Origin of the sequence: Streptococcus halitosis, from assembly GCF_003143695.2 — a bacterium.
Taxonomy (GTDB): Bacteria; Bacillota; Bacilli; order Lactobacillales; family Streptococcaceae; genus Streptococcus; species Streptococcus halitosis.
Genome location: NZ_QEMY02000001.1, coordinates 571,900 through 629,570, shown reverse-complemented (window position 1 = coordinate 629,570; position 57,671 = coordinate 571,900). Strand labels below are relative to the sequence as shown.

Annotated in this window: 51 protein-coding genes and 2 pseudogenes (1 of these 53 running past the window's edge); 40 read left to right on the top strand and 13 right to left on the bottom strand. The window is 41.1% G+C overall.

The window, feature by feature from the left end:
• Positions 1-195 precede the first annotated feature (195 nt).
• The gene (locus DB729_RS03140; RefSeq protein WP_165442238.1) at positions 196-1,875 is read left to right on the top strand and encodes an alpha-L-fucosidase; all 1,680 of its coding nucleotides are present in this window, start codon (positions 196-198) and stop codon (positions 1,873-1,875) included.
• Between the two features lie 37 nt (positions 1,876-1,912).
• Here DB729_RS03140 and DB729_RS03135 read toward each other — a convergent pair whose 3' ends face one another.
• Positions 1,913-3,997 (bottom strand): GH92 family glycosyl hydrolase, encoded by a 2,085-nt coding sequence (locus tag DB729_RS03135; protein WP_109289551.1) that lies wholly within the window; start codon positions 3,995-3,997, stop codon positions 1,913-1,915.
• Positions 3,998-4,164: 167 nt separating this feature from the next.
• Here DB729_RS03135 and DB729_RS03130 point away from each other — a divergent pair, with 167 nt between their 5' ends.
• The 4 genes from DB729_RS03130 to DB729_RS03115 all read left to right on the top strand — a co-directional run bounded on the left by DB729_RS03130 (position 4,165) and on the right by DB729_RS03115 (position 10,988).
• Complete coding sequence (locus DB729_RS03130; protein ID WP_109289552.1) at positions 4,165-5,445, top strand: glycoside hydrolase family 125 protein; 1,281 nt, start codon at positions 4,165-4,167, stop codon at positions 5,443-5,445.
• A gap of 54 nt (positions 5,446-5,499) precedes the next feature.
• Entirely contained in the window at positions 5,500-8,145 is a 2,646-nt protein-coding gene (locus DB729_RS03125; RefSeq protein ID WP_109289553.1) for an alpha-mannosidase, read from the top strand.
• Between the two features lie 99 nt (positions 8,146-8,244).
• Positions 8,245-9,114, top strand: a complete 870-nt coding sequence (locus DB729_RS03120) for an ROK family protein (protein WP_109289554.1) — start codon at positions 8,245-8,247, stop codon at positions 9,112-9,114.
• The gene (locus DB729_RS03115; RefSeq protein WP_109289555.1) at positions 9,108-10,988 is read left to right on the top strand and encodes a beta-N-acetylhexosaminidase; all 1,881 of its coding nucleotides are present in this window, start codon (positions 9,108-9,110) and stop codon (positions 10,986-10,988) included. The genes DB729_RS03120 and DB729_RS03115 overlap by 7 nt, the downstream gene beginning before the upstream one ends.
• Here DB729_RS03115 and DB729_RS09490 read toward each other — a convergent pair.
• Complete coding sequence (locus DB729_RS09490) at positions 10,985-11,176, bottom strand: hypothetical protein (protein WP_109289827.1); 192 nt, start codon at positions 11,174-11,176, stop codon at positions 10,985-10,987. The genes DB729_RS03115 and DB729_RS09490 overlap by 4 nt on opposite strands.
• Positions 11,177-11,392: 216 nt before the next feature.
• Between DB729_RS09490 and DB729_RS03105 the strand changes: the two genes are divergently transcribed.
• The 14 genes from DB729_RS03105 to DB729_RS03040 all read left to right on the top strand — a co-directional run bounded on the left by DB729_RS03105 (position 11,393) and on the right by DB729_RS03040 (position 24,861).
• Complete coding sequence (locus tag DB729_RS03105) at positions 11,393-12,322, top strand: ABC transporter permease (protein ID WP_109289556.1); 930 nt, start codon at positions 11,393-11,395, stop codon at positions 12,320-12,322.
• Between the two features lie 13 nt (positions 12,323-12,335).
• The gene (locus DB729_RS03100; RefSeq protein WP_000818291.1) at positions 12,336-13,256 is read left to right on the top strand and encodes a carbohydrate ABC transporter permease; all 921 of its coding nucleotides are present in this window, start codon (positions 12,336-12,338) and stop codon (positions 13,254-13,256) included.
• A gap of 107 nt (positions 13,257-13,363) precedes the next feature.
• A complete protein-coding gene (locus tag DB729_RS03095; RefSeq protein WP_000800425.1) occupies positions 13,364-14,848 on the top strand; it encodes an ABC transporter substrate-binding protein in 1,485 nt (494 codons plus the stop codon).
• 160 nt (positions 14,849-15,008) lie between these two features.
• Positions 15,009-15,698 carry a CPBP family intramembrane glutamic endopeptidase gene (locus DB729_RS03090; RefSeq protein ID WP_109289557.1) on the top strand — a complete coding sequence of 230 codons (690 nt, stop codon included), beginning with the start codon at positions 15,009-15,011 and terminating at the stop codon, positions 15,696-15,698.
• Between the two features lie 68 nt (positions 15,699-15,766).
• Positions 15,767-16,063: a bacteriocin immunity protein gene (locus tag DB729_RS03085; RefSeq protein ID WP_084975949.1), complete on the top strand. Its 297-nt coding sequence runs from the start codon at positions 15,767-15,769 to the stop codon at positions 16,061-16,063.
• A 131-nt stretch (positions 16,064-16,194) separates the two neighbouring features.
• Entirely contained in the window at positions 16,195-17,181 is a 987-nt protein-coding gene (gene trhO, locus DB729_RS03080; RefSeq protein ID WP_001030025.1) for an oxygen-dependent tRNA uridine(34) hydroxylase TrhO, read from the top strand.
• A 121-nt stretch (positions 17,182-17,302) separates the two neighbouring features.
• Positions 17,303-18,163: a DUF4299 family protein gene (locus DB729_RS03075; protein ID WP_109289558.1), complete on the top strand. Its 861-nt coding sequence runs from the start codon at positions 17,303-17,305 to the stop codon at positions 18,161-18,163.
• A 154-nt stretch (positions 18,164-18,317) separates the two neighbouring features.
• The gene (locus tag DB729_RS03070) at positions 18,318-19,241 is read left to right on the top strand and encodes a helix-turn-helix domain-containing protein (protein ID WP_109289559.1); all 924 of its coding nucleotides are present in this window, start codon (positions 18,318-18,320) and stop codon (positions 19,239-19,241) included.
• 142 nt (positions 19,242-19,383) lie between these two features.
• Positions 19,384-19,605, top strand: coding sequence for a hypothetical protein (locus tag DB729_RS03065; RefSeq protein WP_109289560.1), 222 nt, complete (start codon positions 19,384-19,386; stop codon positions 19,603-19,605).
• On the top strand, positions 19,605-20,195 hold the full coding sequence (locus DB729_RS03060) for a TlpA family protein disulfide reductase (protein ID WP_243830653.1): 591 nt from the start codon (positions 19,605-19,607) through the stop codon (positions 20,193-20,195). Before DB729_RS03065 ends, DB729_RS03060 begins: the two co-directional genes overlap by 1 nt.
• Positions 20,196-20,668: 473 nt before the next feature.
• A complete protein-coding gene (locus tag DB729_RS03055; protein ID WP_109289562.1) occupies positions 20,669-21,532 on the top strand; it encodes an ABC transporter ATP-binding protein in 864 nt (287 codons plus the stop codon).
• Between the two features lie 23 nt (positions 21,533-21,555).
• Positions 21,556-22,248: an ABC transporter permease gene (locus DB729_RS03050; RefSeq protein ID WP_109289563.1), complete on the top strand. Its 693-nt coding sequence runs from the start codon at positions 21,556-21,558 to the stop codon at positions 22,246-22,248.
• An 8-nt stretch (positions 22,249-22,256) separates the two neighbouring features.
• Entirely contained in the window at positions 22,257-22,838 is a 582-nt protein-coding gene (locus DB729_RS03045; RefSeq protein WP_109289564.1) for a hypothetical protein, read from the top strand.
• Positions 22,831-24,861, top strand: a complete 2,031-nt coding sequence (locus tag DB729_RS03040; RefSeq protein WP_109289565.1) for an ATP-binding cassette domain-containing protein — start codon at positions 22,831-22,833, stop codon at positions 24,859-24,861. The genes DB729_RS03045 and DB729_RS03040 overlap by 8 nt, the downstream gene beginning before the upstream one ends.
• A gap of 228 nt (positions 24,862-25,089) precedes the next feature.
• On the opposite strand, the gene DB729_RS03035 is transcribed toward DB729_RS03040, so the two are convergent.
• The 6 genes and pseudogenes from DB729_RS03035 to DB729_RS03010 form a co-directional block, all read right to left on the bottom strand.
• Entirely contained in the window at positions 25,090-26,052 is a 963-nt protein-coding gene (locus DB729_RS03035; protein ID WP_061588563.1) for a DUF6574 domain-containing protein, read from the bottom strand.
• 61 nt (positions 26,053-26,113) lie between these two features.
• Positions 26,114-27,046 carry a DUF4097 family beta strand repeat-containing protein gene (locus DB729_RS03030; RefSeq protein WP_109289566.1) on the bottom strand — a complete coding sequence of 311 codons (933 nt, stop codon included), beginning with the start codon at positions 27,044-27,046 and terminating at the stop codon, positions 26,114-26,116.
• Positions 27,039-27,632 carry a DUF1700 domain-containing protein gene (locus DB729_RS03025; RefSeq protein ID WP_109289567.1) on the bottom strand — a complete coding sequence of 198 codons (594 nt, stop codon included), beginning with the start codon at positions 27,630-27,632 and terminating at the stop codon, positions 27,039-27,041. Before DB729_RS03025 ends, DB729_RS03030 begins: the two co-directional genes overlap by 8 nt.
• Positions 27,619-27,945: a PadR family transcriptional regulator gene (locus DB729_RS03020; RefSeq protein ID WP_000273860.1), complete on the bottom strand. Its 327-nt coding sequence runs from the start codon at positions 27,943-27,945 to the stop codon at positions 27,619-27,621. The genes DB729_RS03025 and DB729_RS03020 overlap by 14 nt, the downstream gene beginning before the upstream one ends.
• Positions 27,946-28,133: 188 nt before the next feature.
• Positions 28,134-30,185: pseudogene (locus tag DB729_RS03015) on the bottom strand (retron Ec67 family RNA-directed DNA polymerase/endonuclease).
• Positions 30,186-30,482: 297 nt separating this feature from the next.
• Positions 30,483-31,649, bottom strand: coding sequence for a CynX/NimT family MFS transporter (locus DB729_RS03010; protein WP_109289568.1), 1,167 nt, complete (start codon positions 31,647-31,649; stop codon positions 30,483-30,485).
• Positions 31,650-31,870: 221 nt separating this feature from the next.
• Here DB729_RS03010 and DB729_RS03005 point away from each other — a divergent pair, with 221 nt between their 5' ends.
• Both DB729_RS03005 and DB729_RS03000 read left to right on the top strand, forming a co-directional pair.
• Positions 31,871-32,701, top strand: coding sequence for a glycosyltransferase (locus tag DB729_RS03005; protein ID WP_109289569.1), 831 nt, complete (start codon positions 31,871-31,873; stop codon positions 32,699-32,701).
• Between the two features lie 75 nt (positions 32,702-32,776).
• Positions 32,777-34,627, top strand: a complete 1,851-nt coding sequence (locus tag DB729_RS03000) for a polysaccharide biosynthesis protein (protein WP_084852812.1) — start codon at positions 32,777-32,779, stop codon at positions 34,625-34,627.
• A gap of 91 nt (positions 34,628-34,718) precedes the next feature.
• On the opposite strand, the gene DB729_RS02995 is transcribed toward DB729_RS03000, so the two are convergent.
• Genes DB729_RS02995 through sdaAB form a run of 3 tightly spaced genes read right to left on the bottom strand, consistent with a single transcriptional unit; the run spans position 34,719 to position 36,928 of the window.
• Positions 34,719-35,348 (bottom strand): HAD hydrolase-like protein, encoded by a 630-nt coding sequence (locus tag DB729_RS02995; RefSeq protein ID WP_109289570.1) that lies wholly within the window; start codon positions 35,346-35,348, stop codon positions 34,719-34,721.
• Between the two features lie 27 nt (positions 35,349-35,375).
• The gene (sdaAA, locus tag DB729_RS02990) at positions 35,376-36,248 is read right to left on the bottom strand and encodes an L-serine ammonia-lyase, iron-sulfur-dependent, subunit alpha (protein ID WP_084877239.1); all 873 of its coding nucleotides are present in this window, start codon (positions 36,246-36,248) and stop codon (positions 35,376-35,378) included.
• Between the two features lie 8 nt (positions 36,249-36,256).
• Entirely contained in the window at positions 36,257-36,928 is a 672-nt protein-coding gene (sdaAB, locus tag DB729_RS02985; RefSeq protein ID WP_057488864.1) for an L-serine ammonia-lyase, iron-sulfur-dependent subunit beta, read from the bottom strand.
• A 241-nt stretch (positions 36,929-37,169) separates the two neighbouring features.
• On the opposite strand from sdaAB, the gene apf reads away from it, so the two are divergent.
• The 7 genes from apf (at position 37,170) to mnmG (ending at position 45,500) form a co-directional block, all read left to right on the top strand.
• A complete protein-coding gene (gene apf / locus DB729_RS02980) occupies positions 37,170-37,775 on the top strand; it encodes an aggregation-promoting factor (protein ID WP_109289571.1) in 606 nt (201 codons plus the stop codon).
• Positions 37,776-38,052: 277 nt separating this feature from the next.
• Positions 38,053-38,859 carry an ABC transporter substrate-binding protein gene (locus DB729_RS02975; protein WP_096421527.1) on the top strand — a complete coding sequence of 269 codons (807 nt, stop codon included), beginning with the start codon at positions 38,053-38,055 and terminating at the stop codon, positions 38,857-38,859.
• A gap of 15 nt (positions 38,860-38,874) precedes the next feature.
• Positions 38,875-40,071, top strand: coding sequence for an argininosuccinate synthase (locus tag DB729_RS02970; RefSeq protein ID WP_109289572.1), 1,197 nt, complete (start codon positions 38,875-38,877; stop codon positions 40,069-40,071).
• A gap of 27 nt (positions 40,072-40,098) precedes the next feature.
• Positions 40,099-41,490, top strand: a complete 1,392-nt coding sequence (gene argH, locus DB729_RS02965) for an argininosuccinate lyase (protein WP_109289573.1) — start codon at positions 40,099-40,101, stop codon at positions 41,488-41,490.
• 370 nt (positions 41,491-41,860) lie between these two features.
• Positions 41,861-42,982: a tRNA 2-thiouridine(34) synthase MnmA gene (mnmA, locus tag DB729_RS02955; protein WP_109289575.1), complete on the top strand. Its 1,122-nt coding sequence runs from the start codon at positions 41,861-41,863 to the stop codon at positions 42,980-42,982.
• Between the two features lie 140 nt (positions 42,983-43,122).
• On the top strand, positions 43,123-43,578 hold the full coding sequence (locus DB729_RS02950; protein WP_165442218.1) for an NUDIX hydrolase: 456 nt from the start codon (positions 43,123-43,125) through the stop codon (positions 43,576-43,578).
• Positions 43,579-43,586: 8 nt separating this feature from the next.
• A complete protein-coding gene (mnmG, locus tag DB729_RS02945; RefSeq protein ID WP_109289577.1) occupies positions 43,587-45,500 on the top strand; it encodes a tRNA uridine-5-carboxymethylaminomethyl(34) synthesis enzyme MnmG in 1,914 nt (637 codons plus the stop codon).
• Between the two features lie 62 nt (positions 45,501-45,562).
• On the opposite strand, the gene rnjA is transcribed toward mnmG, so the two are convergent.
• Complete coding sequence (gene rnjA / locus DB729_RS02940; protein ID WP_000331973.1) at positions 45,563-47,242, bottom strand: ribonuclease J1; 1,680 nt, start codon at positions 47,240-47,242, stop codon at positions 45,563-45,565.
• Between the two features lies 1 nt (position 47,243).
• Positions 47,244-47,477 carry a DNA-dependent RNA polymerase subunit epsilon gene (locus tag DB729_RS02935; RefSeq protein ID WP_000639588.1) on the bottom strand — a complete coding sequence of 78 codons (234 nt, stop codon included), beginning with the start codon at positions 47,475-47,477 and terminating at the stop codon, positions 47,244-47,246.
• Positions 47,478-48,484: 1,007 nt separating this feature from the next.
• On the opposite strand from DB729_RS02935, the gene DB729_RS02925 reads away from it, so the two are divergent.
• The 12 genes and pseudogenes from DB729_RS02925 to DB729_RS02870 form a co-directional block, all read left to right on the top strand.
• Positions 48,485-48,700, top strand: coding sequence for a hypothetical protein (locus DB729_RS02925; RefSeq protein ID WP_000492029.1), 216 nt, complete (start codon positions 48,485-48,487; stop codon positions 48,698-48,700).
• Positions 48,701-48,953: 253 nt separating this feature from the next.
• A complete protein-coding gene (tsaB, locus tag DB729_RS02920; protein ID WP_109289579.1) occupies positions 48,954-49,637 on the top strand; it encodes a tRNA (adenosine(37)-N6)-threonylcarbamoyltransferase complex dimerization subunit type 1 TsaB in 684 nt (227 codons plus the stop codon).
• Positions 49,634-50,071, top strand: a complete 438-nt coding sequence (gene rimI, locus DB729_RS02915; protein ID WP_109289580.1) for a ribosomal protein S18-alanine N-acetyltransferase — start codon at positions 49,634-49,636, stop codon at positions 50,069-50,071. The genes tsaB and rimI overlap by 4 nt, the downstream gene beginning before the upstream one ends.
• Positions 50,061-51,071: a tRNA (adenosine(37)-N6)-threonylcarbamoyltransferase complex transferase subunit TsaD gene (gene tsaD, locus DB729_RS02910; protein ID WP_109289581.1), complete on the top strand. Its 1,011-nt coding sequence runs from the start codon at positions 50,061-50,063 to the stop codon at positions 51,069-51,071. Before rimI ends, tsaD begins: the two co-directional genes overlap by 11 nt.
• Before the next feature lie 108 nt (positions 51,072-51,179).
• Positions 51,180-52,042, top strand: a pseudogene (locus DB729_RS02905) (Rgg/GadR/MutR family transcriptional regulator).
• A gap of 115 nt (positions 52,043-52,157) precedes the next feature.
• Positions 52,158-52,823, top strand: a complete 666-nt coding sequence (locus DB729_RS02900) for a CPBP family intramembrane glutamic endopeptidase (protein WP_033584772.1) — start codon at positions 52,158-52,160, stop codon at positions 52,821-52,823.
• A 70-nt stretch (positions 52,824-52,893) separates the two neighbouring features.
• Complete coding sequence (locus DB729_RS02895) at positions 52,894-54,120, top strand: MFS transporter (RefSeq protein ID WP_033584774.1); 1,227 nt, start codon at positions 52,894-52,896, stop codon at positions 54,118-54,120.
• Positions 54,121-54,278: 158 nt separating this feature from the next.
• Positions 54,279-54,974, top strand: a complete 696-nt coding sequence (locus tag DB729_RS02890) for an AzlC family ABC transporter permease (protein WP_081730819.1) — start codon at positions 54,279-54,281, stop codon at positions 54,972-54,974.
• A complete protein-coding gene (locus tag DB729_RS02885; RefSeq protein ID WP_000253936.1) occupies positions 54,964-55,287 on the top strand; it encodes an AzlD domain-containing protein in 324 nt (107 codons plus the stop codon). The genes DB729_RS02890 and DB729_RS02885 overlap by 11 nt, the downstream gene beginning before the upstream one ends.
• Positions 55,288-55,390: 103 nt before the next feature.
• Positions 55,391-56,221 (top strand): amino acid ABC transporter substrate-binding protein, encoded by an 831-nt coding sequence (locus DB729_RS02880; RefSeq protein WP_000724973.1) that lies wholly within the window; start codon positions 55,391-55,393, stop codon positions 56,219-56,221.
• A gap of 153 nt (positions 56,222-56,374) precedes the next feature.
• Positions 56,375-57,229, top strand: coding sequence for a MetQ/NlpA family ABC transporter substrate-binding protein (locus DB729_RS02875; protein ID WP_109289582.1), 855 nt, complete (start codon positions 56,375-56,377; stop codon positions 57,227-57,229).
• 98 nt (positions 57,230-57,327) lie between these two features.
• A protein-coding gene (locus DB729_RS02870; protein WP_109289583.1) for a M20 family metallopeptidase crosses the window boundary here: on the top strand, positions 57,328-57,671 show its 5' end (the start). 1,030 nt of this gene lie beyond the right edge of the window; 344 of the gene's 1,374 nt are visible here — the first part of the coding sequence; the start codon lies at positions 57,328-57,330; the stop codon falls past the right edge of the window.

Below are 57,671 nucleotides of genomic sequence, written 5' to 3'. Positions count from 1 at the left end.
GATAATAGTTCTGTATATTAGTGACTTGCTAGAGAGCTAGCAGAAATCCTAGTACAGAGCTATTTTACAAAGATCTGTTTAGATTTACAGGTCCAAAGTCTAAGAGCTGGAGTCTGAAGAAATTAGTTTTTAGGTATGCTTTCTTATCCACAAGTTGTGGATAACTTTGTGAACAAGAGAAAGAGATGTGAGATGATGACGAAAATAAAACCGCATGGACCATTACCAAATCAGGCCCAGCTAGCTTATTTAGAGGATGAACTAGCTGCCTTTATCCATTTTGGTCCCAATACCTTTTATGACCAAGAATGGGGAAGTGGGCGAGAGGATCCTAAGCGTTTCAACCCGACCAAGTTGGATGCGCGTGAATGGGTTCGGGTACTCAAAGAAACAGGTTTTAAAAAGCTGATTTTGGTGGTTAAGCACCACGATGGTTTTGTCCTCTACCCGACAGTACATACAGATTATTCGGTCAAGGCTAGCCCTTGGAGGGATGGAAAGGGGGATTTGCTTCTCGAAGTTTCCCAAGCTGCGACTGAGTTTGACATGGATATGGGAGTGTATTTGTCTCCTTGGGATGCTCACAGTCCCCTCTATCACGTTGACCGAGAAGCGGGCTACAATGCCTACTATCTGGCTCAATTGAAGGAAATCTTGTCAAATCCTGCCTATGGAAATGCTGGTAAGTTCGCTGAGGTGTGGATGGATGGTGCTCGAGGAGAAGGGGCCCAGAAGGTCAACTATGAGTTTGAGACTTGGTTTGAAACCATTCGTGACTTGCAGGGCGATTGTTTGATTTTCTCAACTGAAGAGACCAGTATTCGCTGGATTGGAAATGAACGAGGCTATGCAGGGGATCCCTTGTGGCAAAAGGTCAAACCAGACCAGTTAGGAACAGAGGCGGAATTAGATTATCTACAGCACGGAGACCCCTTTGGGACGCTATTTTCAATCGGTGAGGCAGATGTTTCTCTTCGGCCGGGCTGGTTTTACCATGAGGATCAGGACCCCAAGTCTCTCGAGGAATTGGTCGAATTCTACTTTCACTCGGTGGGTCGGGGTACACCTCTCTTACTCAATATTCCGCCAAACCAAGATGGCCTCTTTGACGAAAAGGATATCCGGCGACTGTATGAATTTGCTGCCTACCGTGACACACTCTATAGGGAAGATTTAGCTCTGGGAGCCAAGGTATCTGGCCCTGCTCTATCACCAGACTTTGCTTGTCATCATCTGACAGATGGACTGGAGGCTAGTTCTTGGGCAAGTGATGCAGAGTTGCCAATCCAATTAGAGCTCGATTTAGGGGCACTTAAAACTTTTGATGTGATTGAGTTAAGAGAAGATTTGAAGTTGGGGCAACGCATCGCTGCTTTCCATGTTCAGGTAGAGTTGGATGGTGTCTGGCAGGAGTTTGGCTCTGGTTATACTGTTGGCTACAAACGTCTCTTACGAGGATCAGTCGTTGAGGCGCAGAAGATACGCGTGACCATTACAGAGGCACAGGCTTTGCCTTTGTTGACCAAAATTTCACTCTATAAAACACCTACCTTGTTGAAAAAAGAAGCTGTTCAGCAACTAGAGTTTTCAGAAAAAAGTCTAGCTGTGACCAAGGGAGAAAATGTCCACTTTACAGTTAAGCGCAGAGAATGTAGTGGTCCTTTAGAAGCTAAGATTTCGATTCAACCAGGGACGGGTGTACATGGTGTCGCTTATCAGGATGAGATTCAAGTCCTTGCGTTTCAAGTTGGCGAGACTGAAAAAAGATTGACGCTTCCAACCTTGTATTATACAGGAGATAAAACCTTGGATTTCTATCTGAACCTAACGGTGGGTGGTCAGCTTGTAGATCAACTTCAAGTCCAAGTTTCATAAAAAAAACCTTTGCGCGATGCAAAGGTTTTTTGGGTTATTAGTGATTTGGTAGCCAGCTGAGGGTGAAGGTCAGTTGCTCAGCTTTCAAGAGGTCTTGGTGTTGAATGCTAGATACTATAGTCTTGTCCAATCGGCATTCTTTGACAAAGTTGAAATGGCTGTGGTTTTGCTCGGCATGGATATCCAGCCATTTATTTTCCTTAGCTAGGTAGATACGGAGATGGTCAAAGAGAGGGATTCCGAGATCATAACTTGGTTTGCCCGGACAGGTCGGGTAGAATCCAAGAGCTGACCAGATGTACCAAGCAGAGAGACTGCCATTGTCCTCATCGCCAGGATAGGCTTTCCAGCTGGGGTGAAAGGCTTTCTGACGGAGCGTCTTGATGAGAAGGGCAGTGTAGTCTGGGTAGTTGCTGTAGCGGAAGAGATAAGGGATGTGGAAGCTAGGCTGGTTAGAGATGGCGAGTTGTCCAAAGGGAGCTGTTGCCATCTCGCTCATCTCGTGAATCTCGTAACCATAGCCGGTGGTTTCAAAGAGAGGAGCGTCCTGACAGGCTTTCAATAGATAATTGCTGAAGGCTTCTTTTCCACCCATAAGTTGGATTAAGCCTGGGATGTCATGGAGGACGCCTAAAGTCGCTTGAATGGCAGAGCATTCGGCGTAGTCGCGTCCCCAACCATAAGGAGAGAAGTCAGGGCGGAAGTTGCCTTGGCTATCTCGCGCTCGCATGTAACCTGTCTCAGCATCAAATAGATGACGGTAATTTTGAGACGCAGTTCTATAAGTTTCCGCGATGTCATTCTGACCTAGTTTTTCGGCACAGCTGGCGATACAAAAATCACTATAGGCATAGTCTAGGGTATGGCTGACGCTTTCGTGGTGGTCGGTAGAGAGGTAGCCCAGTTCTTGGTATTGGGCTAGTCCGTGGCGGCCATTGATGCCGAGAGGGTCGGACTTAGTGGCTGTTTCAAGCATGGCTTGAAGGAGTTCTTTTTCTAGGTCGGGGGCCATGTCCTTGCAGGCGCTGTCTGCGATAATGCCATCTAAAAGGGTACCAGGCATCATACCCCGTTCGTCCGGAGCTAGCCATTTTGGAAGGAATCCAGTATCGCGGTAGCTATTGAGGAAACCTTCTAAAAAGCGGTGATAGTGCTCCGGTATGATAAGGGCAAAGAGGGGGAAGGTGGTGCGGAAGGTATCCCAGAAGCCATTGTTGCTAAAGAGGACGCCGGGCTTGATAGTACCAGTAGCCAGATCCATGTGGATGGCTTGCCCTGATTCATCAACCTCATAAAAAGTCTGCGGGAAGAGGAAGAGTCTGTAGAGGCAGTGATCAAAGAAGGTCCGGTCAGTCTCTCCTGTCTCTAGTATGTCAAAACGATGGAGGAGGTCTTCCCAGTCTGCTTTCGCACTTTCTTTACAGCTATCAAAGTCCGTTTGAGGTAGATTAAGCAGAGCTTGAGAAGGCGAGATGAAAGAAGTTGCTAGCTGGATGTCAGCATGACTATCTGTCAGGTCAATTCGCCAGTCTCCACCTTCTTGGCTGACAGCAAGAATATCCGTATTCATTTGCAGGGCAGTGAATAGTTTTAGCGTATTTTTGTTTGTCTCTGTTTTTCCTTCTTGTCGTAGGGAAAGAGTCCGCTTATCTACTTGCTTGACTGTCAAGTCATCTGCTGCGTGAAGATAGAGGGAGAGGGCTTTGCCTTGCTTTTGCTCCAAACGAATAGAAGCGCCATAGCAAGTCGGTGTAAGCTGGGTTTCAATCTGAAAGCGCAGGGAGAAAATCTTCAGATAATGAGGTTGGAAGGAAGCTTTATCCCTATCATAGGAGGATTGACGGTGAAAGAGGCTATCTCCCCCAAGCTGGCCGGTGATAGGTGTCAGAAGCAGCCAAGAGTAGTCGCCAATCCAAGGACTGGGCTGGTGGGTTAATCGAATCCCTTGAAAGATGGGCAGATGTGGTTCGAAAAACCAAGCTCCCTCCTGATCGCTGGTCTGAGGCACAAAATAATTCATCCCAAAAGGAACGCCCGTGTAAGGCAGGGTATTTCCCCGAGAAAAGGCATGCTTGCTAGCAGTCCCAAAGCGGGTATCGATGGTTTCAAGTAGTGGTTTCATGGTATTTCCTTTAGCTGTTTTCTACATTATATCAGAAAAAATGGTCTTTAGAAAAGGAGTTTCAAATATAACAATTTTGTAGAAAAATGACTATCATTTGTGTATATATTTTCTGGGCTAAAAGCTATATACTGAAAATGAATCTTGTTTGAATGAGGTAAAAGTTTATGGTATATTCTAAAGAAATTGTTAGAGAATGGCTGGATGAAGTAGCGGAGCGGGCTAAGGACCATCCCGAGTGGGTGGATGTCTTCGAGCGTTGCTATACAGATACCTTGGACAATACGGTTGAAATCTTAGAAGATGGCTCAACTTTTGTCTTGACTGGGGATATTCCTGCCATGTGGCTTCGGGATTCGACAGCCCAACTTAGACCCTACCTTCATGTGGCTAAAAAAGATCCTCTCTTGCGTCAGACCCTTGCAGGTTTGGTCAAGCGTCAGATGACCTTGATTCTCAAGGATCCGTATGCCAACTCCTTTAACATTGAGGAGAACTGGAAGGGGCACCATGAGACTGACCACACAGACCTTAACGGCTGGATTTGGGAGCGTAAGTACGAGGTGGACTCGCTTTGTTATCCTTTGCAGCTGGCTTATCTCCTTTGGAAAGAGACTGGCGAGATCAGTCAATTTGATGAGACTTTTGTCGCAGCGACCAAGGAAATTCTTCATCTGTGGACAGTGGAACAAGACCACAAGAACTCTCCTTATCGTTTTGTCCGTGATACGGACCGCAAGGAAGATACTCTGGTAAATGATGGCTTTGGACCTGCCTTTGCAGTGACAGGTATGACCTGGTCAGCCTTCCGACCAAGTGATGATTGTTGTCAGTATAGCTACTTGATTCCGTCCAATATGTTTGCAGTAGTGGTCTTGGGTTATGTCCAAGAAATCTTTGCAGAACTAGACCTAGTTGATAGCTCAAGTATCATTGTAGACGCTAAACGTCTGCAAGCTGAAATCCAAGAAGGCATCGAAAATTACGCCTACACAACTAACAGCAAGGGTGAAAAGATTTACGCCTTTGAAGTGGATGGCCTAGGAAATGCTAGCATCATGGATGATCCAAATGTACCGAGTCTGCTGGCTGCGCCTTATCTGGGCTATTGCGACATTGAAGACGAAGTGTATCAAGCAACACGTCGTACCATTTTGAGCCCTGAAAATCCATATTTCTACCAAGGTGAATATGCTAGTGGGCTCGGAAGTTCTCACACCTTCTATCGTTATATCTGGCCCATTGCCCTTTCTATCCAAGGCTTGACAACAAGTGATAAGGCAGAGAAGAAATTCTTGCTCGATCAGCTCGTTGCCTGCGATGGTGGCACAGGTGTCATGCATGAAAGCTTCCACGTAGATGATCCAACGCTCTACTCTCGTGAATGGTTCTCTTGGGCCAACATGATGTTTTGTGAGTTAGTCTTGGATTATCTAGATATTCGCTAGTCAGTTCTTTAGTTAGATAGAAATAAAAATTTAAGTTAGAATGAGGTTTTACTCATGGAAAATGTTGTTGTACATATTATCTCACATAGTCACTGGGACCGTGAGTGGTATCTACCTTTTGAAAGCCACCGGATGCAGTTGGTGGAATTGTTTGACAATCTTTTTGATCTCTTTGAAAATGACCCTGAGTTCAAGAGTTTCCACTTGGATGGACAAACCATTGTCCTGGATGACTACTTGGAAATTCGCCCTGAAAATCGCGACAAAGTCCAAGGTTACATCGACCAAGGCAAACTCAAAATTGGTCCCTTTTACATCTTGCAGGATGATTACTTGATTTCTAGCGAAGCCAACGTCCGCAATACCTTGATTGGTCAAGCAGAATGTGCAAAATGGGGCAAATCAACCCAGATTGGTTATTTCCCAGATACCTTTGGAAATATGGGACAAGCTCCTCAAATCCTTCAAAAATCAGGCATTCACGTGGCAGCTTTTGGGCGTGGTGTGAAGCCGATTGGATTTGACAACCAAGTTCTCGAAGATGAGCAGTTTACTTCCCAGTTTTCAGAAATGTACTGGCAGGGTGCAGACGGAAGTCGTGTCCTCGGTATCCTCTTTGCCAACTGGTACAGTAATGGAAATGAAATTCCAGTTGATAAGGATGAAGCCCTGGCCTTCTGGAAACAAAAACTGTCAGACGTGCGTGACTACGCTTCGACCAACCAATGGTTGATGATGAACGGATGTGACCACCAGCCTGTACAGCGAAATCTGAGCGAAGCCATTCGTGTGGCCAATGAACTCTTTCCAGATGTGACCTTTGTGCATAGTTCCTTTGATGACTATGTCCATGCAGTAGAAAGTGCTCTACCTGAGCAACTATCTACCGTTACAGGTGAGTTGACCAGTCAGGAAACAGATGGCTGGTACACACTTGCCAACACTTCTTCTTCACGCATTTACCTCAAACAAGCCTTCCAAGAAAATAGCAACTTGCTAGAACAAGTAGTGGAGCCATTGACTGTCATCACTGGCGGGCACAACCATAAGGACCAGTTGACCTATGCTTGGAAAGTCCTTCTACAAAATGCGCCACATGACAGTATCTGTGGCTGTAGCGTGGACGAGGTTCACCGTGAGATGGAGACACGTTTTGCCAAGGTTAACCAAGTTGGAAATTTCGTTAAGACCAATCTTCTCAACGAGTGGAAGGGTAAAATTGCAACCCACGAAGCCCAAAGCGATCATCTCTTTACGGTCATCAACACAGGCTTGCATGACAAGGTTGATACGGTCAGCACCGTGATTGATGTGGCGACTTGTGATTTCAAGGAATTGCACCCAACAGAAGGCTATAAGAAGATGGCAGCTTTGACCTTGCCAAGCTACCGTGTCGAAGACTTAGAAGGGCATGCTGTAGAAGCGAAAATCGAAGATCTGGGAGCTAATTTTGAGTATGATTTACCAAAAGACAAGTTCCGTCAGGCTCGTATCGCTCGACAAGTGCGCGTGACAGTGCCTGTTCATCTGGCACCACTTTCTTGGACAACCTTCCAATTGCTTGAAGGAGAACAAGAACACCGTGACGGTATTTACCAAAATGGAGTGATTGATACGCCATTTGTAACGGTCAGTGTAGATGAAAATATCACAGTCTACGACAAGACAACTCATGAAGCTTATGAAGATGTTCTTCGCTTTGAAGACCGTGGTGACATTGGAAATGAGTACATCTATTTCCAACCAAAAGGAACAGAACCTATCTACGCAGAACTCAAAGGCTGTGAAGTCTTGGAAAATACAGCTCGTTTTGCCAAGATTTTGCTCAAGCATGAATTGACAATTCCAGTAAGTGCAGATGAAAAACTGGATGCGGAACAAAGAGGTATCATCGAGTTTATGACGCGTGAAGCTGGGCGCTCAGAAGAATTGACAACCCTTCCTCTGGAAACAGAGATGACCGTCTTTGTCGACAATCCACAAATCCGCTTCAAGACTCGCTTTACTAATACTGCCAAGGACCACCGTATCCGTCTCTTGGTCAAGACTCATAATACGCGTCCAAGCAATGATTCGGAAAGCATTTATGAGGTGGTGACACGACCAAACAAACCAGCTGCTTCTTGGGAAAATCCTGAAAATCCTCAACACCAACAAGCCTTTGTCGGCCTTTATGATGATGAAAAAGGGGTGACAGTGGCAAATAAAGGATTGCACGAGTATGAAATCCTTGGAGACGACACCATTGCAGTGACCATTCTTCGTGCCTCAGGTGAGTTAGGTGACTGGGGTTACTTCCCGACACCAGAGGCTCAGTGCTTGCGTGAGTTTGAAGTCGAGTTTGCTCTCGAATGCCACCAAGCAGGGGAACGCTTCTCAGCCTTCCGTCGTGCCAAAGCCTTCCAAACACCATTCACTAGTCTTCAAGTTGCTAAACAAGAAGGAAGTGTTGCTGCGACTGGTAGCCTCTTGAGTCATGCGGCACTCAGCTTACCACAAGTCTGCCCAACAGCCTTTAAGGTAGCTGAAAATGAAGAAGGATATGTACTTCGTTACTACAATATGAGTCAAGAAAATGTGCGTATATCAGAACAGCAACAAACCATTCTTGACTTACTTGAGCGACCATATCCCGTTCATTCAGGACTCTTAGCACCACAAGAAATTCGTACAGAATTGATCAAAAAAGAAGACATTTAACAGTTTTAAAGTGTTTGATAACTAATACTATGAGATAGAAAGGAGGGGCGAAAGAGTAAGGACTAACTACTGATTCGCCCCTTTTTACGGTAAAGAACAATGACCATTGCAACCATTGATATCGGAGGGACTGGGATTAAGTTTGCCAGTCTGACTCCTGATGGAAAAATACTAGATAAGACAAGTACACCGACACCAGAAACTCTAGAAGATTTACTGGCATGGCTAGAACAACGTCTTTCGGAGCAAGATTATAAGGGCATTGCCATGAGCGTTCCAGGCGCGGTCAATCAAGAAACAGGTGTGATTGAGGGAATTAGTGCCGTACCTTATATTCACGGTTTTTCTTGGTATGAGGCCCTTGCTCATCATCAGCTGCCTGTCCATCTAGAAAATGATGCCAACTGTGTTGGACTTAGTGAACTGCTGGCTCACCCAGAGATTGAAAATGCAGCCTGTGTCGTGATTGGGACAGGGATCGGTGGAGCTATGATTATCAATGGAAAACTTCACCGAGGTCGCCACGGCTTAGGTGGTGAGTTTGGCTACATGACAACTATTGAACCAGCTGAAAAACTCAACAACTGGTCGCTACTAGCCTCTACAGGAAACATGGTTCGCTACGTAATTGAAAAATCTGGTCAGACTGACTGGGATGGTCGCAAGATTTACCAAGAAGCTTCGGCTGGAAATGTCCTTTGCCAAGAAGCCATTGAGCGCATGAACCGTAATCTGGCGCAAGGCTTGCTCAATATTCAGTATCTGATCGATCCAGATGTCATTAGTCTGGGAGGCTCTATCAGTCAAAATCCAGATTTTATCCAAGGGGTCAAAAAAGCTGTTGATGAATTTGTCGAAACCTACGAAGAATACACGGTCGCACCAGTTATCCAAGCTTGCACCTATCATGCAGATGCCAATCTCTACGGTGCCCTTGTCAACTGGTTGCAGGAGGAAAACCAATGGTAATTTTTACAGGACTTAGTCCCAAACAAGAGCAAGCATTAGAGTTGCTTAAAAAGCACATTTCGCTAGCAGATGTAGAGGTAGCAGTCGCTCAGTCTGACCAAGCCTCTATCTCTATCAAGGGTGAGGATGGCCACTATCAACTAACTTATGACAAACCTCACCAACTTTACCGCGCCTTGTCCTTGTTGGCAACAGCTCTAGTAGAAGGTGATAAGGTAGAGATTGAAGAACAAGCTGCTTACGAAGAGTTGGCCTACATGGCAGACTGTTCGCGAAATGCAGTACTAAATGTGGCTTCTGCCAAACAGATGATTGAAGTCTTGGCTCTCATGGGCTACTCAACCTTTGAGCTTTACATGGAAGATACTTATCAGATTGAGGGACAACCTTACTTTGGTTATTTCCGTGGTGCTTACTCGGCTGAGGAGTTGCAGGAAATAGAAGCCTACGCCCAGCAGTTTGACATGACCTTTGTGCCTTGTATCCAGACCTTGGCCCACTTGTCGGCCTTCGTCAAATGGGGTGTTAAGGAAGTGCAGGAACTCCGTGATGTAGAGGACATTCTCCTTATTGGCGAAGAAAAGGTTTATGATTTGATTGATGGCATGTTTGCAACGCTATCTAAACTACAAACTCGCAAGGTCAATATCGGCATGGACGAAGCCCACCTGGTTGGCTTGGGACGCTACCTGATCTTGAACGGTGTTGTGGACCGTAGTCTCCTCATGTGCCAACACTTGGAGCGCGTGCTGGACATTGCTGACAAGTATGGTTTCCACTGCCAGATGTGGAGTGATATGTTCTTTAAACTCATGTCAGCAGATGGCCAGTACGACCGTGATGTGGAAATTCCTGAGGAAACTCGTGTCTACCTAGCCCGTCTCAAAGACCGTGTGACTTTGGTTTACTGGGATTATTATCAGGACAGTGAAGAGAAATACAACCGTAATTTCCGCAATCACCACAAGATTAGCCAAGATATTGCCTTTGCAGGTGGTGCTTGGAAGTGGATTGGTTTTACCCCACACAACCATTTCAGCCGTCTAGTGGCTATCGAGGCCAATAAATCCTGTCGTGCTAATCAGATCAAAGAAGTCATCGTAACTGGTTGGGGGGACAATGGTGGCGAGACAGCCCAGTTTTCTATCCTACCCAGCTTGCAAATCTGGGCAGAACTCAGCTACCGCAATGACCTAGACCGTTTGTCTGCACACTTCAAGACCAATACGGGTCTATCCGTTGAGGACTTTATGCAGATTGACCTAGCTAATCTCTTGCCAGACCTACCAGGCAATCTCAGCGGGATCAATCCAAACCGCTATGTCTTTTATCAGGATGTTCTCTGTCCGATTCTTGATCGACACATGACACCTGAACAGGACAAGCCACACTTCGTGCATGCTGCGGAGACCCTTGCTGAAATCAAAGAAAAAGCTGGCGCCTACTCTTACCTCTTTGAAACTCAGGCTCAGTTGAATGCTATTTTAAGTAGTAAGGTTGATGTAGGAAGACGAATTCGTCAAGCTTATCAAGCAGATGATAAAGCAAGCCTGCAAGAGATTGCTCAACAAGAATTACCAAAACTCAGAAGTGAGATTGAAACTTTCCACAAACTCTTTAGTCAACAATGGCTGAAAGAAAACAAGGTCTTTGGTTTGGATACGGTCGATATCCGTATGGGCGGACTCTTACAAAGGATCAAGCGAGCAGAGAGTCGCATCGAGGCTTATCTGGCAGGTCAGATTGACCGTATCGAAGAATTAGAAGTTGAAATCCTTCCATTTAATGATTTTTATGGAGACAAGGACTTTGCAGCCACAACAGCCAACCAGTGGCACACCATTGCGACCGCATCGACGATTTATACGACTTAATACTCTTCGAAAATCTCTTCAAACCACGTCAGCTTCGCCTTGCCGTAGGTATGGTTACTGACTTCGTCAGTCTTATCTACAACCTCAAAACAGTGTTTTGAGCTGACTTCGTCAGTTTTATCTGCAACCTCAAAGCAGTGCTTTGAGCAGCCTGTGGCTAGCTTCCTAGTTTGCTCTTTGATTTTCATTGAGTATAAAAACAAGAACAGTTTCCCTTGTTCAGAGTGTTTCTCGTGAAACCTATTTCTTATAAAAAAACTTCTCCACATAAAATAATTTGTGGAGTTTTTTCTATAATTAGTAGTTTAAACTATTCTTAAAATAAGAGTATACTAATTATGTAATCGTTATCAAACCTAAAAATTCGATGAAATCGGTTTTTAGGAATAAAATGGGAGGAAATTATGAAAAAGTTTTCAAAGACCTTGAGAGATAACTGGATTTTTCTCTTGATGGTTTTACCAGGGGCACTTTGGTTGATTCTATTCTTCTATATCCCAGTATTTGGAAATGTGGTCGCCTTTAAAGATTACCATATGAGTGGTGAAGGATTTATCCACAGTATTATGAATAGTAAGTGGGTCGGCCTCGATAACTTTAAGTTCTTGTTTAGTTCTAAAGATGCCTTTATCATTACTCGAAATACCGTCCTTTACAACCTTGGATTCATCTTTGTTGGTTTGATTGTGTCGGTTGGAATTGCTATCATCCTCAGTGAGCTTCGTTCTAAGAGAATGGTTAAAATTTTCCAAACGTCTATGTTATTCCCATACTTCTTGTCATGGGTTATCATCAGTTTCTTTACAGATGCATTCCTCAACATTGACAAGGGTGTAATCAACCACTTCCTTTCTTCCATTGGATTGAAGGAAATTAACTTCTACGCTGACTTAGGTATTTGGCCATATCTTCTCCTTTTCCTAGGTATCTGGAAAGGATTCGGATATAGCAGTGTCATGTACTATGCGACTATCATGGGAATTGACCCTACCTACTACGAAGCAGCAACAGTGGACGGGGCTAGCAAGTGGCAACGGATTCGCAATGTAACGATTCCACAGTTGACACCGCTGATAACTGTTTTGACTATCCTTGCAGTCGGAAACATCTTCCGTGCAGATTTCGGTCTTTTCTATCAAATCCCACACAATGCTGGTCAGCTCTATAATGTAACCAACGTACTAGACGTCTATGTCTATAATGGTTTGACTCAGACAGCGGATATTGGTATGGCATCAGCAGCTGGTCTTTATCAGTCAGTTGTCGGTTTGATTCTCGTTATCTTATCAAATATACTCGCAAGACGAGTAGATCCAAATTCAGCACTATTCTAGAAAGGAGGAAAGCATGGCAGAAAAAATTAAAAAAGCAAAAATTGATAATGTCGGCATTCACTCCTTTAGTAAGAAGGCAGATATCTTCTTCAGTATTATTTCTGGATTGATTGCTCTCTCTTGTATCTTGCCCTTTATCTTTGTCATCATGATTTCCATCACAGATGAAAAGAGCATCCTTCAACATGGATATAGCTTTTTCCCATCACAGTTTGGATTAGATGGCTTCGAGTTTTTGGCTCAGTTTAAAGATAAGATATTACAAGCGCTCTTTATCTCAGTGTTTGTAACAGTAGTCGGAACCTTGACAAACGTCTTTATCACAACAACTTATGCCTACGCCATTTCACGGACAACTTTTAAGTACCGCAGATTCTTTACAGTTTTCGTCCTACTTAGTATGTTGTTCAACGCCGGTTTGGTTCCAGGCTATATCGTGGTAACTCGTTTGCTTCAACTAGGTGATACAGTTTGGGCCTTGATTGTTCCAATGCTTCTCTCACCATTTAACATCATCTTGATGCGTTCCTTCTTCAAAAAGACTATTCCAGAAGCCATTCTGGAGTCCGCTCGTATCGATGGTGCTAGTGAAGCCCGGATCTTCTTCCAAATCTGTTTACCATTGTCATTACCGGGTATCGCAACCATCACGCTTTTGACAGCTCTTGGTTTCTGGAACGACTGGTTTAACGCCCTTCTTTACATCAAGAGTGACAACTTGTATCCATTGCAGTATTTGCTCATGCAAATCCAACAAAATATGGACTACATCGCCAAAGCAGTCGGTCTTTCTGGTCAACTGGGAGTCGCTCTTCCAAAGGAAACAGGACGTATGGCCATGGTTGTCGTTGCAACCCTTCCGATTGCCATTCTGTATCCATTCTTCCAACGCTACTTTGTTAAAGGTTTGACAATCGGTGGTGTGAAAGAATAGCACTTACTGAGAAACACCGTTTCTCCCTTCCCAACTTCATCTTAGTGACTGAAGTTAAAATCATTAAATCGTTTATAAGTTTAAAAATAAAAAAAGGAGTTTTTATCATGAAAAACTGGAAAAAATATGCTTTTGCATCTGCTAGCGTAGTAGCTTTGGCTGCAAGTCTTGCTGCTTGTGGAAACCTTTCAGGTAACAACAAAAAAGCTGCTGACTCAGGATCAGGAGAAAAACCTGTTATTAAAATGTACCAAATCGGTGACAAGCCAGATAACTTGGATGAATTGCTAGAAAATGCAAACAAAATCATCGAAGAAAAAGTTGGTGCTAAATTGGATATCCAATACCTTGGATGGGGTGACTACGGTAAGAAAATGTCAGTTATCACATCATCAGGTGAAAACTACGATATCGCTTTTGCAGATAACTACATCGTAAACGCGCAAAAAGGTGCTTATGCTGACTTGACAGAATTGTACAAGAAAGAAGGGGCAGAGCTTTATAAAGCACTTGACCCAGCTTACATCAAAGGGAACACTGTAAACGGTAAGATCTACGCTGTTCCAGTTGCGGCTAACGTTGCATCTTCACAAAACTTTGCCTTCAACGGAACTCTTCTTGCTAAATACGGAATCGACATTTCAGGTGTAAATTCATACGAAACACTTGAACCAGTCTTGAAACAAATCAAAGAAAAAGCTCCAGATGTAGTACCATTTGCAGTTACTAAGAACTTCATCCCTTCTGAAAACTTTGACTACCCAGTAGCAAACGGACTTCCATTCGTTATCGACCTTGAAGGGGATACTACTAAGATCGTAAACCGTTACGACGTTCCTCGTTTCAAAGAACACTTGAAAACTCTTCACAAATTCTACGAAGCAGGATACATTCCAAAAGACGTAGCAACAAGCGACACTTCATTTGACCTTCAACAAGACACTTGGTTCGTTCGTGAAGAAACAGTAGGACCAGCTGACTACGGTAACAGCTTGCTCTCTCGTGTAGCTAACAAAGACATCCAAATCAAACCATTCACTAACTTCATCAAGAAAAACCAAACAACTCAAGTTGCTAACTTTGTTATCTCAAACAACTCTAAGAACAAAGAAAAATCAATGGAAGTGTTGAACCTCTTGAACACTAACCCTGAACTCTTGAACGGACTTGTTTACGGTCCAGAAGGCAAGAACTGGGAGAAAATTGAAGGTAAAGAAAACCGTGTACGTGTCCTTGAAGGATACAAAGGAAACACTCACATGGGTGGATGGAACACTGGTAACAACTGGATCCTTTACATCAACGAAAACGTTACAGACCAACAAATCGAAGATTCTAAGAAACAATTGGCAGAAGCTAAAGAATCTCCAGCGCTTGGATTCATCTTTAACACTGATAGCGTAAAATCTGAAATCTCTGCAATCACTAACACAATGCAACAATTCGATACAGCTATCAACACTGGTACTGTAGACCCAGATAAAGCAATCCCAGAATTAATGGAAAAATTGAAATCTGAAGGTGCATACCAAAAAGTATTGGATGAAATGCAAAAACAATACGACGAATTCTTGAAAAGCAAAAAATCATAAGATTGATTGATTTCGTGTATTCATTCCTAATTCCTAAAAATGTGATCACTGCCTTCCTTAGTTCTCTAGGGGAGGTAGTGATTTTTAGGATGTAAACATGAAAAGAGTGGTTCTGAGGGTTTATGCGATGTGATACATATATATCTATAGGGAATTTATTATGAAAAAATATCGTCTTCTTTTAAAAATGAGTGCTGTCTTCTCTTACCTATTTTTCGTATTTGGCCTTTCTCAGCTGACGTCTATTGTTCAAAATTATTGGCAATTTTCTTCCCAGATTGGCAATTTCTTCTGGATTCAAAATATCTTGAGTTTGCTATTTATCGGAGTCATGATTTGGATTCTGGTTAAGACAGGCCATGGTTATCTCTTTCGCATTCCAAGAAAAAAATGGCTTTGGTATTCGATTTTGACAGTATTAGTGGTAGTGCTCCAGATCTCTTTTAACGTTCAGACAGCTAAACATGTCCAGTCAACTGCTGAAGGTTGGGCTGTATTGATTGGTTATAGTGGGACTAACTTTGCAGAGCTAAGTATCTATATAGCCCTGTTCTTTCTGGTTCCACTGATGGAAGAATTGATCTATAGGGGTTTGTTGCAACATGCTTTCTTTAAACATTCGCGATTTGGCCTTGATTTGCTTCTTCCTTCCATTTTGTTTGCTCTTCCTCATTTTTCAAGTCTGCCTAGTCTGTTAGATATTTTTGTTTTTACAACATCTGGAATCATCTTTGCTGGTTTGACCCGCTATACCAAGAGCATTTATCCATCCTATGCGGTGCATGTGATCAATAATATTGTAGCGACCTTGCCATTTTTGCTGACTTTTTTACATAGGGTGTTTGGGTAAAATACTGGCACGAGAGTTAGGAATTATAGTTTTTCAATTTATAAGCGAATTTCAGGAGGAAAATGAGTATGACACAATTAAAATGGTTTGCTGGAGGAAGTGAAAGACGTTGTGAAGCGATGGCCATCATTGATTATCTATTGGAAGATATAAAGGATGCGCCTCAACTTACTCCCCTGAAAAATCAGTTAGTGATTTATAAAAAACGATTAAAGGACGATGGAACCTCTACTCCATTTATTCTGAGTCAAATGAATGTTGACATCTCACGTGTGTTGATTGATAACAAGCTAAGTTTGTCAGAAAGTCAAGCTAAGCAAATCAAAAAATTGAGAGAATTATCTGCGATTCGCTATGGTTACTGATGAAGTGCAGTGGCAGGTCTCTCTATACAATTTCCGGTCAAATAAATTGCATTCGTTTTCCCAAGTGGGTATACTAGTATAGTTGAATGAAAAATTCTGAAAATTTAAGAATAGAAAAGAGAACAAATCTTATGGCAAAAGATATTCGTGTCTTACTTTACTACCTCTATACTCCAATTGAAAACGCAGAGCAATTTGCTGCAGACCACTTGGCTTTCTGTAAATCAATCGGTCTCAAAGGCCGTATCCTAGTCGCTGACGAGGGAATTAACGGAACCGTTTCAGGTGACTACGAAACAACTCAAAAATACATGGACTACGTTCACAGCCTCCCAGGCATGGAAGACCTCTGGTTCAAGATTGACGAAGAAAGTGAACAAGCCTTCAAGAAGATGTTTGTTCGCTACAAGAAAGAAATTGTCCACCTTGGTTTGGAAGATAACGACTTTGACAACGACATTAACCCACTTGAAACAACAGGTGCTTACTTGTCTCCAAAAGAGTTCAAAGAAGCCCTTCTTGACGAAGATACCGTTGTCCTTGACACACGTAACGATTATGAGTACGACCTAGGACACTTCCGTGGAGCTATTCGCCCAGACATCCGCAACTTCCGTGAGTTGCCACAATGGGTCCGTGACAACAAGGAAAAATTCATGGACAAGCGTGTTGTGGTTTACTGTACAGGTGGCGTTCGCTGTGAGAAATTCTCAGGCTGGATGGTGCGTGAAGGCTACAAAGATGTCGGCCAATTGCACGGAGGAATCGCAACTTACGGTAAAGACCCAGAAGTTCAAGGTGAGCTTTGGGATGGAAAAATGTACGTCTTTGACGAGCGTATCGCAGTTGATGTTAACCATGTCAACCCAACCATCGTAGGGAAAGACTGGTTTGATGGAACACCATGTGAACGTTATGTCAACTGTGGAAATCCCTTCTGTAACCGTCGTATCCTAACATCAGAAGAAAATGAAGACAAGTACCTTCGTGGATGCTCACACGAGTGTCGTGTTCACCCACGCAACCGCTACGTCTCAGAAAATGAATTGACACAAGCAGAAGTTGTTGAGCGCCTAGCTGCTATCGGTGAAAGCTTGGATCAAGTCGCTACTGTATAACATCAAACAGCCTTCAGGGGCTGTTTTTCTATGCTTTTTATCTAAAAATCTAAAATTTGTTTCTGTATCTTTCAGGAAAATAGGTTATACTGTATGTAAACGATTTCAAAGGAGGCCGGTTATGGCGAAAACATTTTTTATCCCAAATAAAGAAAGCATTCTAGGACAACAGGAGGTCTTGACTGCCAAGTCCATCTTGACCTTGGTGGAGGGTTTGGAGTCGCATAGTTATGATGCGGTCTATCTCCGTCAGCCCCTCAATCGTCTCGAGTATATCGAGTGTGGGATTGTAGGTCAGTCGCAATTTCTCTTCAAGGTGAACTATGCGGATAGTCGAAAAGGCTATCAAGTAGTGATTCCAGACTTCCTTACTAGAGCGGACTGGGAGATTGTAGAAGCTCTCCTCCAAGCCCTATCAAGCAAGTTGGGGCAAGTGGCAGAAGGGCTAGAAGGATTTGACTTTGAAGCTTATTTCCGACAAACAGTCAAGCATTATCTAGCGGATAAGGCGGCTCGTCTGGTATACTGCCAAGGACTCTTGTCCCCTATCTATCTCAACAAGGAATACCTCGAGAGCTTTTTGGCTGAGGATGGATTGGCACGTTTTGAAGAGCTAGTCAAGAAGGTTCAAGGATCTGATGCCTACCTTGCCAGTGTGAAATTTTACCCAGACGCCCAAGGCAAGGTACACGGTATCTATCACCTAGCCCAGGGAGTCAAGACGATTTTACCAAAGGAACCCTTTGTACCAGCTCCTTATACCGAGCAGCTGGCAGGCAAGGAGCTTATTTGGGAGATTGACCTAGTGACGATTTCTGGTGATGGCTCAAAAGCAGAAGACTATGAAGCCATCGCTCGCTTGGATTATGCAAGATTCCTAGAGTCATTACCAACAGCATTTTACCACCAACTAGATGCCAATCAACTAGAAGTACAAGCCATTTTGGGAAAAGACTTTGAAGAATTGGCACAAGAAAAGTAAAGCAGGTCAACTGCTATTTAGCATGCGAAAGATAGTTTAGCTTAGTTAGGTTTTGTAATGTGAAATTTCAAAAATTGCTTAGTTCAATGAAAAATAGTATAATATAACAAAAAATAGAATATTGTTCGTTAAATAATGATCAGGAGATCTTGAGATGGATATCAAGAAGGAAGTAGGTAAAAGAATCCGAATGTTGCGAGAGATGAAACATATCACTCGTGAAACTCTTTGTGATGATGAAACTGAGATAACGGTGCGCCAATTAGCACGGATTGAATCAGGGCAGTCTTCCCCAAGTTTATCTAAGGTAGAGTATATAGCTTACAAACTAGGTTGTCCAATTTCACATATAGTAGATATGGATCATATGATTTTACCTTCAGAGTACTTGATAGTAAAGGATAAACTTATTAAGTTTCAAACTTATGGAGATGATGATAGAATCCAGGTTAAGGAAGAGTTGTTTGAAAGAGTTTACGAACACTATTATGACAGTCTACCTGAGGATGAGCAGATTGCTGTTAGTGCCTTACAAGCTAGTTTTGATGTCTTTGTAAGTGAAGATGCAGGGTTTGGCGATGCTTTGCTTGATGAGTATTTTGAGCAAGTAAAGATAAGGAAAAACTACTCGGTGAATGATTTGCTTTTGATAAAGCTGTACTTTGTTTCATGTTTAGCAAGACCGACTGAGTATAATCCTGAACTATTTTGGATGCTTTCTAAAAAACTTATAAGAGAAACAAATTCATCAGATTTAGAGACAGCCTATATGTTAAAAAGAACTGTGCTTGATTCTTTAGCTGTTCAATGGATGGAAAAATCTTACTCCACTTTTGAGCCTTATGTTAAGGCAATGAACACATTGATGACTATATCGCAGGATTTTCAAAACAAGCCAATTGTTGATATGCTAGATGCTATGTGTACCTTATTTCATAAACAGGATAAGGAAAAAGCTATCCAATTATATGACAGAGCTATTGTTTGTGCTCAAGCATTTGGGGACTCAGTATTAGAAGCGCGTATATTAGGAGAAAAAGAAAAAGATTTAAAAACTTTTGAGGAAATGAAGAGCTGACATGACATTTTTGTCATGTTTTTTTCTTTTTGAAAGCGTTATACTTTAATCATAAAGAACAAGAGATAAGGAGGAAAGAAAAATGTTTGGATTTGCAGTATTCTTAAGTCTTAGTTTTTGGTTTTCTGGGTAGGAGATGGAAATGGAAGATTTTAGTATCTCGCTAGAGACTTTTACACAAACTCGCCACAGTTTGATAGTTCGAAATAACACGACTGAGCAAAGGTTGGTACAAATAGAGTTGAACAAGGAACCATTCCGTTTAGCAATTTTAGATGCTGGCGAAGAGCGAGTTTTAATCTTACCAGAAGAATTATCTATTATCGAAAGTTTTAAAATTTCAGAGGTGGAGGACAATCCATGATGTCAAAAAAACATGTTGTAGAGGCAATGTTTATTCTTGTGATAGCTTCTTTATTTTTAGCAGGATTTTACTATAAAAACCAAGAATCTCATCATCAAGAAGAAACAAAACAAGAGCTTCTCTTAAAAAAAGAAGAGGAAATAAAACAATATATTTCAAAAACTAAAAATACAACATTCAAGAATGCATTGTTGACCTCCAATGAGGGAGCGCAGGTTCAACTGTCAGAGTATAAGTTTAGACCAAAGGTTGTGGTATTCTGGGCTAGTTGGTGTCCTGATTGTCAAAAAGAGCTCCCAATCATTCAGCGCCTTTATGATAAATATCAAGATAAAGTTGATTTCTTTATGGTGGATATAGTTGATGGGGAACGTGAAACACTTGAAACCTCTCATCAATTTTTAAGGGATCAGGGTTTTACCTTTCCAGTTTATATAGATCAAGATTTACAAGCTTTTAAGTTCTTGGATGTAAAAGCTATTCCAACTATCTTTATAGTGGATAAAGATGGGATAGTGAAAGAAATTTATGTTGAACAAGGAAGCGAAGAAATGTTATCTAAAGATTTAAAACAGTTAATAAATAACTGAAATGAGAATCTCATTTGGTTATTATAAAAAATTTTTTAAAAGGAGGGTTTTCTGATGAGAAAACTAACTGGACGTGTCAAAAGACACATTGTAGCAGGTCGCTTTTGTATTATAGGTCTTCGATATGGAGTAGGCATATTTTGTTGGGATTAAATAGGAGGATGAAGTAGTGAAAAAACTAAGTAACAAAAATAAAAAGCACATTGTAGCAGGTCGCTTTTGTATTATAGGTCTTCGATATGGAGTAGGTATCTTTTGTTGGGATTAAAAGGAGGGTTAAATAATGAAAAAACTAAGTAATAAACATAAAAGATACATTGTAGCAGGTCAATTTTGTGCTGTTTCACCACTCGGTATTTATGGAATGCTCACAGGTATTGGGTTCTTCTGTTGGAGTTAATGTAAGCTAAAAATCTCTGGCAGGGTTCATTCCTTGTCAGAGACTTTTTTAATATAATGAACGGAGAGAAACTATGAATCGTGTGATTTTAAGTCTTAAAAATATCAATAAAACATATGGGAAAGAACAGGTTCTCCATAATATTTCCTTTGATATTGAACGAGGAGAAATATGTGGTCTTATCGGTGAAAATGGTGCTGGAAAGACAACATTAATGAGAATTCTCCTAGGACTAATTCGAGCTGATAAGGGAGAAATAGAGAGTGTTTCGCAGCATAAGATTGGCAGTATTATCGAATCACCTGCCCTCTATCCAAACTTGACTGGACGTCAACACTTGCAATATTACAAGACAAGATTTGGTTTAAAGACAGATATCACAAAAATGTTGGAATTGGTTCACTTGCCTGAACCGTCATGGGATCGAAAAGTAAAAAACTATTCCCTTGGAATGAAGCAGAGGTTATCGATTGCGATTGCGCTGTTGGATAATCCAGAGCTTATTATCTTAGATGAACCCGTGAATGGTTTAGATCCTCAAGGGATTTCAGATTTAAGAAAAATGATTTTGAATTTAAGGGATCAGTTAGGAGTTACTTTTTTAATCTCAAGCCATATCCTATCAGAGTTGGAGTTTATAACAGATAAGTATATCATCATGAAAAAGGGAAAAATTCTAAATGTGATGAGTTCAAAAGAGCTAGCGAATGATTTGTCGGAAAAGATTTTCCTTAAGACGAGTTGTAATCAGATTCTGAAAATGTTTTTAGAAGAAGAGGGCATTGATCACTTTGAGCAAGGTGACTATCTGGTTGTGACAGAAAAGGAGAGATTAATGGCTATCTTGGAATATAGTATTGGTTCAAATCTAGTGATACAGGATATTTATATTAAGAAGGAACGCTTTGAGGACTACTATTTGCGTAATATTATCTGATGATTTAAGAAAGGAGGAGAGTCATGAATTCTCTTAAAGCAGATATATATAAATTTTACTGGGAAAAAAGAGGAGTGCTTCCTAGTTTGTTGATAGGGTTATTAGTTTTGTTATTCTCCTTGTTTTTTAAGTCATCAAATGAAAATGAGCCAGCATTTCGAGTGTTGATTTCAAATGTGAGTGGTTTTATTCCTTTGCTTTTCATCTCTGCTAATTTATTTTTCTGGGGGGAAGATTATAGTTTCCGTACGATCAATATTCTGCTCACAAAAGAAAAACAACGATGGAAGTTATTTTTATATAAAACTTTGGGAACCTTTTGTTTGTCTTTCCTATATGTAACTATTTTTTATAGTTTAACAGCTCTTGTTTATTTGGAAGGGGACATGGTGTTGATTATTTCGACATTTTTACACCAGCTACCATACTATTTGGTTATTATCAGTATCTCCTTATTGATTTTTCAAATATTTGATAAGGTTTATGAATCATGTATGATTTATACACTCTACATTTTACTATTTGATAATCTATTAGTTTACGTTCTTCCAAACTCTGGTGAGAGTGTGAGAGACTATTTACTAATGACTTTAAATTTGAAAGCATCACCAGATATAAGTCAATTTACCCTTACAAACGTATGCTATCCTATAGTGGCAGGTCTAGCAGTAATCATGCTTACGTTTGTTGTATTCAGTAAAAAAGAATTTAAATAGGAGGACTAATGATGAAAAAAATAGGAATTGTAATTGGGCTGTTGTTACTGTTTGTAGTAGCTGGAATTTTATTAACCTTAAAACGAGGAGAGACAACAATCAGTTTGAAACAATCATGGACTCTCTCTTCTAAAAGTATTAAAACGTTAGAGTTTTATGGCTCAAAGCAAGCAATTGATGTTAAAGTTGTCAAGAGTGAATCAGATGAAACAAGTGTTCAAATAGAAGGAAAAGTTTCCGAAGAATCAGCGAATAATATATCTAAAAACGTTAAAATGAGTTCAGATAGTCTATATCTACCATTTTCACAACATGGTTTTAATTTGGCTCTGAGTTCAGAAGGAAAAGACAAGTTATATGTAACTATTTCCTTAGGGAAAAATGCTACTTTCGAAAAAATATTTATAGATACTCTTGTTGGCGATGTATCTATTACAGTTCCTAAAGATTTTGATGGGATTTATACTTTACATACAAACAATACAGGAGAAATTTTAAGGGTTCCTACCACAAATCAAACTTCTAATAGCGTCATTGAAGTTGATGGCTATAGTAAGATAAGTGTTGAAAAAGGAGAAAAAAATGGTTAGTCACTATAAACAAGCAACTTTGCTGGACTGTGGAATGGCTTGTGTAAAGACAATCATTTCTTATTATTTCCCCCAATTAGAACATTTAGATAGTCTACAATTTGATAATAATAATCACCAAGGACTGTCTTTGTTTGAAATAGAAGATGTATTAAAAAGCTATGGTATTGATGCGGATTCTTATCAAATTGACACTCCGAGTTTATTAAATAACGTATCATTTCCTTATTTGATGGTAGTAGAAAGAGCTGGTTTGCCTCATTATATTGTTGTATTAGATGGAGATAGTAATTCATTGACGGTCTCCGATCCTGCGAATGAAGAAATTGAGAAAATTTCAAGATTAGAACTTTTTAGTCAGAGTGTAGGAGTTGTTTTAATTCCCCAAAAGAGTGAGAGTGTTAATTTAGAAGATAAAAAAGGTGTTGTTACTTTGAGCTATGCAGATAAGTTATATCATAGATTTTTAGCTTCACTTGGTTGGAAGAGAAAGTTTGCAATCTTTTTCTTGGGAATAGCCAAAATTACCTTACCAGTTACTATTGCTTTTTTTCTACAAATAACAATGTCTAATCTGCTTAATATTCAGTTTAGCTTTCAGTTATTTAGTCTCGCTTCAATAATATTAGGTTCATATTTGTATTGGCAGTTTTCTATATTGGAAACAAGATTAAAAGGAAAGATTGAAAATGATTTTTTAAATGATATTCTGTCCTCTTTTTATCAGAACCAATTAAATGATTTTTCTTTAACTAAGAATTATGAGTATGTTAGTAGTTATTTTTGGAATTTGTTGTTATCAGCAACAGGTATTATGCAAAAATTTTACTTAAAGGTACAACTTTTAGTGTTTTGCTTGCTACTATTATTGCTATTAAAATTGAATATCATTATTTTCGCAGTTACAAGCTTATCTATAGTTATTCTTGGTTTATATGTAAATTTTGAGATACGAAAAGTTGTAAAAAATCAGCGAGAATTTATTGCTAAGAGTTCTAACTTTAGTTCTCTTGTAGAAAATACAATTTATGGTTTGCAAGATATTATAAGTTTCCAAAAATCTAGCGACTTTATCAAAGAATTTAATGAAAGACTCAATGAACTGTTGGGAACGAAACTAGATAGTACGCATATTACCAATAGATTATTAGCTTCTACTCAGATATTTATAGGTTTAACTGGTTCATTTTTGATTGCTACTATAATTTCTATGAGAGATTATGAACATATAGCAGAGTATGCAAATAGTATTTTGATTCTATTACTTTTATCCAGCATTTTAAGTTCTTTAATTACATCTTGGGTAGCATTGAAAAAAAGTCAATATTCCTTTGAGTTTATTGGAACAGAGGAGGTAGAAGCGAAAAGGGATGTTATTCCTGTTTCAGTAGCTAAAATTAAACAGTTGTCATGTCGGAATTTATGTAAAAAATGGGATGAAAGATTGGTGTTTAATAAATTAAATTTCGAGTTTAATAGTGGTGAATTAACCGTTATTACAGGCGGTAATGGAACTGGGAAATCATCTCTTTTGAATATTATTCAGGGATTATCTTCTCCAACAGAGGGTGATATTGTACTGAATGGAATGGAAAGTTTTTCTACTTTAGAGGAGACTAATATTTTGGATTATTTAAGCGTGTATTCATCTGAATTTCATGTATTCCCTGGAAGTGTTTCAAAAAATATTAATTTCACCCTATTTAATAAGGAAAACTATGAATTAAATAATCTTGATAGTCTGAATCTCAATGTATCTCTGAGTCATCAGATTGATGGGAAAGCCACCAATATTTCGCAAGGTCAGAAACAAAAAATTCTACTCATGAGGAGTTTGTCGCAAGAAAAGGACATCTATCTATTTGATGAGCCTACAGGAAATTTGGACAGAAACTCAACTGAATTATTTCTAAATGAGGTTGAGAAATTAGTGAACGAGGAAAAGATTGTTATTGTCGTGACTCATGATAAGGATGTTATTGCTAGAGCAAGCAAAGTTATTAATATGGATGAATTTCATTAAAAGTTAAAAAATGGAGATTGGTGGTTTCTAATCTTCATTTTACCTATAACTAATTTGCAAAATATTTGGAATAACGAGTTTCATAGCAATGTTATCATACGACTGAACTTTAGGAATAAAACCCATCCTAGGACAAGATTTTGAGGAATTGGCAAGCATCGAGTAGACCTTGTCCAAAAAAGAGTAAGCATAAAAATCCCTGTCATTAACAAATGGCAGGGATTTTAGTTAAAAGAAGGTCAGGATGCGAAGGTAGTCTACTGTCAGCGCGAGCTCTGCAATGAAGAAGGGTAAGAGAATAGCACCATCAAGTAAGACAGCTAGTAAGAAACGATAGAATGGGTCAAGGCCACTAGTCTTACTTGGTTTACTAATCACAAAGAGATTGCCAAGGGCAAAGATGGCCATGCTTAGAAGAGTGAGGATCCCAGCAAATCGTAAGCCACCAAAGAGTGCAAAGAAACTTGCTAGAGCTGTTAGGACAAGCGGGATAGCAAAGAGTCTGCTGTAACGATCGAAAGCTTCTTGAAAAGTGAAGTCGCTCTCCTGGTCCAGTACACGTCGGACAGTAAAGCCTCCCAAAATGATGGAAAAGTAAAATAGAGCGCTAGTGACCAAGATAGAAAGTCCAGCAAAGAGATCTAAAGGTGGGAGCTGGTTAGGAGAGCTATTAGCCATAGAAATCATATAGCCATAGTAGAGGCGCTTGATATGATAGATACTAAAGAAAAGGTTGAACGAGGACAGCAGGGTGAGCAGGCCAAAGACACTGTAACGATGCTTTTGGTCCGTAGTCTTGCTAGCAGTTGGTTCTTGGATAGCATCCAGCAGCCAAGTCCAAAACAGTGCGATTTCTTCTTTGAATCGGGCAGTTTTACGAGGATCAATATCTGGGATATAAGGACTTTCTAAAGCCTTGCTGAGGATGCTTTTTTCTTTTGCAGAGTTTTCTTGCTTGTGTTCCTCTTCAGCTTTCCCTTCTCCCTCTTCCTCGGTTTGGGTTTCCTCAATCATTTCGGGAGCTTCCTCCTCATGCGTTTCCAACTCTTTAGGTGAGACAGGTGTTTCTTCGCTTGCTTGTGGTTCAGTTTCCACAGTTTCTGAAGTCTCAGGCTCGTTGGGCTGGTTTTCCGATTTCGTCTGAGGTGATTTCTTCTCAAGATCGGCACTTTCAAACCATTCTTGTGTCATGGTGGAACCTCCTTTTTATGGTCATTTTCTATCTTTAGACTAGCAGATGAAAGCGTTTTTGTCAATGGTTTCTAGGTGGAGCAGAGTATTCTTCTTCCTTGGGTAGGTAGATATCCTGATTGGCTTTTATAATGAGCATATCCTTAGCATCTGCTTTGTCTGTCTTGTAGGGGTTGGCAAGTTCATTCTCTTTTTGTCTAGGGTGTTCTCTTTGTGCATTACGATAAATACCGCCATGCTGAGAAGAAATATCTAGATTGATACGATCGAATTCTGTCTTAGAAAGAAAGAGTCTTAAGTCGTTATGAGAGTCTAGCTCAACCTTACCGCGGACCTTAATATTCTCAGCATAGATGTGTTCCTCTTCGGTCTTGACCTGGCTATCTGTCAATTCGGTATCAAAGATATTGATAATACGAGGTGTCGTTAGTGTACTGTTTTTGATAGAGCTTTCTGTTATTCTTAAGAGATAGCCTTTTGTTTTAATTGTCGCATTTTCAAGGTTGGCTTGCCGGATAGTGGTCTGTCCACGATTGGCTGAGACGGTGATCGCTTGCAGTTTTCTTCCTTTAGGGAGAGAGAGAATGACTTCGTCAAAACGATTAGAATAGCTGCTAGCGATACGAAGTAGGCCTTCGATTCCTGAACCGAGAAAACGATGTTGGGAGGCTTGTTTGTCAGTGACGCTCAGTGTTTTGTCACTCATGCCAGTAGTTAGATCGTGACGACCAGACACGGAAGGATGATAGGTGATGTGAATCTTGTCATCTACAGACTCTGTGATGGTTAGGCTATGTTCCTCAAGGGCTAGATCAAGTTTTTCCACTTCATTTCCAAAGGTCACTTCTTCGATACGATTGTCATAGACGGGGTCTTTTGACATGGCAAGTAAACTTTGAATACCATTGGACTGCGCGCCTACAATGATCATGATAAAACCGAGGATTGTAGAAACCACACCAAAGATGAGAAATCCTTTTGTCAATTTACGCATGTCTGTCACCTCTCTTTCCTTTTTTAAGAATCCATTGTGCCAAGCGGACGACCAGGAGGCCAAAGAAACGAGCTACATAGGAGATGCCCAGTAGAACAAGAGAAGAAGCACCGATAGAAAGCAAACCAGCCCCAAAAATTAAGATAAAGGCAGATTTGGCTTCGACCAGAACACTAAAGCTCTCTACGATAAAGACTCCGCCCAGCAGGATACCCGTCACAGAGATGGTGAAAAAGGCTAGAATGACAGAGACAGCCGCGATAAAAAGCCCGATAATGGTTAAGATAATTGCAATTCCAACAGGGATTCCGATAGGGGCTGCTAGTAAGGCCAAGAGTGCAATGTGCAGCAGTTGGCGGTCATTCTTTTGAGCAGGTGCCTCATTGACTTTTTTATCGAGAAGATCAGAGAGGATATCATGAGCCGCTTCTTTTGGTGTTCCTAGACTGGCAATGAGTTTCTCTTCGCCCTCTGGGCCTGCATCGTCAAATAGTTCCTTAAAGTAGTCCATAGCTTCGATGCGGTCAGCTTCAGGCAGTTTATTGAGATAGGTTTCTAACTGAGTCAGATAGTCAGTTCTTGTCATGGCGGATACTCCCTTCTATGATGCCGTTGACGGTGTCGGTATAGAGCGTCCACTCTTCCTTTAGAGTAACGAGCTGCTCTACGCCCCGATTGGTCAAGGAGTAGTATTTGCGCATACGCCCCTGAAACTCTCTAGAGTAGGTGGTCAGAAAGCCACTGGCTTCCAATTTTTTGAGAATGGGATAGAGCGTAGATTCTTTGATATTGGCGATGAGCTTAATGGTTTGACTAATCTCATAACCATAAGAATCCCCCTGCTCCAGTACAGCCAAGATGAGAAACTCAATCAAGGCAGAAGATGTTGGGAAGTACATGGGAAACCTCCTTTATATTATATAAAAATTTTATATATACTCTTTTCAAATATATTGTATCTCAAGTTGAAAGCCCTGTCAAGAAATATGTGTAAAAATTTTATATATAAAAAAACTCCTAGTAAAAACTAGAAGTTTAGAGGATTATACATCAGTTATTCGGCAGAATTCTATATTTTAAAGATAAGCTAGAATAATGATTTATAATCTAGGATATTATCTCTTATGCCGTCTAGCAAAGGGATAAACTCAGTAAAATCGAATTCTTTATAATTTTTCAGAACATGCTTTGAAAGAATTTCTTTTCCATAATAATTTGCTCCACCATCTTTATGAAATTCCTTTCCTTTTAAAATAGGTGGCGAATTTCGAGACGACGAAAATAATAAATCTTCAATATCAGACGAGTTACCGTCATTCTTATTAGATATTAGAGGAGTTGCCATTATATATAGGTTATCCTTTTTATTAATTCGCCAAGGTTTTTCTCTTCTAACTTTTTCTAAATTGTCTGAAATCTTATCTTCTAATTTTTTATTCTTTGAACCCTCCGATTCTTCATTCTGAGGGTTCATCAAGTCTTTTGCATGATTCGCAAACAAAAATAAGGGAGATTTATCCTTACCATTTCTATTATTCGGTTCATTATCAAATAAAAATATTGTTGGATAATTTGGAATATTATCGGTTAATTGTTGGAAATAAGTAATATAGTTTGTGTATAAAATTCTTTCTTCTGAATTTAGTGCAAAAAATTTTTTCTCTTTTTTCTCATTATAGTAAAATTTATCAGAAAAATAATTATACCAAAATTTAAAACCTTCTCCCCCTTCTGGAACATTAAAAAGATATTCTATCGTATTAGTATGATTCAGAAATTCAATTTTAAATATAAAATCATTTCCATCTTTTTCAACAAGTTCTGGATACTTTTGATAAAGGTTTTTTAAAGCTGCTTTAATATATCGTGGATCGGTCTTTCCCTCTGTTACAATTATCGGTTTGTCATTTCCGAAAAAATATTTATAAAATAGAAATTTCTTGTACTCTTTTTCTCTAGAATTAAATAAAGACATGTATATTTTCTTTTCTTCTTTACCGATACTGTAAAATTCTGTAGGTAAATTATATGTATGATGTTTGGTGTTATGCAACAATTCCTTTTGTAAGTCTTTATTATAAAAGATATACTTCCAATAATATTTCGATTCAGATTTTTTTAATAAATTTCTTCCTAATAAATATTTTTGTGAATCTAGATTATTTTGTATCAGGGATTTTTTATAAAGTAAGTAGTTGTTGTATTGTTCTATTTGAAAAATAAAAGCAAATCGTCCCGTTAATTGATTCAGCGTTCCTGGTTTTTTATCTATTTCAAAAGCACCATCTTTGTATAATTGAAAAGCCATTGCACGAGTATTTTTTATGTACTCTCTTTTTACATTTATCTTCTTGTTTACAACTAGTCCAGTAACTTCTTGGCGCTGCATATTATTACTCAATCGTGTTTTTTTAGGATTGATTTCAAAACCAGATGAGATGATTACCTTCTCTAATTCAGTTAAAAAGTTATCCAACTCTTTGCTTGCCCTCAATTTATTAGAGTTTAATTCACGATTTGTTGAAAAAGTCATATCATCGGCATATCTAGAATATGTAAAACGATATTTTTTAGCAATTTTGACAATCCGATAATCTAAAATTCTAGTAATTAAATTTGTGATGATGGGAGAAGAAGGGGCTCCTTGTGGTAACTTACCTTGGTAACATGCAATTTGAGCAATTACTGTAGCAATTTCTGGTGAAACAGCAAAATCCCTGTCTTTTATAAAGAAGCCTCTTACTCTTCCAAAATTAAAAGAATCGAAAAAATTTTTCAAGTCAATGTTCAGAATGTATTTTTTGTTTCGATGCATCTGAGAGTTGGTAATAATGCTTTTCCCCTTTTCAAATGCATGAGACAGAACAGGTGTTTTAAAGTTCTTGTCCTTCTATTTAGATTCCAAGCTTTCAAGGTAGCACTCCCATAAAATATTAGCTAATTTTTTCTGAAGAAATTTTAACTCTTTTGTAGGAGCGTGTATAACTCTTTCTCCACCATTCTTTTTAGGAATAGTGAAGGTGGTATATAAATTATCAGTTTGTAAGTTGTACAATAAATAGTTAATGTATTTAGCATTTTTAAAGCCGAGGAGTTTAGCAAAGTCATCTTTTGTTTGTAGTTGATTGAATTTAGTCATAATTTTTTCCTCATAAAAAAAAGCGTATGATAACTCTTACGCGAACAAGATTTCCAGAAGAAATCCAAGAAAATCCCTAGCTAATAAAACTAGGTGAAGCCAAACATTCCTATAACATTGCTGTTAATACTTGCGAACACACAAGTCAAAAATCTAATCATACGCAAACATATTCTATCACAAAACAAGATATTAATCTAGTTTTAAGGTGTATTAAACTAGATTTTTGTATGGACCAAAAAAACCAGACAGAGTCTGGCTTTGCATTGTTTATATCTGAGAAGTATTTTAGAAAAATTAAAGTATCTTATCAGCCCGATCCACCATAAAGAGTGAGACAGTCATGATGATGTCAACGATAAGTAGAGCAATGACAGCTGGGATCCAAGATTGGAAAAGTTCAAAACTGTAACCAAACAAGGTAGGACCAAAAGCTGCTAAGATGTAGCCCCCTGTTTGCGCTAGTCCTGATAGCTGAGCTGTCTTTTCAGGAGAACTGGTTTTAAGTGAAAAGCAAACCATGAGGTAGGGGAAGAGGGCACTGCAGGCCGTTCCAATCAAGAGGTGGACGACTAACCAGTAGAGGAAACTGCTACTTGGATACAAGAGCATGGCAATTCCTGTCATCCCAGCGATAGAGATAATTGTTAGCATGATTCGACGGTGGCCGTCTGACAGATGAGTCGTCAGACTTGGAACAGTCATTGAAAAAGGAATGCTGATCAGCGAGAAGATAGAAGCGAGGAGGGCCGCATCTTTATTAGAAAGACCAGCACTAATGGCTATTGTTGGCAGCCAGGTCATGCTCGTATAAAAGAGCAAGGACTGAAGACCACCAAAGATAATGATGGCCCAGACATCTTTACTTTTTAGAATATTTTCTTTGACTTGCTTTTCTTTTTGGCCTTCTAGATAGTGGTTGTGGCGATGATTTGGCAACCAGATTAGCAGAGTGACCAGACAGAGAAAGCTGAGAACGAGGATCAGTCCTTTCCAAGAACTAGCTTGGGTGGTAGGGACGGATAGATAAGAAGCGATAGCTGTCGAAATTCCCATGGCAGTGACATAGAGGGTTGTTAGGAGACTGATCTTTTGAGGCTGATTTGCCTGAATCATACTTGGGAGGAGTACATTGAAAATAGCGATGCTCGCTCCTATGATCAGAGTTCCCAGATAGAGAAGGGGAAGATTGAAAATCCGAATGACAGAGCCAATAGTTAAGAGGAGCAGACAGTAAGTAAAGAGATGTTCCAACCCGATTTTTTGTGCCAAGCGACTCGCAAAAGCCGAGAAAAGAGCAAACATCAAGAGAGGGAGACTGGTTAAAATCCCAAGAGAACTAACCTCAACTCCTAGTCCCTGAGCGATATCTCCTAAAATGGTTGGAAGAGCAGTGAAAGGAGAGCGTAAAACAGTCCCGATTAAGACAATTCCTAGGATAAAAAAGAGTGATTGTTTTTTCATAAAAACCTCGATAGGATGATTTTAATAACAGCTTATTTTAAGTTTTTTTCTATATAATGTCAAGTAATGACAGCTAAGAAAGTTCGATTGATTTAAGCGATAATAGAGTGAAAGGAGATACATTTCTTTACTAGAATTTTCCTTGATTTGATATAAAAATAGGAAAGTGAGAAAATTTGTGATAAAATAGTGGAAGGAAATCTATATATTGGAGAAAAACGGTGCTTGAAAAGCAAAAAATCAGCGTCTTGATGTCGGTCTATGTAAAGGAAAACCCGACGTTTTTGAGAGATGCTATCAAAAGTGTTCAAAATCAAACCTTGAAACCGAGTGAACTTGTTCTTGTTGAGGATGGGCCCCTCACGCCTGAGCTCTATCAGGTGCTAGATGAAGTGGAAGCTCAGTCAGACATTCCAGTGAAACGGTGCCCCTTAGAGCAAAATCAAGGTTTAGGCTTGGCTCTTCGTTACGGTGTTTTGCAGTGCCAGCATGACATTATTGCCCGCATGGATACGGATGATTTAGCCGTTCCGGATCGTTTTGAGAAACAGCTTCAACTAATGGAGAAAGAAAATCTCGATCTCTTAGGCGGGCAGATTGCAGAGTTTATTGATAATCCAGATGAGATCGTGTCTTATCGTCGTGTTCCAACTCAGCATGCAGACATTGTGGCTTATCAGAGAATGAGAAGCGCCTTTAACCATATGACAGTCATGTTCAAAAAGGACATGGTCCTCAAGGCGGGCAACTATGAAGATGGCCTTTACATGGAGGATGACCTCCTTTGGCTCAATATGATTGCTGCAGGTGCCAAGACTGGGAACCTAGATCAAATCTTGTGTAAGGTTCGTGTCGGTGCAGGGATGTTTGAGCGTCGAGGTGGCTTGCGTTACCTTAAACTCTATCGTCAAGCTCGCCAACGGATGCTTCAGCGAGGGCAAATTTCTTACATGGAATATGCTAAAAGTATGTTCATTCAGGCAATTGTTGCACTTTGTCCAGGCTTTGTACGTCAGTTTATCTTTGTCAAACTTTTAAGAAAGAGCAAGTAAGACCTGATAGATTGAACGATTCGGGTTATCATAACAATAGTATCATTTGACTCTTTTAAGGGGGAGTAAATTCCTATGAATAAAAAACTAACAGATTACGTGATTGATCTGGTTGAAATTTTAAATAAACAGCAAAAACAAGTATTTTGGGGGATATTTGATATTCTGAGTATGGTGGTTTCCATCATCGTATCTTATATCTTGTTTTATGGCCTTATAAATCCTGCGCCTGTGGACTATGTGATCTATACTCTTTTAGCCTTCCTTCTCTATCAAATCATAATTGCATTTTGGGGGCTGAATGCTAGTATTAGTCGCTACAGTAAGATTACGGATTTTATGAAAATCTTTTTTGGAGTGACACTCAGTAGTGTTCTTTCTTATGGAATCTGCTATGCCTTTCTTCCATTATTTTCTATCCGTTTCATCGTGCTCTTCATTTTGTTGAGTACCTTCCTCATCTTGCTTCCTCGCATCACCTGGCAGTTGATTTATTCTAAACGTAAAAAGGGTAGTGGAGATGGAGAGCATCGCCGTACCTTCTTGATTGGTGCGGGAGATGGTGGTGCCCTCTTTATGAATAGCTACCAACATCCAACCAGTGAGCTTGAGATAGTGGGGATTTTGGACAATGATGAAAAGAAAAAAGGGCAGAAACTAGGTGGAATCCCAGTCCTAGGCTCTTATGACAATCTACCTGAATTGGCCAAACGTCACCAAATTGAGCGTGTTATCGTAGCAATCCCTTCGCTCGATCCATCAGAGTATGAACGTATCTTGCAGATGTGTAATAAACTAGGTGTCAAATGTTACAAGATGCCTAAAGTTGAGACAGTTGTTCAAGGTTTACATCAATCGGGTAGTGGTTTCCAAAAAATTGATATCACAGACCTTTTGGGCCGTCAGGAAATTCGCCTTGACGAATCACGTCTGGGGGCAGAAATTACAGGTAAGACCATCTTGGTGACAGGAGCTGGTGGTTCGATTGGTTCGGAGATTTGTCGCCAGATTAGCCGCTTCAACCCAGAGCGTATCGTCTTGCTTGGACATGGTGAAAATTCAATCTACCTTATTTATCATGAGTTGATTCGTAAATTCCAAGGGATTGATTATGTTCCTGTCATTGCAGATATTCAGGATTATGATCGTCTTTTACAAGTGTTTGAACAGTACAAACCAGCTATCATCTACCATGCTGCAGCCCACAAACATGTTCCAATGATGGAGCGCAATCCAAAAGAAGCCTTCAAGAACAATATCCTCGGGACCTACAATGTTGCCAAAGCTGTTGATGCAGCCAAGGTGCCTAAGATGGTCATGATTTCGACAGACAAGGCGGTGAATCCACCGAATGTTATGGGTGCGACTAAGCGCGTGGCAGAGTTGATTGTTACTGGCTTTAACCAACGTAGTAAATCAACCTACTGTGCAGTTCGTTTTGGGAATGTTCTTGGTAGCCGTGGTAGTGTGATTCCTGTCTTTGAACGTCAGATTGCTGAAGGTGGTCCTGTAACGGTGACAGACTTCCGTATGACACGTTACTTCATGACTATTCCAGAGGCTAGCCGTCTGGTCATCCATGCTGGTGCTTATGCTAAGGACGGAGAAGTCTTTATCCTTGACATGGGCAAACCAGTTAAGATCTACGACTTGGCTAAGAAAATGGTCCTTCTAAGCGGGCACACAGAAAGTGAAATTCCAATCGTTGAAGTCGGTATTCGCCCAGGCGAAAAACTCTATGAAGAACTCTTGGTTTCGACCGAATTGGTTGATAACCAAGTCATGGATAAGATTTTCGTTGGTAAGGTTAACGTCATGCCTCTAGAAGCCATCGATCAAAAGATTGAAGAATTCCGTTCACTCAGTGGAGATGAGCTCAAAGAAGCAATTATTTCCTTTGCAAATGAGACAACTCACGTTGAGTAAGAGCACCCAACTAATTATAAATAAAAGGCCAGGGTTCTGTTTGTACAGGACCTTGGCCTTTTTACTCTGTAATTTCAAATCGTTGTATTATTTACAGTTGCTTAATGATATCGTCAATGGTATGGGCAATCCAGTCAGGTTGATAGCTGAGCAAATCAGCCTCTTCTCCAAATCCCCAAGTAACAGCAAACTTTTTAATGCTAGTTTCTTGGGCTCCAATCATATCAAACTTGGTATCCCCGATGATAAGGACTTGGTCTGCAGGGAGTCGATGCGTTTGCAAGGCATAACGGATGACATCAGCCTTGTGAGGTGTTTCAGGACTGGAACCATAAATGCCATCAAAGAAATGATGGATTCCCAGATTTTTAGTCATATCATGAGCAGTAGGAGTATTCTTTGTTGTAGTGATGTAGAGAGGGTAGTTTTGTGAAAGTTCTTGGAGTAATTCCGTTATTCGGGGGAAGAGTTGGGCTTCGTGGATCCCTTTTTTCTTGTAGTAAGAACGATAGATTTGAACGGCTTCCGAGATTTGTTCCTTGGGAAGACATGTTGCAAAACTACTTTCAAGTGGTGGTCCCATGAAACCACGGATGGTTTTGGCATCGGGGCTTAGAACTCCTAGTTGTTCAAAGGTATAGGTAAAGGCATTGTGGATTCCGATGGAACTGTCAACCAGGGTTCCGTCTAGATCAAAAAAGATTGCTGAGATAGAGGGCATAGTTTCTCCTAATAGATATAGATAAGCTTATTCTCCGAAGATTTCTTTTTGTAGGCGACGACCAGTAGGTGTGGCGGCGAGTCCGCCCTCAGCTGTTTCACGAAAGGCAGTTGGGAGGCTTGATCCGACCTGATACATGGCATCGATGACTTCGTCAACAGGAATTTTAGACTCGATACCTGCCAAGGCCATATCAGCCGCGATAAAGGCAAAGCTAGCCCCCATGGCATTGCGTTTGACACAGGGAACTTCGACCAAACCAGCAACGGGATCGCAGATGAGGCCCAGCATATTTTTAATGACAAAGGCGATAGCTTGACTAGCCTGATAGGGGCTTCCACCTGCAGCCAAGGTCAAGGCTGCGGCACTCATGGCAGAGGCAGAGCCAACTTCGGCCTGACAGCCACCTTCAGCACCTGAGATAGAGGCATTGTTTGCGATGACTAGTCCAAAGGCACCAGCAGCAAAGAGGAAATCCAGCTGTTCTTCGTGACTAAGATCTAATTTTTGTATAGCAGCAGTTAGAACGGCTGGCAGACAGCCAGCACTTCCTGCGGTTGGAGTGGCACAGACCAAACCCATTTTCGCATTGTGTTCATTGACCGCGATGGCATTACGGGCTGCTGATAGGATGGTAAAGTCAGACAAGGCCTTGCCACTTTTGAGATGGCGATCTAGTTTGGCCGCATCTCCACCCGTTAGGCCACTACGGGATTTGTTTTCACTGAGACCGAGCTCGACAGAGGCTTTCATGACTTCTAGATTGCGTTCCATGAGGAGGAGAACTTCTGCACGTTCTCGACCGGTTAATTGATATTCTGTCGCAATCATGAGTTCTGCGACATTTCCTTGGAAGTCTAGATCCGCCTGCTCGACCAATTCTTTGATAGAATAAAACATGTTTCCTCCTACTTAAAGAAATTGACATTGTGGAGATGAGGGATTTTTCGAATTTCTTCAATCGCCTCTTCGCAACTTCGACTATCGACTTCGATAATCATGATGGCTTTTTCTCCAGCTTTTTCTCGAGTCACATTCATCTGAGCGATGTTGATATCGAAACGAGAGAGGGCTTCAGTAACATGGGCAATCATACCTGGAACATCCTGATGTACGATGATAATGGTTGGTGTGTTCATGTTGAGAGAGACAGCAAAGCCGTTAAGTTCCGTAACTTGGATATTTCCTCCACCGATGGAAATTCCTGTCACACTAATGGATTTGTGTTCATTCTTCACAGTAATTTTAGTGGTATTAGGGTGAGGAGCGTTGCTGTCTTTCTGAATGGTCCAGACAATCTTGATACCGCGTTTATGGGCAATCTCTAGGCTATTTGGAATGTCAGGATCGTCCGTATCCATACCTAATATACCAGCGACGAGAGCAAGGTCAGTTCCATGGCCACGGTAGGTCTTAGCAAATGAATTAAATAATTGGAATTCGACTTCTGTCGGCGTATCGTCAAAGATGGAGGAGACGATTTTTCCAATACGAACAGCTCCAGCTGTGTGGCTACTTGATGGGCCAATCATGACTGGTCCGATAATATCAAAGACAGATTGAAAACGAAGTGATTGCATCTGTTTCCCCTTATAAAGATTCTTATAACTATTATATCAAAGAATGGACCTCTGCGCTTGTTTCCCTTATCAAAAGCTTAAAATGATTAAAGATAGTATAAAATAAGGTCTTTTGTGACAAAACGCTCCTTAAAACGGTAAATATAAAACATTTTTGTAATATTTCTACATATAACCGTTAAACAACGGTAACATTTAAAAGGTATCATAGATATATTCAATGGAAGGAGAATTTTTAGATATGTCATTAACAACTAAAAAAATCAAAATAACTATCGCAGGAGTAGCAGCTTTGCTTGCTTTCTTTGCCCCAGCTCTTGCCTCTGCGCAAGAAACTGTAACTTACACTGTTAAATCAGGTGATACTCTTTCAGAAATCGCTGAGAAGTACAACACGACTGCTGAAAAATTAGCAGCAAAAAACAATATCAAAGATATTCACCTTATCTATGTTGACCAAGTTTTGGTCATCGAAGGAACAGCTTCTACTGCAGCACCAGCTGCGACAACGGAAGAAACAGCTCCAGTAGCTACAGAAACTGTTGAAGAATCTCCAGCTGCAACTACAACTTATGAAGCGCCAGCAGCAGAAAGCAACACTGCAGCAGCTTCTACTGTAAGTGGTTCTGAAGCAGAAGCCAAAGAATGGATCGCTCAAAAAGAATCAGGTGGTAGCTACACAGCTACAAACGGCCAATACATCGGACGTTACCAATTGACAGATTCATACTTGAACGGTGACTACTCAGCTGAAAACCAAGAACGTGTAGCAGATGCCTACGTTGCAGGACGTTATGGTTCATGGACAGCTGCCAAGAACTTCTGGCTTAACAACGGTTGGTATTAAGAATACAAGAGTCCTTTAGGGCTCTTTTTTGTTTCTCTATAACAAAAAGTGTAAGGATCTTCTCAGCAATGCTCTATTTGTATAATTTTGGCTAAATTTTTCAAATTGTTTTAAAACTCAAATAGTATAAATAAGCTTATTATATGTAAAAATATATCATATAATGAGTTTTTTCTTGATTTAAATGAAATAAAATACAGTTTTTTCTTGACAAACGAAAATGAGAGGAGTATTATTTATACAATAATGAAGTATAAAAATAAAAGGAGGCTCTTCTATGAATAAAGTGAAGAAGGTGTTGATGACGATGTTTGGTTTGCTTATGTTTCCCTTATTGTTTGCTTGTAGTAACAGTCAGTCCCAAGGTGTTGAAGCCATTAAGGCTAAAGGAAAATTGGTGGTGGCCCTAAATCCAGAGTTTGCTCCATTTGAATATCAGAAATTGGTTGATGGGAAAAATCAGATTGTAGGTTCAGATGTTGAGCTAGCCAAAGCCATCGCAAAGGAACTAGGTGTAGAAGTGGAGTTCTCTCCAATGAGTTTTGACAATGTACTGGCTAGTCTTGATTCAGGTAAGGCCGATCTTGCCATATCAGGTGTTTCTAAAACGGAGGAGAGAAGTCAAGTTTACGATTTTTCAATTCCCTACTACACTTCGAAAAATAAGGTTATCGTAAGAAAATCTGAATTAACGAATTACCAATCAGTCAAGGATTTGGCTCAGAAAAAGGTTGGAGCGCAGAAAGGTTCTATCCAGGAAACTCTGGCCAAAGAAACCTTGCAGGATTCTTCTCTCGTTTCACTTCCTAAAAATGGAAATTTGATAACAGATTTGAAATCAGGGCAACTGGATGCGGTTATCTTTGAGGAACCAGTGGCGAAAGGATTTGTAGAGAATAATCCAGACCTAGCCATCGCTGAGTTTGATTTTGACAATGACAAAGAAGATTCCTACGCTGTTGCGATGAAAAAAGACAGTAAAGAATTAAAAGAGGCGATTGACAAAACCATCCAGAAGTTGAAGGATTCTGGGGAGTTGGACAAATTGATTGACGATGCTTTTAAAGCCTCTATCGAAAAATAGAAAGAAGGAAGAGAAATGAGTAAGGAAAAAGTCATTTTAGCCTATTCAGGTGGATTGGATACATCAGTTGCTATTACATGGTTAAAAAAAGACTATGATGTGATCGCTGTTTGTATGGATGTGGGTGAAGGAAAAGATTTGGAGTTCATCCATGATAAAGCTCTCAAGGTTGGGGCTGTAGAGTCTTATGTCATTGATGTTAAGGAAGAATTTGCTAATGACTATGTTTTAGTGGCCCTTCAGGCTCATGCCTACTACGAACAAAAGTACCCCTTGATATCTGCTCTGAGTCGCCCTCTTATTTCAAAAAAACTCGTTGAAATAGCTCATCAGACGGGGGCAACCACAATTGCCCATGGTTGTACAGGCAAGGGAAACGACCAAGTTCGGTTTGAAGTCTCTATTGCAGCTTTGGATCCCAATTTAAAAGTAGTTGCGCCTGTTCGTGAGTGGAAATGGTCTCGTGAAGAAGAAATCCAATATGCCAAAGAAAACGGTGTTCCAGTTCCTGCTGACCTTGACAATCCTTACTCTGTCGATCAAAATCTTTGGGGACGTGCAAATGAATGTGGTGTCTTGGAAAACCCTTGGAACCAAGCGCCAGAAGAAGCATTTGGAATCACATCTTCGCCAGAAGAGGCGCCAGACAGTCCTGAATTTATTGACATTGAGTTTAGCTGTGGGGTACCCATCTCCCTCAATGGTGAGAAGATGAAAGTGGCGGATTTGATTCAAAAGCTCAATGAAATTGCAGGCAAACACGGTGTTGGTCGTATTGACCATGTGGAAAATCGCCTAGTTGGTATTAAGTCAAGAGAGATTTATGAGTGCCCAGGTGCTGTGACTTTATTGGCAGCTCATAAGGAGATTGAGGACTTGACTCTTGTGAGAGAAGTGGCTCATTTCAAACCTATTATCGAAAATGAGTTGTCCAATCTCATCTATAATGCCTTGTGGTTTAGCCCAGCAACTCAGGCTTTGATTGCCTATATCAAGGAGACACAGAAAGTTGTCAATGGAACTGCAAAAGTTAAACTCTATAAGGGGAATGCTCAGGTAGTGGCTCGGAAATCTTCAAATTCTCTTTACGATGAAAATTTGGCGACTTATACTAGTGCGGATACTTTTGACCAAGATGCAGCTGTTGGATTTATCAAGCTTTGGGGGCTTCCGACTAAGGTTTATTCAGAAGTTCAGAAAAATGTTGAGTAGTGACGAGATAGAAAGGGACGACAGGATATGCCGAAAAATACAAAATTATGGGGTGGTCGATTTGAAGGCACTGTGGAAGATTGGGTAGAGCAGTTCGGTGCAAGTATTTCCTTTGACCACCAGCTGGCAAAATTTGATTTGATGGGTTCCCTAGCTCATGTTCAAATGCTAGGACAGACTGGCATTTTAAGTTTGGAAGAGGCAGAGCAGATCCAAGATGGTCTGCAAGCTTTGTTGCGAGATTTAGAGGCAGGAGAGCTTCATTTTGATATTGCAAATGAAGATATTCATATGAATATGGAAGTGTTGCTGACAGAGAAAATCGGTCCTCTGGCTGGGAAACTGCACACGGCTCGTTCTCGGAATGACCAAGTCGCAACAGATATGCACTTATATCTAAAGGAGCAGCTTGGCCATATCTTGTATAAGTTGGCGAATCTGAACAGTGTTTTGCTGGATTTGGCTGAAAAACATGTGGAAACCATCATGCCAGGCTATACCCATTTACAGCACGCCCAACCAATTAGTTTTGCCCACCATCTCATGGCTTATTACAATATGTTTCAAAGGGATAGCGAGCGCTTTGCATTTAACTTGAAACATACGGACCTATCTCCCCTGGGTGCGGCTGCATTGGCGGGGACAACTTTTCCAATCGATCGTCAATTATCGAGTGATTTATTGGGTTTCCAACAACCCTATACCAATTCCTTGGACGCAGTGAGTGACCGTGATTTCATCTTAGAATTTCTATCAAATGCCAGCATTTTGATGATGCATATGAGCCGCTTTTGTGAAGAAATCATCAATTGGTGCAGTTTTGAGTATCAGTACATTAGCTTGTCTGATAGCTTCTCAACGGGTTCATCTATCATGCCCCAGAAGAAAAATCCTGATATGGCGGAATTGATTCGAGGGAAGTCAGGACGGGTTTACGGGCACTTGCTTGGGCTATTGACCGTCATGAAGTCTTTGCCTCTGGCCTACAATAAGGATTTGCAAGAGGACAAGGAAGGCATGTTTGATACAGTAGACACGATTTTGAATTCTCTGGATGTGTTGGCAGGTATGCTATCGAACATGCAGGTTAATAAGGCCAAAATGCAGCAATCTACAGAGAATGATTTTTCGAATGCGACCGAACTGGCAGATTATTTAGCTGAAAAAGGCCTCCCCTTTAGAGAAGCGCATGAAATAGTAGGGAAATTAGTTCTAGACTCTATCAAGCATGGTAAAAACATCCAAGATTGGGATTTGGAGGAGTTACAAGCCTACCATCCCTTGATTGAAGAGGATATTTATATCTACTTGCGCCCAGAAACTGCTGTTCAGAGACGGAATTCCTTAGGAGGAACCGGCTTTGAGCAAGTGAAATACCAGATAGAACAAGCAAAGAAAGAACTTAAAGGGAAAAATTGATTCGTTTGCAAAGTAAGAAAGAGAGGTTGAGATGATTTATCAGCCTCTTTCTTGTCTTCTCCAACCAAGCGTGTTATAATGAATACTGCTCAAGCGACCTTCAATCGTGAAGCACACACGACCTTCAATCGTGAATTAGTCATTTCGTTTATCTTTTATTACGTCGTTAACTCGTCTTACCTAACTCGAGTTATGTCTGCGACTCGTTGCCTATCATATTTTCATTTTAAGATGATAGGCTAAAATGGTCTCCCAGACCATTTTACTCCTAAAAGCAAACGAAAAGACTATACTCAAAGAAATTCTATTGAAAGTCATAATAAATAGAATTTTGAAGGGTATGAATAAACGAATAGATGGGAGACTTACCATGAGTGATAACTCTAAAACACGTGTTGTCGTGGGGATGAGTGGTGGTGTTGATTCGTCGGTGACGGCTCTCTTGCTCAAGGAGCAGGGCTACGATGTGATCGGTATCTTCATGAAGAACTGGGACGACACAGATGAAAACGGCGTCTGTACGGCGACCGAAGATTACAAGGATGTGGCTGCAGTGGCAGACCAGATCGGCATTCCTTACTACTCTGTTAATTTTGAAAAAGAGTACTGGGACCGCGTTTTTGAGTATTTCCTAGCGGAATACCGTGCAGGGCGCACGCCAAATCCAGATGTTATGTGCAACAAGGAAATCAAGTTCAAGGCCTTTCTGGACTATGCCATGACCTTGGGAGCAGACTATGTAGCGACTGGGCATTATGCCCGAGTGGCGCGTGATGAGGATGGCATCGTTCACATGCTTCGTGGCGTGGACAATGGCAAGGATCAGACCTATTTCCTCAGTCAACTTTCGCAGGAACAACTCCAAAAAACCATGTTCCCACTGGGGCATTTGGAAAAGCCTGAAGTACGAAAACTAGCAGAAGAAGCAGGCCTCGCGACTGCTAAGAAGAAAGACTCGACAGGGATTTGCTTTATCGGAGAAAAGAACTTTAAAAACTTCCTCAGTAACTACCTGCCAGCTCAGCCTGGTCGCATGATGACTGTGGATGGTCGCGATATGGGTGAGCATGCAGGTCTGATGTATTATACAATCGGTCAGCGTGGCGGACTTGGTATCGGTGGACAACACGGCGGTGACAATGCCCCTTGGTTCGTTGTCGGAAAAGACCTCAGCAAGAATATCCTCTATGTCGGCCAAGGTTTCTACCATGATTCGCTCATGTCAACCAGCCTAGAGGCCAGTCAAGTTCACTTTACTCGTGACATGCCAGAGGAATTCACGCTCGAATGCACGGCTAAATTCCGCTACCGTCAGCCGGATTCAAAGGTGACTGTTCATGTCAAAGGAGACAAGGCAGAGGTCATCTTTGCGGAACCGCAACGCGCCATCACACCAGGACAGGCCGTTGTCTTTTACGATGGCGAAGAGTGTCTCGGTGGTGGCTTGATTGACAATGCCTACCGTAATGGACAAGTTTGTCAGTACATTTAGATTGACAAATTTTCTCAATTTGCTACAATAATAAAAGCAATAGAAATGATGGTCAAAGCTCATGGATGTTGCAGGCTTTTTTGTCCTGCACTTCTTACGAGTTTTGACTGTTTTTGTGTCGTTTAAGGGAAAGGATAAAAATGACTCAACAAGACTTTCGGACAAAAGTGGGAAATACTGTTTTTGGTGTTCGGGCGACAGCCTTGATTCTCCAAAATCGCAAGCTCCTAGTTACCAAAGACAAGGGCAAGTATTACACTATTGGCGGTGCGATTCAAGTCAATGAAAGCACGGAAGACGCGGTAGTCCGCGAAGTGAGGGAAGAACTGGGTGTCAAAGCTCAAGCTGGTCAGCTAGCTTTCGTGGTTGAAAATCGTTTTGAACAGGACGGTGTTTCCTATCACAACATCGAGTTTCATTATCTGGTGAACTTGCTTGAGGATGCCCCATTGACCATGCAGGAAGATGAAAAAAGGCAGCCTTGTGAGTGGATTGATTTGGATCAGCTCCAGAATATCCAGCTCGTTCCAGCTTTTTTAAAAACAGCCCTGCCGGATTGGGACGGCCAACTAAGACACATTCATCTTGAGGAATAGGAGAGAAAATGACTTATAATTTTACGGAAGAATACGATATTATTGTAATCGGTGCGGGACACGCGGGGGTTGAGGCTTCCTTGGCTGCCAGCCGTATGGGCTGTAAGGTCTTGCTTGCAACCATCAACATCGAAATGCTGGCTTTCATGCCTTGTAACCCTTCGATCGGTGGTTCTGCCAAGGGGATTGTTGTGCGTGAAGTCGATGCCCTCGGTGGTGAAATGGCCAAGAATATTGACAAGACTTACATCCAGATGAAGATGCTCAACACAGGGAAAGGACCTGCTGTTCGCGCCCTTCGTGCGCAGGCTGACAAGGAGCTTTACTCTAAGGAAATGCGCAAGACAGTTGAAAATCAAGAAAATCTGACCCTCCGTCAAACCATGATTGATGAGATTTTGGTGGAAGATGGTAAGGTTGTTGGTGTGCGGACGGCGACCCATCAAGAGTATGCTGCTAAGGCTGTAATTGTGACAACGGGGACTGCCCTCCGCGGGGAAATCATCATCGGGGATCTCAAGTATTCGTCAGGTCCTAACCACAGCCTAGCTTCTATTAACCTTGCTGACAATCTCAAGGAACTGGGACTCGAAATTGGTCGTTTCAAGACAGGAACCCCTCCACGTGTCAAGGCTTCATCTATCAACTATGATGTGACAGAGATTCAGCCAGGAGACGAAGCGCCTAATCACTTCTCATACACGTCACGTGATGAAGACTATGTCAAGGACCAGGTGCCATGTTGGTTGACCTACACCAATGGTACCAGTCATGAGATTATCCAAAACAATCTCCACCGTGCACCTATGTTTACAGGTGTGGTTAAGGGAGTAGGACCTCGTTACTGTCCATCGATTGAGGATAAAATTGTGCGCTTTGCGGATAAGGAACGTCACCAACTCTTCCTTGAGCCAGAAGGACGCAATACAGAGGAAGTTTATGTTCAAGGACTTTCAACCAGTCTGCCTGAAGATGTCCAACGCGAGCTGGTTCATTCCATTAAAGGTCTGGAAAATGCTGAGATGATGCGAACTGGTTATGCCATTGAGTACGACATGGTCTTACCTCACCAGTTGCGTGCGACTCTGGAAACCAAGAAAATCTCGGGGCTCTTCACTGCTGGTCAGACTAATGGTACATCAGGATACGAAGAAGCTGCTGGCCAAGGGATTATCGCTGGTATTAATGCGGCTCTGAAAATCCAAGGCAAGCCTGAGTTGATTTTGAAGCGCAGTGACGGTTATATCGGGGTGATGATTGACGACTTGGTGACCAAGGGAACCATTGAACCCTATCGTCTCTTGACCAGTCGTGCTGAATACCGTCTCATCCTCCGTCATGACAATGCCGATATGCGCTTGACAGAGATGGGACGCGAGATTGGTCTTGTGGATGATGAACGTTGGGCTCGCTTTGAAATCAAGAAAAATCAATTTGAAAATGAGATGAAGCGCCTAGACAGTATCAAACTCAAGCCAGTCAAGGAAACCAATGCTAAGGTTGAGGAGATGGGCTTCAAGCCGTTGACAGATGCGGTGACAGCCAAAGAATTCCTTCGCCGTCCAGAAGTTTCTTACCAAGATGTGGTGGCCTTCATCGGGCCAGCTGCCGAGGACTTGGATGACAAGATTATCGAATTGATTGAAACAGAAATCAAGTACGAAGGCTATATTTCTAAAGCCATGGATCAGGTTGCCAAGATGAAACGCATGGAAGAAAAACGCATTCCAGCCAATATTGATTGGGATGATATTGATTCTATCGCGACAGAAGCTCGTCAGAAGTTCAAACTTATCAATCCAGAAACTATCGGCCAAGCCAGCCGTATCTCTGGTGTAAACCCAGCAGATATTTCTATTTTGATGGTGTATCTTGAAGGTAAAAATCGCAGTATTTCTAAAAATCAAGAAAAGAAAGCATAGAAAAAACAGCTCCGAAGACGGGGCTGTTTTTTTGACTTATATTCAATGAAAATCAAAGAGTATTATTCTTCATCTGGTGTGAGGATCATAGGGATAATAATCGGTTCACGTTCTGTATTTTCATAAAGGAAAGGACGAATAGCGTTGACAATAGCACCATTGACAGATTGCACGCTGGCATCTTTGTTCTTCAGCGCGATACGAATAGCGTTGAAGAGGATACGTTGGCTTTGGCGAATCAAGTCGCCAGATTCTCTCATGTAGACAAAGCCGCGGCTGAGGATATCTGGGCCAGATAGAATCATCTGCGACTTAAAGTCAACAGTTGCGACTGCTAGAACGACACCATCTTCAGATAGATCACGACGGTCCTTGAGGACAGCTGCGCCGATTTCACCGATACGGTTTCCATCGACATAGATGTCTTGGGCATTGAAATGCCCAGCGATACGAGCTGAGTTAGCAGTAAGGGCAAGCACATCACCATTGCTCATGATAAAGATATTGTCCTTCTCGACACCCGTATCCACCGCTAGTCCAGCGTGGACTTTCTGCATACGATATTCACCGTGGACAGGCATGAAGTATTTCGGCTTAATCAAGCGGAGCATGAGTTTTTGCTCTTGCTGACCACCGTGTCCAGATGTATGGATATTGTTCACTTTACCGTGGATAACTTCGACACCAGCTTCAGAAATAGTGTTAATCAATTTGTTGACGCTAGTGGTATTTCCAGGGATTGGGCTAGAAGAGAAGATAACGGTATCGCCGGGTTGGAGTTGCACTTGACGGTGGGTTCCGTTAGCGATACGAGAGAGGGCTGCCATTGGCTCGCCCTGACTACCTGTACAGAGGATAAGAACCTCGCCAGCAGGGTAGTCTTTGATTTCATTTGGCTCGATAAAGGTTCCCTTAGGAGCTTTGATGTAGCCAAGCTCGATCCCGTTGACAATGGCCTTTTCCATAGAACGACCAAAGACCGCAATCTTGCGTCCAGTCTTAACAGCAGCATCTGTTGCTTGCTGGAGACGGAAGATATTTGAGGCAAAGGATGCAAAGATGATACGTCCTTCAATGCCTTGAATGATCTTCATGATGGACTGGCCAACGACTTTTTCAGAGTTGGTAAAGGTTGGCACTTCTGCATTTGTCGAGTCAGAGAGGAGACAGAGAACACCCTCTTCACCAAGGGCAGCCATACGGTGCAAGTCTGCAGGTTCACCAACTGGAGTGAAGTCGAACTTGAAGTCACCCGTACAGACGATTTTTCCTTGAGGAGTATGGATAACAATCCCCAAAGGCTCTGGAATGGAGTGGGTTGTTCTAAAGAAAGTTGCCTTGAGATTTTTAAAGGTTAACTCAGTGTTATGGTTGATTTCGTAAAGTTTGGCGTTACGCAAGAGACCGTGTTCTTCGAGTTTTCCACGGATCAAAGCCAGGGCAAGCGGTCCAGCGTAGATAGGGACATTTGCTTGTTTGAGCAGGAAAGGAATTCCACCAATGTGGTCCTCGTGTCCGTGTGTGATCAAGACAGCCTTGACGCGGTCAATATTGTCTACGATGTAAGAGTAGTCGGGGATAACATAGTCGATACCCAGCAAGTCATCTTCTGGGAATTTAATCCCAGCATCGACGATGATAATCTCGTCTTGGTATTCAATCCCATATGTGTTTTTTCCGATTTCTCCCAGACCACCGATGGCAAAAACGCCGACTTCTTCAGGTTTAAGAGTATAAGCCATATTAGAACTCCGTGATTTCGAAGACGCCAGTTTCTTTTTCGTAATCTAGCAATTTGTCAGACAAGAGTTCGATATACTCGATGTTGTACTCTGGGCGATTTTCTTCGACAAGTTGGCGAGCAGCGATACGGCCCTCAAGTTCTGAGCTGGCATCGATGTCTAGGTAAAGTGAGCGTGTTGTTTCACGGCGTGGGCTACGTTCTTTTGTTTCTTGATAAAAAACTTTGTAAATCATATAGTTCCTTTCTATTTATAGGTCAACTTATTCCAAACTTTTAGCAGAGATTTGCTTGATTTCATTCCATTTTGTGTCTAGATTGACCTTGATTCGTTACAATTATTTCAATTATACCACAAAATGAAAAATTAGTAAAAGACGGAAACGAGAAAGTCGGGAGGGGAAGAAGGAGCAAAAAGACAGGTAGGATTTGGTCGGAGAGCGCTTAGGTGTTATAATTAAAGGGGAAATCTAAAGAGATAGTAGATTTAAGGAAAAACATAGTTCTAGTTTCATTAATCAATCGTTGGAGTAGATGGTTGGGACAGAATGATATCTTTGAAAAAAGAAAAAGCTCTTGAGAAATCTCAAGAACAACCAAAAAGGCTGAGACAAAATTAAGGGATTTTTCTGAGCAAGCTCAAGGGGCAGCACCATTACCTGAAGTGATTGAATCACAACCTTTGAAAGACTTGTCACCAAGTCAGACCAAATCTCAACCTTTACCCTATTTTATCATCTATGAGGCTAAGAAGTCAATCTATAAGTATAACGATGTAGAAATAGCATGGAGTGGAGTGTTTACTAAAGAGGCAAAGAAAAGCCCTTAATCTAAGAGTAAGCAAAAAGAGAGGACCAATGGTAGTCAGGGGTCTTTACAGCTCAAAGCTGAAGGCAGTCCCACACCCGTACCAGAAGTTGGTACCTTTGAACGCTCTGTTACCAGTCGCCCTACGTTATCCTCTCGATATTTATACTTTACTATAACTTACTGAGGGAATCAACTTTAAAAGCATCAAAAAGCTCCTGACCAAAGTCAAGAGCCTACTAATAACATTGGGGGCGAATTGTTCAATCGCAATTTCAGTTCTTTAGAAACCAAAGTTTCAGGGATAGCACTGCAACCCGAAGAGTCAACGACTCAACCTGATTTTCCTACCAGTGTTGAAATACATTTTAACATTGATAGACCAACATTGTCAACAGTTTATATAAAAATAGGAATACCAAAAGGAGGATTAAGAATGTTTAGTTTGTTTGAATTTGCAGTAGGGGTTCGCCTCTTGATGTTTGTAGTCTTTGTAGCTTGTGTCTATGGAGGGAATGCCCTGTTTGTGCATCTGGAACACCGCAAAACAAAATTCCTTTGGAAGCTTGCTTTTGTGACGCTCTATTCAATTTTTCTCCTCCTGGTCACCTATGTTGTCTGGCTTGTTTTCTACTTTGGTTTAAATGCTTAAAGTCAATTATTCCTCTAGATATACAGAAAATCCACCTCGTCTTGATAGATGGGATGGATTTTTCTATTTTTAGGTGCTATCTTTATTGTTATGACGATGATTTCTAACGTCGAAAATCGAGTTAAGGCATATATGACTTATTTACACTTCTTTTTCTCTAAGTGGCAGGCCCTTTTGTTTCAAAACAAAGAAAATTCCCTTGCGCTGGCTTTTGTAGTATAATAGTAAACAGACAAAAAGATAGGAATGTGTTATGAAAGTATTAGCTTTTGATACGTCCAGCAAGGCTCTTTCTCTCGCTATTTTAGAGGACAAGCAGATTCTTGCTGAGACGACGATTAATATTAAGAAGAATCACAGTATTACCCTCATGCCAGCCATCGATTTTTTGATGGCAAGTTTGGATTGGACATCCAAGGATTTGGATCGAATCGTGGTCGCTGAAGGGCCAGGTAGCTACACGGGCTTGCGAATTGCGGTAGCAACTGCCAAGACCTTGGCTCATACCCTGAACATTGAGTTAGTTGGTATGTCGAGTCTTTTGTCTCTGGTACCGCGCCAACAAGAAGGCTTATTTGTTCCCCTGATGGATGCACGTCGCAACAATGTTTATGCAGGGTTTTATGAAAATGCCAAACCTGTCATACCAGAAGCACACCTGTCCTTTGCGGAAGTGCTTGAAAAAGTCACGGATGCTGAACAGGTGACCTTTGTTGGAGAAGTTGGAGCCTTTGTGGAGCAGATCCAAGAGCGTTTACCACAGGCTAACTATCAGGAAACCTTGCCAAATGCAGCTAATCTTGCCCTTTGGGCTTGGGATAAGGAAGCAGACTCCTTGCACGACTTTGTTCCTAACTATCTCAAGCGTGTTGAAGCTGAGGAAAATTGGCTCAAGAACCATACCGAGTCTGGTGAGTCCTACATTAAACGCCTATGATAGAGATCAAACGAATTCAAAGACAGCCTGACCTGGCTCAAGCTATTTACGCTGTAATGGCAGCTGTTTACCCAGTCAGCCCTTGGACGCTGGAACAAATCCAAGCAGACCTGTCCCAAGACCAGACTTGGTACGCTCTAGCTTATGATGGGGCAGAAGTGATTGGCTTTCTAGCTGTGCAGGAGAATCTCTTTGAGGCAGAAGTCCTGCAAATCGCTGTCAAAGGAGCCTATCAGGGCCAGGGAATTGCGTCAGCCTTGTTTGCTCAACTGCCAGCGGATAAGGAGATTTTCCTCGAAGTCAGAAAGTCAAACCAACGAGCGCAAGCATTTTACAAGAAAGAAAAGATGGCGATCATCGCTGAGCGAAAGGCTTACTATCATGACCCAGTTGAGGACGCCATTATCATGAAGAGAGAAATAGATGAAGGATAGATATATTTTAGCATTTGAGACATCCTGTGATGAGACCAGTGTCGCCGTCTTGAAAAACGACGATGAGCTCTTGTCCAATGTCATTGCGAGTCAAATTGAGAGTCACAAACGTTTTGGGGGCGTAGTGCCAGAAGTGGCTAGCCGTCACCATGTCGAGGTTATTACAGCCTGTATCGAGGAAGCACTGGCAGAAGCACGAATTACCGAAGAGGATGTAACAGCTGTGGCGGTTACCTACGGACCAGGCTTGGTCGGAGCACTGCTAGTTGGTTTGTCAGCTGCCAAGGCCTTTGCTTGGGCTCATGGACTTCCGCTAATCCCCGTGAATCACATGGCTGGCCACCTCATGGCGGCTCAGAGCGTTGAGCCTTTGGAGTTTCCCTTGCTAGCTCTCTTGGTTAGCGGTGGGCACACGGAGTTGGTCTATGTTTCTGAGGCTGGGGATTATAAGATTGTTGGGGAAACGCGGGACGATGCAGTTGGTGAGGCCTATGATAAGGTCGGCCGTGTCATGGGATTGACCTATCCTGCAGGTCGCGAAATTGATGAGCTAGCTCATCAGGGGCAGGATATTTATGATTTCCCTCGTGCCATGATTAAGGAGGACAATCTAGAGTTTTCATTCTCAGGTTTGAAGTCTGCCTTTATCAATCTTCACCATAATGCTGAGCAAAAGGGAGAAAGCTTGTCCAAGGAAGACCTGTCAGCATCTTTCCAAGCAGCAGTCATGGATATTCTTATGGCCAAAACCAAGAAGGCTTTGGAAAAATATCCTGTTAAAACCCTAGTCGTGGCAGGTGGCGTGGCAGCTAATAAAGGGCTCAGAGAACGCCTAGCAGCTGAAATCACAGATGTTAAGGTCATCATCCCACCCCTGCGCCTTTGTGGAGACAATGCAGGTATGATTGCCTATGCTAGCGTCAGCGAGTGGAATAAAGAAAACTTTGCAGGCTTGGACCTCAATGCCAAACCAAGCCTTGCCTTTGATACCATAGAATAAAGAGTCAGCTTTAGGCTGGCTTTTTTGATAAAATATTTTATAATATGTTAAAAAAGTAAAAATTTTTACGAATAGAAAAGTAAAGTGAGTTAATAAAGGAGTAAGGAGATGATTGAAAAACAAGAATTGGGAGAATTTTACAAGGAATTGCGCCTGGCGAGAAAACTCAAGCAGTCAGATGTGGCTTGTGATGGGCTGACAGCATCCCAGCTATCCAAGTTTGAACTGGGACAGTCTATGCTATCTGCGGATAAACTGATACTAGCTATCCAAGGGATAAATGTGACCTTCGATGAGTTTGGACACAAGCTTAACAATTATCAAGAATCACCACATATGCGATTTGGTAGAAAGGTTGTAGATCGCTTTGCCCATCAAGATATAGCTGGCTTAGAGAAACTATTAGAGGAAGTCGAGCAGGAACAAATGGCACAGACTTATCGTCGTTTGGATGCTATTGTGATTAAAAATGCTATCCATTCCTTAGATAAAAGGTATCCGTTAGAAGAGGAGGATAGCGAGTTTTTGACCACCTATCTCTATGCTATTGAGTCTTGGACCTGGTTTGAACTCTATATTTTTGCAATACCATGCCTTTCTTAAGTAATCAAGATCTGATTTTTTTATCCACCTCTTTACTTGAAAAATCTAAGGAATTTAAAGAGTTGGTACACAATCAATTGTATATGAAAAGTGGTTATCTTAATATCATCTCAGAGCTCATGGAGCGCAAATTTTTTTCCTATATCACAATCTTTGAAGCCGAGTTGGGGAGCATGCTCCGACCATATGATGTTTTCGAGAAAGTATCATTGCAGTTTTTAAAGAAATTGAGCATTTTCCTCCAAACCAAAGGGAGCAATCAAAAAGAGATTGAAAACTTTATCCAATCTCTGCAAGTATTAGAAAATCCCCAATTAACAGCCCTTTTTGAACTGCGTTTTCAGCAATACAAAGAACTTATCGATTAATCTACTATCGCGAATGTGAAATTTCCATGAGAAACAATATCAAATATGCGATTTTCTAAAATGTGGTGATTTCCGTGTTATACTATCCTTATTTCATAGTATAGGAGAAAATAGAATGAAAAAGATAATCTCACGCTACTATTTTTTAATAGCTATTCTACTTGTCATTTCTGACCAGTTCTTCATTCGTTTGCTTTTACATAGCGACCTTGCTGCTGGTCTATCTGACTTTGCCTATTATTTGTCAGATATGCTGTTGAATTTTCTTGTGGTTCTGCTTGCTATTATTGTTATGATTCGGTCAGGGAAATGGCAGAAAATCAACAGTCGAAAATTTAGAGGTTCCTATCTTCTCTATTGCTTCCTATCTCTCCTAGCTTTTGTTATTTGGAACTTCGTCACATTTTTTATTTTTCCGCCTACCAAAAATGAAATTGCTTATCAACTGGATGTTCCTACTTTTACGGGAGCAACGGCATTTTTGATGTATTTTTTCTATCCTGTGATTGCAGGTCCTATTTTTGAAGAGATGATTTATCGTGGATTGGTGATGACAGCTCTGGAAAAAGGAAAGAAATGGGGACTGGATGTGCTCGGTTCGGCTGCTTTGTTTGGAATCTTGCACATTAGTAACCACGGTTGGGTCTTGACAGACTTTTTCGTATATATGGGTGGCGGTCTCATATTTGCAGTCTTATTTAGAGTGACAAAGTCCATTTATTGGCCTATTGGACTGCACATAGTCTACAATGGCATTGGTCAAATTTTACCGTTGCTGTAATTTTGGGTGCTCAGCAATATCGGTCTATCCTTGGGGAAAAGTTCCCATTTGAACTCAAAAAGGAGTTGCGATGAAAGTATTTATTCAAAATAGAGATTTTAGGCAACTAACCATCAACCAGTGGATTTCAATGGTTGGGGATACAATTTTTTATCTTGCTTTTTTGAATTATGTGGCAGATGCTTCGTTTGCCCCCTTGGCAATTTTACTCATTACGATTTCAGAGACTGTTCCTCAAGTTCTGCAAATTTTTATGGGAGTTTTGGCTGACTTTCAACACCATCGTGTTCTAAAGTATACGGTTATTAGTTTTGTCAAATTTGTACTTTATTCTATAGTGGCGCTTTCGCTTTCAGGGCAGCCCTTTTCCTTATGGCTTGTATTCTTTATTTGTTTAATGAACCTTTTGTCGGATACATTGAGTTACTTTTCAGGAGCCATGCTTACTCCTATTTTTATAAGAATCATTGGGAAAGAACATCTGACAGAAGCTATTGGCTTTAAACAATCAACAGTTAGTTTAGTTCGGACAATCAGTAATATTCTAGGAGGGGTTTTACTAGGAATTCTTTCCATTCAGTTCATTTCCTTGCTAAACGCTCTGACGTTTCTGATAGCATTTGTAGGTATTCTTCTCATAAAAAATGATCTTTTGAAAGTTGAAAAAACAATTAGCTATCAAGAAGGTCTTTCTATAAAATCGTTTTGCCAGCATTTGTTCCAATCATCAAAATTGATCTGGAATATGGATAGAGTGATCTTCATTTTATTTATCGTCTCTATCAGCCAAGCGGTGATTAATGTTACTGTTCCTATTTCAACTCTTTTTTTAAGAAACCAACCGTTTTTGGATTTACAAACTGGTCAATCACTCGCTTTGTTATCAACACTAGAATTGTTAGCACTTATTGTCGGAAGCCTTGTAAGTGGCTATCTGAAAAATACGATTTCTATAAAAACAGCTCTATACGCTTCGGTCGTCATCCAGTTACTCCTTCTAGTAGGATTTGCCACAGTTCATTTTGGTTTGATTCTGCTTTTCAGCTCCTTGGATGCCTTCATCGCAGGGTTACTCTCTCCTAGATTGCAAGAACTCGTCTTTAAACAAATACCTGAGGAGTCAATGGGAGCGGTTCAATCCTCTATTGGTGCTATTACGGTTGTCTTACCAAGTCTATTCACAATCGTTTTCGTAACGATTGCTACAAGTTTTGGGGTCCTAGCGGTCAGCTTTATTCTATTGCTATTACTCCTAACCGCATTTGTCATGCTCTTGAATATTCGTGAGAGCATTTAGAGGAGAATTTGTATAATAGGTGTTTGAGACTGGATCGCCAGTCTTTTTATGACGGCCAAAATCAGCAGACTTTTTTCTCTTCTTTGAATATGTTATAATAGTCCGTGCTGTGGCTGTGATGATGAACAGCCTCAACTGGAGAAAATATGAGGAGAAGGATGAAAGAAAAAGGATTTTGGGAAGGTGTACATGCGGCCATGCCGACTGCCCTCGGCTATGTTAGTATCGGTCTGGCTTGTGGGATTATCGGTGCGCCCTATGTGACACCTGTTGAGATGGGCTTGATGAGCCTCTTTGTTTATGCCGGGAGCGCCCAGTTTGCCATGTTGGCACTGATTGCGGTACAAGCGCCTGTGGCAGCTATTGCTATGACGGTCTTTTTGATCAACTTGCGACTCTTTTTGCTGAGCTTGCATGCATCGACCTATTTCCGTCATACTAGTCTCTGGCAAAATATCGGCATGTCTAGTCTCCTGACAGATGAGACCTATGGCGTTTTGATGGGAGAATTAGCCCATACAGATAAAGTCCATCCTATGTGGATGCACGGGAACAATCTCAATAGTTATGTAGCCTGGTTTATTGGGACAGTGGCGGGGACGGCTTTAGGTGGCCTTCTTCCAAATCCTGAAGTCTTTGGCTTGGACTTTGCCCTTGTTGGGATGTTTATCGGGATTTTTACTTCACAATTTCAGATTATGCAAAGACGGGTTCCTGTACGGAATCTGCTACTAATCCTAGCCGTTGTTGCGGTGTCCTTCTTTTTGCTCTTGACAGTAGTGTCTCAGTCGCTAGCTGTTTTGTTTGCGACCTTGCTAGGTTGTACCATGGGGGTGGTCTTAGATGGTCAGTAAATATCTTTTGTTAGCCGTTATCTTTTCAGGCCTAGTGACTTGGATTCCCCGTATGATTCCCTTCATCTTGGTTAAGTACAAGGGCTTGCCAGCTATCGTCGAGCGGTTTTTGAAGTTTTTGCCTGTTTCCATTATCTTTGCCCTGATCCTTTCAAGCGTAGTGACTGGCAAAGTTGGCAGTCTCCCTCAAATCAAATGGCTGGACTTTTTAGCAGTCTTTCCAACGGCTTGGGTAGCCTTTCGCTACCGCAATCTAGTAGGTACGGTTCTTTTTGGGGTAGTCTTGATTGCAGTCTTGCGTCTGGTCTTTTAAATCAGCCATAAAAAAAACCTATCACCGAGATAGATATCATATAATGGCAAAAAAAAATATTTTCTGTTAAGATAGTAAAGTATTCTATTTTGGAGGAAATGACATGAAAAAAATCGTTAAATACTCATCTCTTGCTGCTCTAGGACTTGTGGCTGTAGGTGTGTTAGCAGCTTGCTCAGGTGGTGCGAAAAAAGAGGGAGAAGCAGCTAGCAAGAAAGAAATTATCGTTGCAACTAATGCTACACCAAAACCATTCAACTATGAAGAAAATGGCGAATTGACTGGTTACGAAATTGAAGTGGTTCGCGCTATCTTTAAAGACTCTGACAAGTATGATGTCAAGTTTGAGAAGACAGAGTGGTCAGGAGTCTTTGCAGGACTTGATGCTGACCGTTACAATATGGCTGTTAGCAACATCAGCTACACTAAAGAACGTGCTGAAAAATACCTTTATGCAGCTCCAACTGCTAAAAACCCTAACGTTCTTGTAGTGAAAAAAGATGACCCTAGCATCAAATCGCTTGATGATATCGGTGGAAAATCAACAGAAGTTGTTCAAGGGACAACTTCTGCTAAACAGCTAGAAGACTACAACAAACAACATTCAGATAATCCAACTGTCCTAAAGTATACTAAAGCGGACTTCCAACAAATCATGGGACGCTTGAGCGATGGCCAGTTTGACTACAAGATTTTTGATAAAATCGGTGTTGAAACAGTCATCAAGGACCAAGGTTTGGACAACTTGAAAGTCATTGAACTTCCAAGCGACCAACAACCTTACGTTTACCCACTTCTTGCTAAAGGTCAAGATGAGTTGAAAACATTTGTAGACAAACGTATCCAAGAACTCTACAAAGACGGAACTCTTGAAAAGTTGTCTAAACAGTTCTTCGGAGACACTTATCTCCCAGCAGAAGCTGATATTAAATAAGTTTGTAAATCATCCATTCTCTCGTAGGTGGATGATTTTGCAACTTCTAGACTTATAGTTTCAAACTATATGTCTGCCTATCTAATAACAATTTGCGAAATCAAATAAAGTATGAGATACTATTACGGTATTATTTTTAAAGGAGATAGAATCATGAAAATTAAAAAATGGCTCGGTGTAGCAGCTCTTGCTACAGTCGCAGGTTTGACTCTTGCAGCTTGCGGAAATTCAGAAAAGAAAGCAGACAACGAAACAGTTGTCAAAATTGCAACAGTTAACCGTAGCGGTTCTGAAGAAGCGCGTTGGGATAAAATCCAAGAATTGGTTGAAAAAGATGGAATTAAATTGGAATTCACAGAGTTCACAGACTATTCACAACCAAACAAGGCAACTGCTGATGGCGAAGTAGACTTGAATGCTTTCCAACACTACAACTTCTTGAACAACTGGAACAAAGAAAACGGGAAAGACCTTGTAGCGATTGCAGATACCTATATCTCACCAATCCGCCTTTATTCAGGTAAAAATGGGGAAGAAAACAAGTACACCAAAGTGGGAGAAATCCCAGATAACGGTGAAATCGCCGTACCAAACGATGCAACAAACGAAAGCCGTGCGCTTTACTTGCTTCAATCAGCTGGTTTGATCAAATTGGATGTTTCTGGAACTGCACTTGCAACAGTTGCTAACATCACAGAAAATCCAAAGAACTTGAAGATTACTGAATTGGATGCTAGCCAAACAGCTCGTTCATTGTCATCAGTTGATGCTGCCGTTGTAAACAATACCTTCGTTACAGAAGCAAAATTGGACTACAAGAAAGCACTCTTCAAAGAACAAGCTGATGAAAACTCAAAACAATGGTACAACATCATCGTTGCGAAAAAAGATTGGGAATCATCACCTAAGGCTGATGCCATCAAGAAAGTGATCGCAGCTTACCACACTGATGAAGTGAAAAAAGTTATCGAAGAAACATCAGACGGTTTGGACCAACCAGTTTGGTAATAAGACACAGGGAGGTGGGAGAGAGTTTCCACCTCTTGCTTTTGTATAGAGCATGGATTGTAAAGAAGACTATAGGTTCATAGAAAGGTAGAGAGAATATGGTTTTTCCTAGCGAACAAGAACAGATTGAAAAATTTGAAAGGGATCATGTAGCCCAGCATTATTTTGAGGTTTTGCGCACCTTGATTTCTAAGAAATCAGTCTTTGCCCAGCAGGTCGGACTCAAGGAAGTCGCAAATTATCTGGGTGAGATTTTCAAGCGAGTAGGGGCTGAAGTGGAGATTGATGAGACTTACACGGCACCCTTTGTTATGGCACATTTCAAGAGTTCGCGTCCGGATGCCAAGACCTTGATTTTCTATAACCACTATGACACTGTGCCGGCGGATGGTGACCAGGTGTGGACAGAGGATCCTTTTACCCTTTCTGTGCGAAATGGCTT

Bases quoted from the DNA above. Each gene is read 5' to 3' on its own strand.
- mnmA (WP_109289575.1), top strand. From the start codon at position 41,861: ATGAGTGATAACTCTAAAACACGTGTTGTCGTGGGGATGAGTGGTGGT.
- trhO (WP_001030025.1), top strand. From the start codon at position 16,195: ATGGCAAAAGATATTCGTGTCTTACTTTACTACCTCTATACTCCAATT.
- DB729_RS03100 (WP_000818291.1), top strand. From the start codon at position 12,336: ATGGCAGAAAAAATTAAAAAAGCAAAAATTGATAATGTCGGCATTCAC.
- sdaAB (WP_057488864.1), bottom strand. From the start codon at position 36,928: ATGCAATCACTTCGTTTTCAATCTGTCTTTGATATTATCGGACCAGTC.
- DB729_RS03030 (WP_109289566.1), bottom strand. From the start codon at position 27,046: ATGCGTAAATTGACAAAAGGATTTCTCATCTTTGGTGTGGTTTCTACA.
- DB729_RS02970 (WP_109289572.1), top strand. From the start codon at position 38,875: ATGAGTAAGGAAAAAGTCATTTTAGCCTATTCAGGTGGATTGGATACA.
- DB729_RS03050 (WP_109289563.1), top strand. From the start codon at position 21,556: ATGAATTCTCTTAAAGCAGATATATATAAATTTTACTGGGAAAAAAGA.
- DB729_RS03035 (WP_061588563.1), bottom strand. From the start codon at position 26,052: ATGACACAAGAATGGTTTGAAAGTGCCGATCTTGAGAAGAAATCACCT.
- tsaB (WP_109289579.1), top strand. From the start codon at position 48,954: ATGAAAGTATTAGCTTTTGATACGTCCAGCAAGGCTCTTTCTCTCGCT.
- DB729_RS02880 (WP_000724973.1), top strand. From the start codon at position 55,391: ATGAAAAAAATCGTTAAATACTCATCTCTTGCTGCTCTAGGACTTGTG.
- DB729_RS03055 (WP_109289562.1), top strand. From the start codon at position 20,669: ATGAATCGTGTGATTTTAAGTCTTAAAAATATCAATAAAACATATGGG.
- DB729_RS03075 (WP_109289558.1), top strand. From the start codon at position 17,303: ATGGCGAAAACATTTTTTATCCCAAATAAAGAAAGCATTCTAGGACAA.
- mnmG (WP_109289577.1), top strand. From the start codon at position 43,587: ATGACTTATAATTTTACGGAAGAATACGATATTATTGTAATCGGTGCG.
- DB729_RS03020 (WP_000273860.1), bottom strand. From the start codon at position 27,945: ATGTACTTCCCAACATCTTCTGCCTTGATTGAGTTTCTCATCTTGGCT.
- DB729_RS02890 (WP_081730819.1), top strand. From the start codon at position 54,279: ATGAAAGAAAAAGGATTTTGGGAAGGTGTACATGCGGCCATGCCGACT.
- DB729_RS03095 (WP_000800425.1), top strand. From the start codon at position 13,364: ATGAAAAACTGGAAAAAATATGCTTTTGCATCTGCTAGCGTAGTAGCT.
- DB729_RS02950 (WP_165442218.1), top strand. From the start codon at position 43,123: ATGACTCAACAAGACTTTCGGACAAAAGTGGGAAATACTGTTTTTGGT.
- DB729_RS03125 (WP_109289553.1), top strand. From the start codon at position 5,500: ATGGAAAATGTTGTTGTACATATTATCTCACATAGTCACTGGGACCGT.
- DB729_RS02935 (WP_000639588.1), bottom strand. From the start codon at position 47,477: ATGATTTACAAAGTTTTTTATCAAGAAACAAAAGAACGTAGCCCACGC.
- DB729_RS02900 (WP_033584772.1), top strand. From the start codon at position 52,158: ATGAAAAAGATAATCTCACGCTACTATTTTTTAATAGCTATTCTACTT.
- sdaAA (WP_084877239.1), bottom strand. From the start codon at position 36,248: ATGTTTTATTCTATCAAAGAATTGGTCGAGCAGGCGGATCTAGACTTC.
- DB729_RS03010 (WP_109289568.1), bottom strand. From the start codon at position 31,649: ATGAAAAAACAATCACTCTTTTTTATCCTAGGAATTGTCTTAATCGGG.
- DB729_RS03085 (WP_084975949.1), top strand. From the start codon at position 15,767: ATGACACAATTAAAATGGTTTGCTGGAGGAAGTGAAAGACGTTGTGAA.
- DB729_RS03065 (WP_109289560.1), top strand. From the start codon at position 19,384: ATGGAAGATTTTAGTATCTCGCTAGAGACTTTTACACAAACTCGCCAC.
- tsaD (WP_109289581.1), top strand. From the start codon at position 50,061: ATGAAGGATAGATATATTTTAGCATTTGAGACATCCTGTGATGAGACC.
- DB729_RS03045 (WP_109289564.1), top strand. From the start codon at position 22,257: ATGATGAAAAAAATAGGAATTGTAATTGGGCTGTTGTTACTGTTTGTA.
- DB729_RS03115 (WP_109289555.1), top strand. From the start codon at position 9,108: ATGGTAATTTTTACAGGACTTAGTCCCAAACAAGAGCAAGCATTAGAG.
- DB729_RS03090 (WP_109289557.1), top strand. From the start codon at position 15,009: ATGAAAAAATATCGTCTTCTTTTAAAAATGAGTGCTGTCTTCTCTTAC.
- DB729_RS03105 (WP_109289556.1), top strand. From the start codon at position 11,393: ATGAAAAAGTTTTCAAAGACCTTGAGAGATAACTGGATTTTTCTCTTG.
- DB729_RS02885 (WP_000253936.1), top strand. From the start codon at position 54,964: ATGGTCAGTAAATATCTTTTGTTAGCCGTTATCTTTTCAGGCCTAGTG.
- rnjA (WP_000331973.1), bottom strand. From the start codon at position 47,242: ATGGCTTATACTCTTAAACCTGAAGAAGTCGGCGTTTTTGCCATCGGT.
- DB729_RS02875 (WP_109289582.1), top strand. From the start codon at position 56,375: ATGAAAATTAAAAAATGGCTCGGTGTAGCAGCTCTTGCTACAGTCGCA.
- DB729_RS03140 (WP_165442238.1), top strand. From the start codon at position 196: ATGACGAAAATAAAACCGCATGGACCATTACCAAATCAGGCCCAGCTA.
- DB729_RS03060 (WP_243830653.1), top strand. From the start codon at position 19,605: ATGTCAAAAAAACATGTTGTAGAGGCAATGTTTATTCTTGTGATAGCT.
- DB729_RS03000 (WP_084852812.1), top strand. From the start codon at position 32,777: ATGAATAAAAAACTAACAGATTACGTGATTGATCTGGTTGAAATTTTA.
- rimI (WP_109289580.1), top strand. From the start codon at position 49,634: ATGATAGAGATCAAACGAATTCAAAGACAGCCTGACCTGGCTCAAGCT.
- DB729_RS02895 (WP_033584774.1), top strand. From the start codon at position 52,894: ATGAAAGTATTTATTCAAAATAGAGATTTTAGGCAACTAACCATCAAC.
- DB729_RS03120 (WP_109289554.1), top strand. From the start codon at position 8,245: ATGACCATTGCAACCATTGATATCGGAGGGACTGGGATTAAGTTTGCC.
- DB729_RS02995 (WP_109289570.1), bottom strand. From the start codon at position 35,348: ATGCCCTCTATCTCAGCAATCTTTTTTGATCTAGACGGAACCCTGGTT.
- DB729_RS03025 (WP_109289567.1), bottom strand. From the start codon at position 27,632: ATGACAAGAACTGACTATCTGACTCAGTTAGAAACCTATCTCAATAAA.
- argH (WP_109289573.1), top strand. From the start codon at position 40,099: ATGCCGAAAAATACAAAATTATGGGGTGGTCGATTTGAAGGCACTGTG.
- apf (WP_109289571.1), top strand. From the start codon at position 37,170: ATGTCATTAACAACTAAAAAAATCAAAATAACTATCGCAGGAGTAGCA.
- DB729_RS02925 (WP_000492029.1), top strand. From the start codon at position 48,485: ATGTTTAGTTTGTTTGAATTTGCAGTAGGGGTTCGCCTCTTGATGTTT.
- DB729_RS03070 (WP_109289559.1), top strand. From the start codon at position 18,318: ATGGATATCAAGAAGGAAGTAGGTAAAAGAATCCGAATGTTGCGAGAG.
- DB729_RS03040 (WP_109289565.1), top strand. From the start codon at position 22,831: ATGGTTAGTCACTATAAACAAGCAACTTTGCTGGACTGTGGAATGGCT.
- DB729_RS09490 (WP_109289827.1), bottom strand. From the start codon at position 11,176: ATGAAAATCAAAGAGCAAACTAGGAAGCTAGCCACAGGCTGCTCAAAG.
- DB729_RS03135 (WP_109289551.1), bottom strand. From the start codon at position 3,997: ATGAAACCACTACTTGAAACCATCGATACCCGCTTTGGGACTGCTAGC.
- DB729_RS03130 (WP_109289552.1), top strand. From the start codon at position 4,165: ATGGTATATTCTAAAGAAATTGTTAGAGAATGGCTGGATGAAGTAGCG.
- DB729_RS02975 (WP_096421527.1), top strand. From the start codon at position 38,053: ATGAATAAAGTGAAGAAGGTGTTGATGACGATGTTTGGTTTGCTTATG.